The organism is Shewanella marisflavi, from assembly GCF_002215585.1.
GTDB lineage: Bacteria > Pseudomonadota > Gammaproteobacteria > Enterobacterales > Shewanellaceae > Shewanella > Shewanella marisflavi.
In genome coordinates, this window is record NZ_CP022272.1 from 3,400,342 (window position 1) to 3,457,288 (window position 56,947).

Sequence of the window (56,947 nt, forward strand, 5' to 3'; positions counted from 1 at the left end):
ACCACAGAATCACTCTATGTGAAACAACAGCTGCTGTGGGACAGCATTGACGAATTAAAAGAGACAGAAACCGGGTATCTGCTACGCTCAGGTAATCGCCAGCATTATCTTTCTAAAAGCCATCTCAATGACGAGAGTCAGGACTTCCTGTGCAAAAAGTGCGCCAAAGACAACTGATATCCTTAAATGGCTTCATTAAAATTTGGATAGATTCAAACAAAGGGTCATCTCTTTGTTATTATGCAAACGAAATGGAACCAGAACGTAAATAATAACAAGCCTTAGGACGAACTCGATCCTAAGGCATACCTGATATGGAGTAACGATGATCACTAAGCCAAAATTAGTCGCCGCACTGGTAGCGAGTTCAACGCTTTTTATCTCAGCGTGCCAAACAACTAACCCTTATACCAATGAATCTCAAAATGCTAAGGCAACCAATGGTGCCATCATAGGCGCAATTGCCGGTGCTGCAATTGGTGTTGCTTCATCAAGCAAGAGCGACAGAGGTAAGGGCGCACTGATTGGTGCTGCATCGGGTGCAGCCGTCGGTGGCGGTATCGGTTATTACATGGATGTGCAAGAAGCAGAGCTGCGCAAGCAACTACAATCGACTGGCGTTAGCGTCACCCGCAGCGGTGACAACATCATTCTGAACATGCCTAATGAGGTGACCTTTGGTGTTGACCAATCGGTGCTCAGCAGCCGTGCCAAGAATGTGCTCGACAGCGTCGCCCTAGTCGCCAAAGAATATGATGAAACCATGCTAAACGTCATGGGCTTTACCGACAGCTCTGGTAGCGAGTCTTACAACTTGCGTCTGTCTCAGGTACGTGCCGCAGAAGTAGCTAACTACCTGATGTCGCGCGAGATCAAGAATCAGCGCATCAGCTCTATCGGCATGGGTGAATCACGTCCTATTGCAGACAACGCCACACCCCAAGGCCGCGCGCAAAACCGCCGTGTAGAGATTGTCTTAAGTCCTATGCCACAAGGCTAAGACTCTTCTAAAAGGCAAATCTTTGTCCCTTACTCAACGCTGAGTGAGGGACTCATCTCCCCACTATCCTCACGCATTCCCAACGACCCGCCAAGCCAACTGACAAGCCAGCGCTAGGCCAATTCACAACACGCGAAGGCATCGCAGAGCCAACTCTTTTAGCTAATAAGCTATTGAAAGCGTAAAAAGCCCAGACGAGCAATCAGTGTTATCACTAACTGCAGGATTTTGCGGATCCCTACAAAGCCTGATATGGCAAAAAGATCGTCCGGGCAATCATGGCGCTTATCTATGATGGTTAACGCTTAAGCTCACCCACGGGCAAAACGACTCGGCCATATTCCTGATTCAACACCTGCGCCATGGCGAAGTAGATAGCGCTGGCGCCACAGAATATGCCTTCGAAACCAGCGATCATGCCGATAAATGCACTGCCGGTAAAATCACGGGCCGCCAAGAGGAAAAACAGCACAGTCAAAGAGCCAAATACCACCTGTTTGGCGCGTGGATAACGCAGGGAACCAACAAACATAAAGGCAGTAAACACGCCCCAAAGCGTCAGGTACCAGCCCATGAAATGGTGAGGACTCGCCTCAGCCAGGCCCATCTTTGGCAAGATCATCAGACCAACGAGTGTCAGCCAGAATAAACCGTAAGAGGTAAACGCCGTGGTGCCAAAGGTATCTCCGCGCTTAAAGCACATCATGCCCACCAGCACCTGACCTATCCCCCCATAGAAGATCCCCATAGCCAAGATCATTGCATCGATGGCAAAAAAACCTGCGTTATGGATATTCAATAAGATGGTTGTCATGCCAAAGCCCATTAAACCTAATGGTGCTGGATTGGCCAATTTTGTCGACATCTACTTTCCCCTCACTATCGCTATTCGTTTAGGCGCCCAATGGCGCGATCAAAGTCGCCGCGGATTTTAGAGAAGTCTTAATGACGCCACAATGGGCAAGGAAAATACCAAAAAAGCTTTATAAAACAGTAAAATACAAAAAAACCATAAAGGAGGGCGTTAGAGAAAAGTTAAATATTCAATAAATTCATAAAGATAAATAGAGGCTGCAACTGGCGTGTGACCAGCCTCACATAAGGAGGCCGGTTTGCTAAGTGGCCCACGAATCCACCTTCACCGCCCATGGCGTTTATCCCCTAGCGGTATAGAAAGTGAGGCAAGACGGGCTAAAGGTCACGCTTTTGGGGTTTTTGAGAGCTTTCCCGGCAAAAGTGGAGGATAAAATATTAGTTTACCTTCTACTGATCTAGATCAGCTTTTGCCCCAGCGATGGCTCGCTAAATAGGTAAGATCTGACGATCAAAGCAGATAGTCAGGAGCGCGCGCCGCCTTAGCGACGCTTAACTGTCATTAGCCAGGTTAGCTGCACTTAGCTGCATCTGGCCATCATATAGACATTCACATAGACGCCGTCACGAAAAGCGTAATCTTTGGCTTCCCCTTCTATCTCAAAGCCATGGGCCTTATAAAGCGCGATGGCAGCGTCGTTATCCGTATAGACTTCGAGTTCTATACGCCTGACCGCCAGCCAATTGGTGGCCAGATCTATCATGGCTGCCATCAACGCGCTCCCAACTCCTTGACCACGCGCCGACTCACACACCGCCATACCGAAATTAGCCACATGCTTGCGCCTGGCATTAGCGTATACCTCCATGCCTAGCTGTCCCACCACCTTGCCCTCATGTACTGCGACCAGGCTATAACAATTATCCGGTAGCTCCTGCAGTCGCTTCTGCCAGAAGGCCAGGGACGGATAGGGACGCTGTAGCGTCCCGGCATAACAGCTGCGCTGACTATAGAGGGCAAAGATCCCCTTTATATCAGCATCTGTGCTGTGACGGATCTCAATTTCGCTTGTTGTCGGTAAACTCGTGTTGGGCTCGGCCATAAAGGTCTTAATATATCCTTATAAAAGAGGAAAATATGCCATAGGAGCAATAGGTTAAGCAATGCCAGTATTAGCAATAGCGCTATCGCCCTGTGGCCACACCTCTTTGTAACTCATTGCCCATGGCAATTAATTTGGGCGCCTGTTGCTGCGCCGCGCTAAAGCCAGACTTGTTCTGCCAGCCAAACCAGGAGTGAGCTATAAGTGACTGGGCCACTGGCCCGCCCAAGGTATTGCCCGGCCCCAGCACTATCACACAATCTGGCGCAAACTCCTTAACCGCTACCGTCATCGCCTGACTAAAGTCATAGGGAGCCACCACTTGATGACCTAAGGTGTAACTGTGTAGCCGGGTCAGATCGCTCGAATATCGACTCCAGATCTGGCCTCTGCCATCTATCATAGGCAGCTTAGGGGGCTGAAACAGTGAGACAGGCAAAGCCTCTTGCCCCCGGCGGGCAATGTCACTGAGCAAAGGCGAATGAAAGGCGCCATGGTTATAGAGACGCATAGGATAACGCTCATCCAACTTTGGCAAGCGGGCCTCCGCCTCGGTCAACCCGGCGTCATTTCCCGCCAAGACCCGATAGCCACCAAGATAAATAGAGGTATAAAGCTCACAGCCATCAAGCTGGTTAACCTCGGCAATCACCTTGTCGAGCAACTCCGTTTGATGCGGATCTTTACGCCAGTCGGCATCCATCTCGGGATAGATCATCTGCCCGCCAATCAGGCCGTCACTCATCATGCTGCCCATGGTGTTGATCACCTTAATAGCGCTGCGCTCATCGAGGGCACCAGCCAGTGCCAGGGCGATATACCAGCCCATGGAGTTACCAGTGACCGCCACTATATCAAAGCGCTTGCGGTCGATATCCATAAAGTCTGCCATGGCACAGGCATAGATGATCGCCGAAGCATTCTCACCCGGTGTATGCAGCTTAAAGGAATATTTACTTTGACTATCTAAGTCGCTAATGGGTTGCTGGCCAAGCTGACGCCGATAAGCATCTATCGCCTCGATAAAGCCTGATTTGTCACTGTGATACTTAGCCAGATACCCCAGCTCCTCCTTGTTATAGCAGCCACGCCCCGGTGCAACCACCAATGCCCTTAGCTTATTACTCACGCCGCCCTCACTCCTATTTGTTGGTGTTGTCATTAGGCTTCCCTCGCTCCCGTTCGCAGTTCTTGCTCCAGGCTATCGCCAAGCAAGGCGAGCGCAGCCTCGACGATCTGCGAGCGACTGGGTAGTGGTAAGGTTGCCGCCTCAGCCAGCGGGATAAAACAATCTTCAGCGGTAAGCCTTGCCATCTGCGGCGCAAGATCCCCGAGTCGTTCATGTACGCAAGTGACAATCGCCTCACTTACCGAACCACTGCGGCGGCACTCATCGACGATCAGCAGATGTTCACACTCGCTGACCGCGGAGGTGATTGCCGCTTCATTGAGCGGGATCAGATACCGCAGATCGATCACTCGGCAGTCTATCCCCTGCTTAGACAGCTCTCGCTCGGCCTGACGGCTAAGATAGTAGCCATTGCCATAACTGAGAATCGCCAGTGTCTTCCCCTTGCCATAGACGCCTAGCTCGCCATAGGGCAAGGTTTTCGCCTGATCTTGCGGGCAGTAGCTATGACTCCATAGTCCGTCACCTTCCTCATGAAGATCCCGCGTCATGTAAAGCGCAATAGGCTCCAAGAAGATCACCAGCCGCTGCTCCTGCTCCGCCAGGCGCACGCATTCTCGCAGCATCCCCATGGCATCGGCGCCATTGGAGGGGCAGGCCAGGATAAGGCCCGGAATATCGCGAAACACCGCCAGGGAGTTATCGTTATGAAAATGACCACCAAAGCCTTTTTGGTAACCCAGGCCGGCGATACGGATCACCATAGGGTTACTAAATTGACCGTTAGAGAAGAAAGGCAGGGTCGCCGCCTCACCGCGGATCTGATCTTCGGCGTTATGCACATAGGCAAGGAACTGGATCTCGGGAATAGGCAGCAATCCATTGTGGGCCATGCCGATGGCCAGCCCCAGAATTGAGGTCTCATCCAGCAGAGTGTTGATCACCCGGTTAGGGCCAAAACGCTCCACTAGGCGCGAGGTCACATGATAGACCCCGCCCTTCTTGCCAACATCTTCACCGCAGACCACGATATTCTGCTGGCGCGCCATCAGCTCGGTCAGCGTCATGTTGATCAGCTTGCCCATGTGCACCGGCTTGCCCAGTGAGTTTTTGTCGGCACTAAAGAGCTTAGCAAAGGACTCGTCACTCAGGCTCTGATGGACCACTGGCGTCTGGCGCACAGGTGGAATCACCGCCGCCATCGCCGTCTTGGCGCTGGTCAGTTTCGGTCGCTCAACCGCCACCTTCGCGATGGCAGCGATACGCGCCTTGAGGGTCTGGTACTGCTCGACGATCTCTTCCGCGCTCATCAGATTGGCCTCGATGATCTGCTTGGCACTGAGCAGCAGCGGATCTTGCGCCTCATTATCAAAAATCTTCTGTTTGCTGAGATAGGCAATTTCGGCATCGCTACCGGCGTGCCCCATCAGGCGCACCGTTCGTACATGTAAAAATACTGGCCTGCGATTATACCTGGCGTAATCGGCCGCCTGACGGCTGACCCGATAACAATCGAGCAGATCCCGTCCGTCACAATAGAAATATTTGATCCCGGCGCGATCTTTAAAATTAGCCGCAATCCAGCCGCTTGGCGTCGCGGTAGAGATCCCTATGCCATTGTCTTCACAGACAAACATGAGCGGCAGCGGCACCTGTTGATAGGCGGCCCACCCTGCGGCATTGATCGCCGTCTGGGCGCTAGCATGGTTGGCCGAGGCGTCACCGAAATTACAGAAGACCAGACTATCCTCGGGCAAGACGCTATCGATACTGAGCCTCTGATTCAAGGGAATACTCAGGGCCGCGCCCACCGCCTTGGGCAAATGAGAGGCGATGGTGGAGGTCTGCGGCGGGATCATCAGCCGCTTGCTGCCGAGCACCTTATGGCGTCCACCCGAGATAGGGTCTTCGCTGGAGGCCGCAAAAGAGAGCAACATGTCCCACAGGGAAGTCTCGCCAGGCACCTGACGGGCACGCTCTATCATGAAGGCCGCGCTGCGATAATGCAGAAACGCCATATCCGTTGGGCGCAGCGCCGCGGCGCAGGCGGCATTGCCCTCATGGCCAGAACTGCCTATGGTGTAGAAACCTTGATTACGGGCGCGCATGCTGCGGGACTCAAGATCCAGCAGACGGCTCTTCATCTGTGACTCGAACATGCCGACAAAATCGGCATCGCTAAGACCCAGGCTGAGATGATCCCAGCCCTGCTCTATCTCCAAGAAATCTTGCTGTGATACACGTTCGACAAATTGCCTGTCGAGGGCGATAGCTCTATCTTCCAACTTGACCTACCTCAATTTGGCGCAACAAAGCCCATACCACAGGCGTTCACCAGGCCGCTGCGACGAGAAAGCGGAGCGACACTGTCGCTCCGAATGAAGGAAAGGGTTATCCGAAGGCCTGAATGCCTGTCTGGGCACGGCCCAAGATGAGCGCATGAATATCATGGGTGCCCTCATAGGTATTGACCGCTTCGAGATTCATCACATGACGAATCACGTGATACTCATCGCTAATGCCATTACCGCCATGCATGTCGCGGGAGGTACGGGCGATATCAAGCGCCTTGCCGCAGGAGTTACGTTTGATAAGCGAGATAGCCTCTACCGGCAGCACATCCTGATCCATCAGGCGGCCCGCCTGCAGGCAGGCAAATAAACCTGTGGTGATCTCGGTTTGCATATCCGCCAGTTTCTTCTGGATCAGCTGAGTCGCCGCCAGAGGACGATTAAACTGAATGCGATCTAGGCTGTATTGACGCGCCGCGTGCCAGCAGAACTCGGCCGCGCCAAGTGCGCCCCAGGCAATGCCGTAGCGGGCCTTATTCAAACAGCCAAACGGCCCTTTTAATCCCTCGACATTAGGCAGCAGCGCCTCTTCCCCCACCTCGACATTGTCCATCACTATCTCGCCGGTGATCGACGCCCTGAGGCTGAACTTGCCCTCTATCTTAGGCGCGCTCAGCCCCTTCATGCCCTTGTCTAAGATGAAACCACGGATCACACCATCGAGCTTAGCCCACACCACAAACACGTCGGCGATGGGGGAGTTAGTGATCCACATCTTGGCACCATTAAGGCGATAGCCGCCATCAATACGCTCGGCGCGGGTCTTCATGCCACCGGGATCTGAGCCCACATCCGGCTCGGTTAAACCGAAACAGCCCACCCACTCGCCGGTCGCCAACTTAAGCAGGTATTTCTGGCGCTGGGCCTCGCTGCCATAGGTATAGATGGGGTGCATCACCAGGGAAGACTGCACGCTCATGGCGCTACGATAACCGCTGTCGACCCGCTCAATTTCACGGGCGACCAACCCATAGCTCACATAGTTAGCATTGGCGCAACCATAAGCCTCGGGCAGGGTTGCCCCCAGGAGTCCCAGCTCACCCAGTTCATTCATGATCTCACGGTCAAAATGCTCATTGCGATTGGCCATCAATACCCGGGTCATCAACTTCTCTTGCGCATAGTCGTGCACCATGTCACGGATCATGCGTTCATCTTCGCTAAGCAGCGCATCAAATTGCAGTGGATCTTGCCAATCAAATTTCACTCGAGCCATGAGTCTGTTCCTTGCTGTCGTTATTGTTGTGATCGCAACTGACGACTAATTCATCACTTGCTAATTCGACTAGCATAGGCATAATTTACCCGTATAAAAAATATTCTTTTTGTTTAGCTTCTATAGTTATTTTCTATACCTTACGTAAAGGTAAATTAAAGAGCCTAATATGAACCTGAGAGCCCTGAGTTACTTTGTCGCCGTATATGATAAGGGCACCATCAGCGCCGCCGCCAAACAGTGCTACATTGCCCAGCCATCGATATCATCGGCCATCAGCCAGCTAGAGAGTGAACTCAATACTCAGCTTTTTCAGCGACATGGTAAGGGCGTCAGCCCAACGGAGTCGGCCGAGCGCCTCTATCCTTTGGCGCAAAAGCTACTGAACGAATCTAAGGCCATTCAGTCGCTGTTTAACACACCAGAGCAACGCCAACCTTTTAAACTTGGGTTGATCAACTCATTAGGGGTACAGCGGATGAGCATGCTGCTCAAAGACTTTACCCAGGCCTGCCATGATATGGAGCTCACCCTGGTTGAGGCCAACGAAGCCTGTGATGCACGTATCATCACTACCAGCCAGTTAAAATCCGATGAGGCGTTCCAGCCCATTTGGCACGATGACTATCTTCTGGCTATCCCTTCAGCCATGAGCCTGGCGCTGAAAAAAGAGATACGCCTGCAAGATCTCAGTGGTCAGCCCTTTATCCACCGCGCCCCCTGTGAGGCTCTGGCCGATCTGCAACAGTTGATGGATTTAGAGGGCATTAAGATGCAGATCCGCGCCCGTATCCAAACCGTGGAATACGCCGTGGGCCTGGTAGCGGCAGGTGTCGGCATCGCCTTGGTTCCTGCCCTTCCTGTACTGATGGAGCAAAACAACATCATCTATAAAGCCATTGGCGATCTACAGCTTAAGCGCACCGTAGGGCTAGCCCTACCCAGAGGTGGTGAATACACAGAGCAGCAAAGGCAGTTGCAACAAGTGAGTAAACTCTATAGCTAGAAGTGTTCACCCAAACAAGAAGCACGGGTAACAACCAGCCAAACCTTATCCAACACAAGCCCTGAAGCTGTATCATTTTGCATCATGAATGCCGAAAAAACTGTGCATATATGACGTAAATGGTAATCTTTTGCTCAGACCCTGTATTGACCTGACTTATAGTGTATCAATCACCATGATAAACAAGTTGCTGACAAGCCTAGTAACCATACTCTTACTCTCATCTACCGCTTTGGCTGATGAGCAGCAAGCTTGTCTTTCAGATGATGACTGTATTGAGATAGGAAAATGGCAGTTTGGCCTGGCGCTTGGCTATGGCGAACGCTCCAATCCGATCCGCGACTATGATGACATCCCCATCTATTTAGCACCGACCCTGGCCTATTATGGTGAAAAGTGGTTTTTCGATAACGGCAACCTGGGGTATACCCTGGCCGATAAAGAGCATTTCAGCCTCAACTTGAGCACTAGCTTTAGCAGCGACAGCGCTTATTTCTATCGCTGGGATCCTTCGAATATTTTTATCTCAGGTAATAGTCAGCTCACTTCACCTTCTTCGGGGTTTCCCTCACGTCGTGTCCCCCTAGGTACAGAGTCTGAGCCTGTATTTAATGAGCTAGAAGACAGGAAATTTACACTTCTTGGCGGAGCAGAAGCATTTATTTACACACCAGTGGGTATAATCAATATCGCTGTGGCACATGATCTTTTCGATGTACATTCAGGCATGGAGGGCAAATTAAAATGGCTCTACAACATGACCTTAGATGACTGGATCATTGAGCTTTCTGCTACCGCTAACTGGAAGAGCAAAGAGATCATCGACTACTATTACGGCGTACGCTTCAGCGAAAATGAGTATTGGAGCGAACAGTATCAAGCCAGTTCAGGCACTAATTTAGGATTAGAATTGACGACACAATATATGATGAATGAACACTGGGAGTTACTCTTTCTGGTTCGCTACACAGATCTGGCCGACGCAATAACCGCCAGTCCGCTCGTCAATGAAGATCACTCTAGCACTTACTTTATCGGCGCTGCCTATAGATTTTAAGGTAAGTTTTTTCAATGACTTTCAAGCTGATACAGGCAATTCTTGTTATCTTATTGCTGTGCAATATCACCTATGCCATGGGCCAAGAGTCCGCGGCCAGCTTGTCTTTGTCACCCCAATTTTGCATCACGGCCGATGTCGAACAAAGCTGTGAAATCGAGTTAGTGTTAAGCTGGGAGACCCCCTATCCTCAGGTGGTTTGTATCATGTCGGATCACATTGCACTGGAGAAATGGTGCGCCGACTCGCCTAATACTCACTCGCTCACCGTCAAGGTGAAGACACAACACGATATTCAATTTGTCATGATAGACAAACAAAGCCATCAGACATTGGCAGGCGTGAAACTAAAAGTTACCCCCACTTCGACCCCTCAAGTGAGGCGTCGTTATCGCAACCCCTGGAGTCTATTCTAATGACCGAATCTCAATCGACCCATAGAGTCTTGCTCGTCGAAGACGATATTCGTCTGGCAAATCTGATTGTGGATTATTTAAAGTCGCATGGAATGCATGTTGAAGTTGAGCGTCGCGGGGATACCGTATTGACCCGACTGATCAACTATAAACCAGATATCATCTTGCTCGATATCATGCTACCAGGGATGGATGGCCTTACCTTATGCGAAAAGCTACCCGACTACTTCGCCGGCCCAATCCTCTTAATGAGCGCTCTAGGCTCGAATGAAGATCAGATCAAGGGACTGGAACTCGGGGCGGACGACTATGTCGTTAAACCTGTCGATCCCGCACTACTTATTGCCCGTATCAACAATCTACTGCGCCGCAATGCTAAGCCGCCACAGGCAGAATCTCACTGCCTCAGCTTTGGTAAACTCAGCATAGATCCGCACACTCAGGCGATTCGCCTGGGCGATCTTGAAGTGGATCTGACCAGCCATGAGTTTGAACTCCTATGGTTGCTGGCCTCTCAAGCGGGACAAGTATTGAGCCGTCAATATATCTATCAGTATCTGCTCAATATCGATTTCGACGGCAAAGACAGAAAGATCGATGTGCGCATCTCTAGGTTGCGTAAGAAGTTAGGTGACAATATCGAAACCCCGTTTAGAATTAAGACGGTATGGGGTCAAGGATACCTGTTCGCCCCAGAAGCCTGGAACAACTAGCGGAGCAGCGTTGAAACGACTCTTCATCAGCCTATACCTATTACTGAGCCTCAGTTTCCTCGGCATAGGCTGGACACTCGACAGTATTTGGCAAAACAATGTCGATGACAGCGGTGCACAAGATGCGCCGCTGATCGCTTTGGCGCAGCTGATCGGCAAGCTACCCATAGGACAGCGCGAAGCCTTCCTGCAGCAACTCTCGACACAAGAAAGTTACCCCCTAAGGCTACTGCCCCGTCAGCAGGTCGCCATGAACGAAAGCAAGCTTCTCAGCAAAGATAGCGTACTGATCACCGCCCCCGATGAGGAGCATGAGTTGCATTTTATCAGGGTCGATGATCAGCAGATCCTAATGGCCGGTCCCATAGAGATAGATCCCAGAGAGCAGCTACGCGGCCTGTTTACCCTGCTCTTCTACCTGTCCCTCGCCCTGGTGGCTCTGATCTGGGTCTGGCCACTGTCCCGGGATCTCAAGACGCTGCGACTGGCGACCAAGGAGTTTGGTCAGGCTAAATGGGATACCCAAATACAACTGTCGAACCGCTCACAGGTACAACCCCTGGCCAGTACCTTTAATGAGATGGCAAGGCATATCAGTGCACTGATCGAAAACCAAAAGCACCTCTCTAATGCCGTCTCCCATGAGATCCGCACTCCCTTGGCGCGACTTAAATTTGCCCTGGCTCTAGTGCCCCAGTATTGCGCGCCAGATTCGGATCCCGACCGACGTCAGGCGTTTCTCGACGAGATACAGCAAGATGTAAAAGAGATGGAGACCCTGCTGCAAGAGCTGCTTACCTACGCCAGCCTGGAATCTCAACCACAGGATCTGGAATTTGAATGTTGTGAGCTGACTAAACTTACCCAGCAAACTATCAGCCGGTTACAAAACAACCACGAAATAGCGATCCATTTTAATGCTCAGACGCCTGAGCTTAAGGTGATGGGCGACCCGTCCCTGGTAGAGCGTGCCCTGCAAAACCTGATCATTAATGCCCAGCGCTTCGCCACCAGCGAGATCACTATCTCTATTAGCCAAGATCACAAGTCGGTACAGCTTAAGGTGATTGATGATGGACCAGGAATCGCAGAGGAAGATCAACAAAAGATCTTTGAGCCCTTCTATCGCAGCAAGGTGGTGCAAAATGGCAACAAGGGTCACGGCCTGGGGCTGGCCATCATAAAACGCATCATGCATAGACACAGTGGACAGGTAACACTACAGAGCCAACCGGGAGAAACCATCTTTACTCTGATCTGGCCGAGGGTGAGTAGCGCTAAATTCAAACACAAAACCCAGTAAGATAAGCCCCTTATTCGATGTCGAAGTCCAGCGACTGGGTCGCTGCGGCGCGCTCCTCTAAGATGGCGGTTTTCTTAGCCTTTAACAGCGCCAGACGGCGACGACGATGACGCTGTTTACACAGACGTATCACCTCATTTTTTTGCGCATCGGAAAAGTTCAGCCAATTAAAGCGCTCCTCTCTGCTGCGCAGACACCCCTTGCAATAGCCCCTGGCATCGGTCTGACAAACACCGATGCAGGGACTTGGGATCTCGAAAAACTCTAACTGTTCCATGAGGGATAGCCGCAACCTTTTACCTTTTGAACCTGTTATCTATGAACCTCTGACCATGGCCCACTTAAGCGGTCGCTAAATGAGCCTATAGTTAAAACATAACCTAATTCACAGTGACTGGCTAAACTTTATTCATCAGGTTAGACTAAAATTTCTAGCGTAAATAAGCTGATAGCATCAATTTTTCATCATTAGGGAACCCTATGACCTCACTTCGCTTTATTATCCCAGCATTAGCGGCATTGCTGCTAGGCGCCTGTGCCAGCAAACCTACTCAAGATTATGATATTAAATATAATTTTAATGACTTGAAGCAATTTACTCTGCAAAAGCCTGCCAATATTAGCGATCCGCTCAGCACCTCACGCATAGATACCGCTATCGTCGAACACCTCACAGCACGTGGCTATGTTCAGACAAGCGACCAAGCACAATTTATGGTGACCTATGGTTTTAAGGTAGTAGACAAGCCTAAGCGCTCTGGGCTCTCTATTGGTCTGGGAACCGGCAGTTGGGGCAGCTCTGGCGGCGTAAGCGTAGGGACTAGTGTGGGTGTGCCAATGGGCAGCGACAGCAACAAAATGCAGATCATCCAGATCGATATCGTCGACAGCGCCAGCAACAAACTAGTATGGCGAGGCAGCGACGCATTTGACTTCGATGATGGCGGCGAAAAGAAGGCCAAAGAGACTCGGGAGACGGTCAACAAGATCCTCGCCCAGTTCCCACCACAGCCTCGCTAATCGTCCACAAGGCGATTAATGGGCGTTCACCGTACGCCCATTGGCCCACTGGCGTAGGACATTTAATTTTTCACGCATCACGACTGAGAGCGGTCGCGTCTTCATCAATTCATTAGCCAAGAGTTCCTGAGACACCACTTGCTCCAGTGCCCTGGCCGTGTAACGCGCCGAGATAACCGCCTGCTCTATTTCTGCCCCCGAAAAGCCCTGACTCGCCTGAGCCAATTTGGCCAGATCGAAACAGAGGGGATCCAGCCCCCTGCGCTGCAGATGAATCAAGAAGATCGCCTGACGCACCTTATCGTCAGGCAGATCCACAAAGAAGATCTCATCCATTCGTCCCTTGCGCATCAGCTCTGGTGGCAAGGCACTGATATCGTTGGCCGTTGCGACTAAGAAAACCTCTGACTGCCGCTCGGCCATCCAGGTCAGCAGCGCCCCGAGGATCCGCTTAGAGGTGCCATCGTCGCTGCTACCACTGCTCAGCCCCTTTTCAATCTCATCGATCCACAGCACACAAGGCGCCATCAGATCGGCAAGCGCCAAGGCATTGCGCAGATTCTTCTCAGTCTCACCGATATATTTATTATAAAGGGCCGACATATCCATACGCAGCAGGGGACGTTGCCACATGCCCGCTACCGCCTTAGCCGCCAGACTCTTACCGCTGCCTTGCACACCAAGCAGTAAGATCCCTTTTGGATGCTCGACGCCTGGCTCACCACTTGAGGCGGGACTGCGCTTGGAAAGCCATTTCTTGAGGTTGTGTAAGCCCGCCACCTGAGAGAAGTCACTGGTGTCATACTCAAACTGCAACACTCCCTCCATATCCAGTAGCTTAAACTTACCTTGATTAATTCTATCCACATCTGAGTGGGTGATCGCTCCGTCATCGACTATCGCCTTATGGGCCAGGCGCCGCGCATCGTCGAAGGTCAGCCCTCTGAGGTTGTCCGCCAGTTTCGCCACCGCCTCCTCATCGACACTCTGTAATAAGCCGTCGCTACGCGCCTTGTCTATCTGCTCATAGATAAGGTTTTCTAGTTGGGCGGGATTGGGCAGTGAAAGAGAGAAATGGGCACAATAGCGTTTAATTTCAGGCGGAATATCGAAGGCATGGCTCACCAGCACTATCGTATGTTTCAGTGCCTCGTATTCGAGGGCGATCTCTTTTAACAGACGCACATTCTTAGGAGCGTTTTCCACAAAAGGATGAAAATCGCACAACACATAGATCCCCTGCTGACTGGTCGACTTTATCTGGCCTAAGATCTCCCCAGGATCTGTGTTGAACTTTTGGGTGCCCATCTTTACGTCGGCGCGAGTGAGGCCCTGGGTAATACTCCAGGTAAACAGCGGTTGATACAAGATGCTCGATACCCGTTTAAGCAGGTCGATCACCCGGTGCTCTTCATAGGTTTCAATCACGACTATCGGAGTGTTGGAGCGCAGTACAGCAGTAAGATCCCTGATATCTTGCATAGAAGTCCTTAAAGAAAGTGTCGTCTCCAAGTCGCTTAGGCCTGGATGCAGCTTGAGCCTATTGATACCCCACTCTTAGGGCAAATTCAATCACGCCGACCAGGCAAGGGATATTTTAGTAGGTCACACTGATCCAAAAAGTCACTCCGTGCGTATCAATGTGTCGCTCTAATTGTTGCGTCTATTAACTGCTTTTGGACTCATGCGCGTAATCAAGGGCATCAATACACGCAAGATCCCTAAGATAATGTATAACGATTCAGTCACCTGAGATCGTTTTCTCTTTGCGTTTCACCTAATCGATAAAGGTATACCCAGATGTTTGGTTTCAATCGTACCAAAACAGATAAACTACAGGCACAGCAGTATCAAGCCCTGTGCGATGAAAGCCAAATGTTAAAGGCAATACGACGCAGCGCCCCCTACATCGAATTTACCATTGACGGTAAGATACTGACCGCCAATGAACAATTTCTGTCGGTTATCGGCTATTCTCTGGACGAAATCCAAGGGCAACACCATAGCCGTCTATGCAGTCCATCACTGGCAGGTAGCGCTGCCTACCGCAACTTTTGGCAAAACCTCGCCAGAGGCCAGGCGAATCACGGCACCTTTCAGCGCCAACATCAAGATGGCTCAACCATCTGGATAGAGGCCACCTATGTGCCCGTTCCCGATGACACTGGGCGCATCACTAAGGTGATCAAAATAGCCAGCGATGTAACCCAGAAGAAACGTCTGGCCGAACAGCAAGAAGCGATTTTCAATGCATTAAATAAGTCTTTGGCCTATATCGAATTTACCCCCCCTGGGGGAGATCATCGATGCCAACGCTAACTTCTGCCGCACCATGGGCTATAGCCTGAAGGAGCTTAAGGGACAACATCATCGTCTCTTTTGTACCGAGACCTTCTTACGCGATCACCCCCATTTCTGGCAAAACTTGGCCAAGGGTCAATTTGAATCTGGGATGTTCGAGCGTATCACCAAACAGGGCCAGCCCATCTGGTTAGAGGCAACCTATAATCCTGTGTTCGACGATGCCGGAAAGGTTGTTCGCGTTGTCAAACTGGCCAGTGACATCACCCCTCGCATCATTGATCAGCAGGCGGTGCATGAGGCTTCACAACTTGCTCATCAAAGTGCCCTAGAAACTGTCGATATTGCAGGACAAGGTGCGACGATGCTCAACGCTGCCACCAACCTGGCCAACGATATTGATAGCGCCGTATCTGAGGCCACTCAGCTCATGGCCGAACTGGCACAGCAGTCACAGCAGATCAGCCAAATTGTGCACACTATTGCCAAGGTTGCCGATCAAACTAACCTACTCGCTCTCAACGCGGCCATTGAAGCAGCGCGCGCCGGAGACCAGGGCCGTGGCTTCGCCGTGGTGGCCGATGAGGTGAGAACTCTCGCCGCCAACACCTCCAATGCCACCCAGGATATCGAGCATATTGTGGCCCGCAACAGCCAGCTAACTCAGGTATCAGAAAGGGGAATGCAATCGATTCAGGAGAAGGTTTCCCAGTCCAACCAACAACTGGCAACGACTCAACGCTTGATTGATGACATACGCCATGGCGCGCAGCAGGTCGCCGATACTGTCAACAATCTGGTCAACAACAGGTAACCACCCACTTGCTGACTAACTCCCCAAAAAATAAAGCCCGCATCGCGGGCTTTAATGTTTCAAGGCTATGTGACGCCTAAAGTAATCCAAAAACACGGCCCACTCCTTAATATTATTGATTCCTTGAAACGGCAGAGCTAGTCGACCTCACCATAGATATCACTAGGACACCTTCAAGCTCGCTGTATTTATACTAGACATAAACTGCTGATATTTCTTTTCTAATTGGATGAATAATCTTGATCCACTACACACTTGTTGGCGGAAAAGATCTCAATCTCCTCCTTGCCAGGGTAAGATAATCGCCAAATAATTGAAGCAGGTCCGACCGAGACCCACTCATCATCAAAAGGTACCCACACTATGATAGGCACCCCCTATTCAAAAGGCGCCGTGCGCGCCATGCTGCTTGGATGTGGCGAACTCGGCAAAGAAGTTGCCATCGAACTGCAACGTATGGGCGTTGAAGTGATCGGCGTCGACCGCTACCCCAACGCACCGGCCATGCAGGTCAGCCACAGATTCCATGTGATCAATATGCTCGATGGCGCAGCACTACGCGCCATCATAGAGCAAGAGAAGCCCCATCTGGTGATCCCTGAAATTGAGGCGATCGCCACCCAAACCTTGGTTGAGATGGAAGCCGAAGGACTTAATGTGATCCCCACGGCGAAAGCGACCCAACTCACCATGGATCGCGAAGGGATCCGCCGCCTCGCCGCCGAGACCTTGGGACTGCCCACCTCACCCTACTTCTTCTGCGATACCCAAGGGGAGTTTGAACAGGCGGTGACTAACATAGGCCTACCTTGCGTGGTCAAGCCTGTCATGAGTTCATCGGGCAAGGGACAAAGCGTTATCCGCAGCCAGGATCAGATCTTAAAGGCCTGGCAATATGCCCAGGAAGGCGGCCGCGCCGGTGGCGGTAAAGTGATTGTCGAAGGCTTCGTGCCCTTCGATTATGAGATCACCCTACTCACCGTCAGTGCAGTTAATGGCATACATTTCTGTGAGCCGATTGGTCATCGCCAGGAAGATGGTGATTATCGCGAGTCATGGCAACCCCAGGCGATGAGCCCAGCGGTTCTCGACAAGGCGCAAGAGATTGGTCGCAAGGTGGTCGAAGCCTTGGGTGGCTATGGCCTGTTTGGCGTCGAGCTGTTTATCAAAGGCGATGAGGTTTACTTCTCTGAAGTTTCCCCCCGCCCTCACGATACCGGTCTGGTCACCCTGATCAGTCAAGACCTATCTGAGTTCGCCCTGCATGTGCGCGCCATCTTAGGCCTGCCGATCGCCAACATCAGCCATCATGGCCCATCGGCTTCGGCGGTTATTCTTGCCGAAGGCACTAGCCACAACATCGCCTATCGCGGCATGGCACACGCACTGATTGAGCCCGACACCCAACTGAGACTGTTCGGCAAACCAGATATCGACGGTCGCCGTCGTCTCGGCGTAGGGCTCGCCCGCGGCGAAACGGTTGACCAGGCCATCGACAAGGCCCTTAATGTCGCAGGCCAAGTCGAAGTGCTGCTGGATTAATTGCAGCCATAAGCCAAAGGGCGCCAACTGGCGCCCTTGTTATTTTTCTGCTCTGAATCAAAGCCCTAAAATCAAACCCCGGTTAGTTAACCAGATGCTGAGGGCTTCCCGCCAGAAACCCCTTAAGATTTGCCACCGCAATGGCCAGCAGGTTCTGCCGAGCCTCAAGTGTAGCCCAGGCATTATGGGGGCTGATACTGATATTGACGGCGCTCAGCAAGGGATTATCATCACTTGGCGGCTCAGTCGACAAGACATCCACGCCAGCGGCGGCGATCTCGCCAGCTCGCAAGGCATCAGCCAATGCCCGTTCATCCACCAGACCACCGCGCGCAGTGTTAATCAAGATGGCACTTGGCTTCATCGCAAGGAGGCGCTCTCGGTTAATTAATTGCTCGGTATCACTCGTCAGCGGGCAGTGCAAGGAGATGATATCGGCCTCGGCAAACAGTTCTTCACGCTCACACCAGCGCACGCCATCCGGCATGCCCTGTTTAGGCGAGCGCGTATTGACCAGCACCTGCATCTGAAATGCCAGGGCGATGGACGCCACCTGAGCGCCGATGTCCCCAAATCCTACCAGCCCTAACACCTTCCCTTTAAGTGACTGAAGCGGCGCCAAGGTAAAGCAGAAATCGGGCGACTGGGACCAAGCGCCAGACACCACGGCGTTATGATGATCCGCAAGGCGTTGGGTGTGATGCAGTATATGGGCAAACACCATTTGCGCCACGGCATCTGGGCCATAACCAGGTACATTGGTGACCTTAATCCCCAGCTCACTGGCGGCGGTAAGATCCACCACGTTGGTGCCGGTGGCGAGTACGCCGATATACTCAAGTTCGGGCAAAGCCTTTAGCGTCTCTCGGTTTAGCACTGTCTTATTGGTCAGCAACACCCGCGCGCCTTGCGCCCTTGCCAACACCTCATCAGGCGAACTTCGGTCATAACAATGAAACTCTCCCAACTCGGCCAGTGGCTGCCAATCGAGATCGCCAGGGTTGAGGGTATAACCATCGAGTACAACGAGCTTCATAGGACCTCTCTGTTTCAGCGACTAAAAAGTGTATTTAAAACCCGCATTGACCTGTCCCTGCCACATAAGATCGGCACGGATATTCCAGATACAGCGGTTAGCATCACAAAACAGTGCATTATCACTGTTAATAAAAGTGGCATAGCCTCGGCCATCGGCAAATAGGCTGAAGTTATCGCTAAAAAGATATTCGACGCCACCACCTATGCCCATGGAAAAGCGTGACTCATCGGAATAGTCTCCCGATGGCCGCATTTGAGTCATCCCCGCACTCACTGTTACATAGGGGCGCCAATTGCCTCTGGGGAAATAGAGCGATCCACCCAGATGCAGGTAATTCAGTTCCAGCCTTGCAAGTCGATTGGGGGTAAACATCCCTGCGGCATGCATATCCGTGCTCTGATGGCTGTATAGAAAATAGACACCACCAGGATCGCGGGTCTTCATCCCCAGCATGATTCCGTAATGGCTCGCGGCCTCGATATCGATACTGCCCTCGACATTAGTATCTAAGTCTGTGGCATCGAGTTCGCTGGTACCAAAGCTGTAACCACCAAAGGGGGCGATATAGATATCCGATTTCGCCGAGGCGGCTCCGGTTAGCAAGCTCGCCAAACATCCTATCAATACCATCAATACTGGTTTCATCGCCCTCTCCTTTTGTAGACAGTGATTACCGCAGGGCGCGCTCTTGTTTGACTCTGTCGTAAGCCGCCTGAATATCTTGCGCCTTCTGCTTTGCCAGCTCCATCATCTCTGCCGGTAACCCCTTGGCCACGAGCTTATCGGGATGGTGCTCGTTCATCAGCTTGCGATAGGCCCGTTTAACCGTCTGATCTGAGGCCTCTTCTGTCAGCCCCAAAACCTCATAGGCATCGTGAATGGAGGTCTGCTGCTTGCCCTGGCGCTGAAAATTAAACTCAGCCTGCCAACGCTTTAACAGGTCATCCAGTTGCTCGCGGCTAAAGCCGAGCTCCTGCGCCACGGTTAAGAGTATGGCATGTTCTTTGGCGTCTAGCTGGGCATCGGACAGTGCCGTTTGGATCTGGATCTCCAGGAACATCTGCAGTAGCTCACGTCTCCCCATAGAGATCAGCCTGAAGGTGCGTAGCGACGCCTTAAGATCGAAATCCGCCGCCTTACCTTGAGTAAAGGCCGCTTGTGCCTCGCGCCTTGCATCGCCCGATAGGCGCATCTGATCCATCAAGGCCGTAGCCAAACGAATATCGTGTTCGGTCACCTGACCCGAGGCCTTGGCCACATGCCCCATCACCGCAAAAGCGGTATTAAAGAACAGCGCCTGACGATCGCTGCTCTTGCCCATCAATTGTTCTATCTGGCCGCGCTTCTTGTCGTAAAGATGCCCCAACCAAAGTCCTATGATGCCGCCGATAATACGGCCAAACATAAAGCCGATGGCAAAACCAAAAAATTTACCCCAAATCTTCATCGAGAAACCTTACTCATTGATTGTGCCGCCCTTAATTCACTATCCAGTAAATGCAAACGCTCGGGGGTGCCCACGTCGCACCACAGGTGAGGGTAATGCTCGCCCCCGATCAGACCCTGTTGCATCTTTTGCCGCAGCAGCGGCGCCAAGGCGAAACGCCCCTCGGGAGTTCCCGCAAACAAACGCGGATGGTAAAGCCCCATGCCGGAAAAGGTCAACTTGGGCTCACCAGACTCTTGCACCTTACCGGCAACCAAGGCGAAATCCCCCTGAGGATGCTGCACGGGATTATCCACCAACCAGAGATAGGCTTCTTGCTCGCGCATCAGCTCGGCCACCAAGGCATGGGTCAGAGGCTGACCATTCACCATAGGCAGGCTATCGATATAGACATCACCATTAAGTACCAGAAAAGGCTCATCACCGAGTAGTGGTAGCGCGCGCTTAATGCCGCCACCCGTCTCCAGCGCCTCAGTTTCAGGGCTGTAGTGAATGCTAACCCCCCAGGCGCTGCCATCGCCTAAATACGCTTCTAACTTATGCCCAAGCCAAGCATGATTTATGACGATCTCATTTATTCCTAGGGTGGCAAGCCGCTCTATGTGATAAACAATCAATGGCTTATCGGCCACCGCCACCAAGGGTTTGGGCAAGGTATCGGTTAAGGGGCGTAAACGCTCACCTCGACCGGCCGCAAGAATCATCGCCTTCATTACATGGCTCCCATTTTGGGGATAACTTGGGTGTCTAACCAGGTGATGAAAGGGGTAAACTCGGGATATTGGGCACCGATATCGCGCACATAACTCAGCGTCAGTGGAATATCTTTCATATAGCCAGGCTTAGCGTCGCGATAGTTGAGACGACAAAATATCCCCGCCGCCTTGAGGTGGCGCTGCATCCCCATTAGATCAAACCAGCGACGATACTGACTCAGCGAAACCGTGTCATCGATTAACCCGAGGGTGCGCATCTGCTGATAGTGCTGGCCAATCAAGGGAAGAATCACCTCGTCAGGCCAGCGCACATAACAGTCGCGCAGCAAAGAGACGGCGTCATAGGTGATAGGGCCAATCACCGCATCTTGAAAATCGATCACCGCCAGCTCATCATCACACAACATCAGATTACGGCTATGGTAGTCCCTGTGCATGCCCACTTTGGGTTGCTGGGCGACATTGTCGATAAGCAGCCCAAAGCACTCATCTATCATCTCTCGCGCTTGAGCATCTATGTTTAGCTTTAGGTGATGCTGAACCAACCATTCGAGGAAGATGTTTAGCTCACGCAGGACAAACTCGTCGTCATAATCGGGTAGCGACTCGCCATCAGCCTCTGTGATAGTGAGCACTTGATCCAGCAAGGCCAGAGCGCGACCGTAATAATGACTCACATTGTCAGAATTTAATGCGTCCAGCAGCTGAGTGTCCCCCAGGTCGGAGAGCAGTAAAAAGCCTTGGGAAAGTTCGGCGGCCTTCACCTCAGGCGCCTTAATCCCACGCGCTTGATAGGCGTTGGCTAAGGCAATAAAAGGGGCAACGGGCACCAGATCCGGCGGGGAATCCATGGCGATAAAACTTTGCTTGGGTAATTGGACGCGAAAATAGCGACGAAAACTGGCATCCCCGGAAATCAATGCGACCTGAGCATCATCGCCTAAAGTTCGCGCTATCCATGAATTAAGGGCAAGAAATCTTGGATCTGACAAGGGCACCTCATGGCTCTTAGAAGAAAATTGCTTTATTATAAAGCAAAATAGAAACAGCAATTAAGATGATTCTATCTCTTTTGCTAAGTTGCTTCCCGACGGGGATGCAACTATTCTCACCGATAACTTGTCTAGACTAAGAATTCACTAAAACGATAAAAGATGCATATCCGTTACTTATTGGCATTGGCGCTACTCCCGCAGCTAGTCTTGGCAGACGAATCAGAGACCACTCCCGCGCCCGGTGCCCAGTGCCTGGTGTTGCCTCCGGTGCCTATTCCCGAGCCCAGCACAGATGAGCGCCCCTTAAATCTGCAGCAAATAAAGATAGTATCCGACTCATCGTCCGCCAAGATGGGTGATAAGGCGAGCTTTGAAGGTGATGTGAGCTTTAGTCAAGGCGGGCGCCATATCGCCGCCGACAGTGCCGTGCTGGATCAAGCCAATGAGCGCCTGGATGCCAATGGCAACCTGGTGTTTCAGGACAATATGTTTACCGTCACGGCCGACTCACTCAGCGCCGAGATGCGTAGTAACAGTGCCAAGCTTAGCGGCGCCCAATATTGGATGCACGGCCAGCAGATACACGGCGATGCGGAAAGCCTTGAAATTACTCAGGACAACAACCTTCATCTGTCCAACACCAGCTTTACCACCTGCCCACCAGGGGACACCTCTTGGTTGCTGGAAGCAGAAACCATTAAGATTGATAGCAGTGAAGAGTGGGGCGAGCTTTGGGATGCCAAGCTGAGAATAGGCGATGTCCCCGTTTTCTATCTACCCTATATGACGATTCCGGTTTCCGAGAAGCGCAAATCCGGCTTCCTGTTTCCCTTTTTCAGCACCAGCACCACCAATGGGGTCGAGATATCTACCCCTTATTATTGGAATATTGCGCCTGAATATGATCTGACCTTCACGCCTCATTACATGTCGGCGCGCGGTCTGTTTTTAAAATCGGAATTTAGATACCTCGCGGGCGCCGATCAGCAAGGCCAGCTCAACCTTGAATACCTGGGTAACGATCAGCTAGTGCCAAACCGTGCCGATCGCTACCTCTATCACTGGCAGCATAAAGGCGCTATTGCCGAAAACTGGCGAGTACTGGCTAACTTTACCGATGTGTCAGACAACAACTACTTCAATGATCTGCCATCGGACGTTTTGAGAGCCACAGACAACCAACTGTCTCGCATTGGCGAAATAGCCTATTTCGAGGACAACTGGGATCTCTCGGCCAGGGTGCAAGATATCAAGGTGTTGGGCGAAGATGAGTCTCCTTACCAGGTGATGCCTCAGATAGCGTTCAATTACCGTTCGCCTGCACTGTGGAAAGGGCTGGATTTCAACCTCTTGGGTGAAGCCAGTAACTTCCGTCATAAAGAGAACCAGTACGCTACAGCCAGCCGTTTGCACATCGAGCCTAGTGTGTCGCTACCCATTCATGGCCCGGCAGGTTCGCTTACTAGCGAACTTAAGTTAATGCAAACCAACTACTGGCAAGATACCACCAACTACAATGGTACCGAGCCACTCGACAGCTCGGTCAGCCGTACCTTGCCTCAGGTACGTATCCATGGCCAGATCAACTTCGAGCGTTTTACCGACTTCTTCGATATTAACTATCGCCAGACGCTGGAGCCACAATTCCAGTATTTGTATGTGGGATATGAAGATCAGTCCAATATTGGCATCTATGACACCGCCCTGCTGCAAGAAGACTACTATGGCCTGTTCAGGGATCGTCGCTTCTCCGGGTTAGATCGTATCGCCGATGCCAATCAGATGACCTTAGGCTTAACCACTCGCCTGTTTGATGAGCACAACCTAGAGCGTTTCAAGTTCAGCTTAGGGCAGATCTTCTATTTCGAAGACAGTAAAGTAGGGATCACCGAACCCTCGCGCCCTAACCAGATATTTGAGCAGCAAAACACCTCCAACTCTGTATTAGCGGCCGAACTCAACACCCAGTTATACAGCGATTGGTTTTTAAGTGGTGCCATTCAATATGACACGGAAAACAAAAACAACAAGAAGAGCGAAGTCACCCTGGATTTCAGGCCTGGGGTCAACAAGCTCATGCAATTTAGCTATCGATACGTGCCCGATTTAGTTAACAGCAACACCAACGAATCTGTTAATGTGTCGCAGACGGGCTTACGTGCCGCTTGGCCAATCAACGATAACTGGTATATCGTCGGCAACTGGTATTACGATCTCAATGAGAATCGTAGTGTCGAGAGCTACACAGGATTTCAATACGAATCTTGTTGCTGGGCCGTGCGCTTAAGTTATCATTACCGCATTAAAACCAATTATGATGACAACCTGGATCCGACCTTCGATGACAGAGAGCTATTCGAAAGCGGCTTCTACCTGAATTTTGTGATCAAAGGATTGGGAGGCTCAGGCCCACTAGGTGTATCGGATATGCTCAACGATGGTCTCTTTAACTATCGCAAGCCACTCTACCTGAGAAACTAGTTTTTGATATTTAGTGCGCTTTAAGCTGAACCTAGATACGGACTTGTAGTCCAATCAAAATAATCGAATTACATCGTCGGTCGACGTGCGTGTTGACCGACCTGAATATGCCAAGGATTTTTGTGGATGAAACCCTGTAAACAACTGATTTTTGCTTTACTTACACTGGCGATGAGCCACGGTGCGATGGCCGAAAACGTCCCTCTCGACAGGGTGACAGTACAAATAAACGAAGGCATAGTGCTGGAAAGCGAAATCGTCAACATGTTGAAGACAGTGAAAGCCAATGCAAAGGCCGCTGGCCAGTCACTGCCTTCAGATAAAGCACTGCGCACTCAGGTGATCGAGCGCCTTATCATGACTCGCCTACAATTACAGATGGCCGACCGTATTGGTCTGCACATCGGCGATCTACAACTGGATCAAACCATTGAGAATATCGCCAAAGAACAGAAAATGACCCCAGATATGATGCGCGAGCAGTTAGAAGCTGACGGTATCAGTTGGAGTCAGTACCGCGAACAGCTGCGTGAAGAGATCACCCTAGGTGAGATCCAGCGAATTCAGGTTCAGCGTCGCATTCAGGTATCTCCACAAGAGATCAACAGCCTGGTTAAACTCATTGAAGAACAGGGCATGCAACAGGTGGAATACCAGATAGGCCATATTCTTATCGAAGTCCCCAACAGTCCCAACAGTGAACAGCTTGAATCTGCCAGTAACCGCGCCAATGCCGTACTCAAACGCCTGCAAGATAATGCTGACTTTAAACAAACGGCTATCGCCTCCTCGTCAGGCCCTAAGGCTCTCGAAGGCGGTATCTGGGATTATATGAACGTCAATGAGATGCCAACTCTCTTTGCCGAACTATTAGTAGGCGCCAAGACTGGAGATATTATTGGCCCAGTCCGTAGCGGCGCCGGTTTCCACATCATCAAGGTGATGGATGCCCGTGGTCTGCAAACTAAAGAAATTGACGAAGTGCGTTCACGCCATATACTGATCAAACCTTCACCGATCCTGTCGGAAGAGCGCGCTAAGGCGATGCTGGATAAGTTTGTCGCTCAGCTAAGATCAGGCGAAGCCGACTTTGCCAGCCTAGCACGTCAGTACAGCGAAGACCCAGGCTCTGCAACCAAGGGCGGTGAACTGGGCTGGGCAGACCCATCGGTCTATGTACCCGCCTTTGCACAAACACTTAACGCACTGAAGATTAACGAGATCAGTGAGCCGTTTCGCTCTAGCCATGGCTGGCATATTGTCCAGTTAGAGGAGAAACGTAAGACGGATGCAACGGATAAATTTAACACTAATCGCGCACATCAGCTCATCTTCCGCCGTAAGTTTAATGAAGAATTGCAAAACTGGCTGGATGAAATGCGAGCAGAAGCTTACATTGAAGTATTCGATGCCGATTTTAATCGAGGTTAACCATATTGACGACTAAACGCATCGCCATCACACCGGGAGAACCAGCCGGTGTGGGCCCAGACTTAGTCATTCAACTTGCTCAGCGCGCTTGGCCCGCTGAGCTTGTTGTTTGTGCCGACCCCACATTGCTGACCTCGCGCGCCAAAAAGATTGGCCTGCCGATTCAGCTAAGGCCTTATCAGCCTAGTCAGCCTCCAAGACCACAAGAAGCGGGTACCTTAACCATAGTGCCCTTCCCGCTGGTCAACGATGCGGTATGCGGCAAACTCGATGAGCAGAACAGCAGTTATGTCATAGACACCTTGGCTTACGCCGGTGAAAAGAACATGAATGGCGAGTTCGATGCCGTGGTTACAGGCCCAGTGCACAAAGGGATCATCAACCAAGCTGGTATCCCTTTCAGTGGTCACACCGAGTTTTTTGCCCATCAGGCTAACTGCCAGGATGTGGTGATGCTACTGGCAGCGCCAGGCCTGCAAGTTGCCTTGGTCACCACACATATTCCACTGGCTTATGTCTCTAAGGCGATCACCCGTGACCGCCTGCATCAGATCATCAAGATTCTGCATCAGGATCTGGTGACCAAATTTGCCATAGACAACCCCAAGATCTATGTCTGTGGCCTTAACCCCCACGCAGGCGAAGATGGTCATCTGGGACGGGAAGAGATAGACGTCATCACTCCCGCACTCAACGAGCTGCGCGAACAAAACATGCACATAGTAGGCCCACTGCCAGCGGACACTCTGTTCCAGCCCAAGTATCTGGAAGATGCCGATGTGATCCTCGCCATGTATCACGATCAGGGGCTCCCAGTATTAAAATCCCAAGGATTTGGCAGTTCGGTCAACATCACCTTAGGCCTGCCCTATATCCGAACCTCGGTCGATCACGGCACGGCATTAGAGCTGGCCGGCACAGGCAAGGCCGATATCGGCAGTTTCGTCTGTGCGCTAAACAAGGCCATCGAACTGGCCACCAAGAATGAGTCACTTAAAGAGTAGTAATGAGTAATAAAGTACATTTAGGCCATACGGCTAGAAAACGTTTCGGGCAGAACTTTTTGACCGACAGCAATGTGATCAACCGCATCGTGGGCGCCATCGCTCCGGACAATGATCATGTGATGGTTGAAATTGGCCCAGGCCTAGCGGCACTCACCGAACCTGTAGCCGAAAGCATAGACAAACTGACAGTCGTTGAGCTGGATAAAGATCTGGTTGAACGCCTTCAGACCCATCCTTTCCTCAAGGATAAGCTTGAGATCCATCAAGGGGATGCGCTGAAATTTGACTTTATGCAGCTGGTCGAAGAAGGCAAACAGATGAAGGTATTTGGTAACCTTCCCTATAACATCTCAACACCGCTGATGTTCCATCTGTTTGAGTTTGCCGATCATATTGAAAACATGCACTTTATGCTGCAGAAAGAGGTGGTACTGAGACTCTCAGCGGCGCCAGGCACTAAAGCTTATGGCCGCCTCACTGTAATGGCACAATATTTCTGTCAGGTCATGCCGGTACTCGAAGTACCGCCAGGCTGTTTTACACCACCGCCTAAGGTCGATTCAGCGGTTGTGCGACTCGTGCCCTACAAGAACAAGCCTTACCCCTGCAAGGATGTAGACCTGTTAAGGCATCTGTGCACTACGGCCTTTAATATGCGTCGTAAGACACTGCGCAACAATCTAAAGCAGCTATTAAGCGACGAGGACTTCAGCACGCTTAATATCGATGCCAGCAAGCGTCCAGAGCAGATCACTGTGGCCCAATATGTTGCCATGGCAAATCATCTGGTAGATAAAAAACAAGCCTAATCAAGGTAGAGGTGCCTTGGCACCTCCACTTTTTAACCTTTAGGGATCCGAATGAAACAACTCGAATCCTCAATCAAAATTGAGGTCAAAACCGACTACATCGAAGAGCAATCTTCACCCGAAGAAGAGAGATACCTGTTCAGCTATACCATCACCATAGTTAACTTAGGTGATCAGCCCGTGACCTTAAAGAGCCGCATGTGGAGCATCACTGATGCCAACGGCCATGAAAGTAAGGTTCAAGGAGCTGGCGTTGTCGGCGAAACTCCCACCATAGCGCCTAATACCGCCTATCAATATACCAGCGGCACTGTATGTGAAACGCCATTTGCCGTGATGCAAGGCCACTACGTGATGGTCACCGAAAGCGGTGAAACCTTTAAAGCCCCTATCGCCCCCTTCCGCCTTGCAGCTCCCGGCCTGCTCCATTAATCGCACTAAAGGATACAGGTAATTCATGGCGACATATTTCGTAGGCGACATTCAAGGCTGTTTCGATGAACTTCAGGCCCTGCTTGCCAAGGTGGCTTTTAATGCCTCGACCGACGAGCTCTGGGTGGTCGGCGATATGGTCGCCAGAGGTACGCAGTCGCTCGAAACCCTAAGGTACCTCAAAGGGCTAGAAGGCGCCGTAAAACCAGTACTGGGTAACCATGACCTGCATCTTATGGCGCTGCATGGCAAGATTAAACGCCCTAACCCTAAAGATCACCTCGACGCCTTACTGAGCGCCCCGGATATAGCCCAGCTGATCGATTGGCTAAGGCTACAGCCTTTGGTCAGGGAACATTCAGACCAGGCCATTCTGATGGCCCACGCGGGAATACCGCCACAATGGGACGCCGCAACCGCAATAGAAGAGTCTCGCCAGGTTCAGCAAGTTCTCAGCCGCGATGACTATGTCGACTGCCTTATTAGCAAGATGTACACCAACGAATCTAGCCATTGGCAGCCAGATGCTCAGGGGCTGACACGCTGGGTGTATACCATCAATGCCCTGACACGCATGCGTTTTCTTTATCCCGATGGTCGATTAGACTTTGATTGTAAGCTGCCGCCAGCACAGGGAGAGGAAGTAGGTCTTATCCCTTGGTATAAGCAGCCAAGCTTGGCCATGGAAAAACATACTTTGGTCTTCGGCCACTGGGCCGCACTAATGGGCCAGGTCGACCAGATAGGCCTGCATGCACTGGACACTGGCTGTTGCTGGGGTCAATATTTAACCCTTTGGCATCTTGAATCAAATCAAAAAATTACCCAAAATAAGTTAAAAAAGAGTTAAACTACAACCAAGTTTGGCCGATACAAAGCTAGCGGGCATCACCCGCACCCCCTGAGAATATGTTTTGTAATTAGGGATATAACAACAAAAACCGGAGTGCCCTATGAAATTGAATGTCGCCACTCGAGTCATTGGTGGATTTAGCGTCGTCACATTACTGCTTATCGTGTTAGGAGTGGCGTCACTGGTCACCAACGACAGCATCAAGAGTAGCACCCTTGTTTTGCAAGACCTGAGCCTACCAGCGCTAAAGAGTAGCAATGGCCTGACTCAAAACCTTGCCCTACAGGAGAAGCAACTCCTAGTGGCTTTCCATAGCAAGCAATCCAAAGAACTCCCTCAAGTTCGCAATCAATTTACCACCTTTAGTAAAGGTTTTCTGAGTGAGTTAGATCAGCTTAATCGCATTATTCAGGGACACGAAGCCAACTTAGGGAATCAGATCAAGACACTAAGATCCAGCTACCAAACCTTTACCGACAACAGCCTCAAAATGATGCAGGCTCGCGAGCAGTCACTGCACACTCAAGAGTCTCTGATAGATGACCTGGATAACCTTGAAGTCGCCGCTGATGATACCGCCTCCCTCCTACTTGATCTTATCGATCTGGAGACAAGCGAAGATCCCACAGACAGGGAGATTGCCGCGACAGCCAGCAACATAGACAACAGCTTCAGCAACCTGATCACCAGCAGCTATGACCTAGTCAATAGTAAAGAAAAGTCCAAGTACGACACGATTCTCAAGGAACTTGACTACATCATCAGCGAAGCCCAAAACAAACTCGAATACGTTGAGCGTCATTGGGAAGGCGTTATCGACCAAGAGATCCTGGACAATATCAATACCGAGGCGGGTAAGGTTTTTGCCATGCTTAACGGTCCGCAATCGCTCCTTAAACGTAAAGGCCAGCAGCTGGATTTCAACCTGCAGGCCGGTCAACTCCTTACCAGGGTTGAGTCTGACGCCACAGCGGTCAATCAAAGCATGGCTAGCTTGAATAAAGCCATTGAGTCGACCTCACAGGAAGTCAGTGTCAAGGCGATCGAAAAAGTCGATAGCGCCAGTTATCAGACCCTGGCGCTGGTATTAATCGCCATAGTCGTCGCCGTACTGGTGAGTATCGCCGTTATCCGTCCGCTCAAGCATTCGCTCGATAAAGTAAATAATGCCCTCAACATCCTGGCCTCTGGGAATTTGACTCATAAGCTCGACGATAGCGGTCATGATGAATTTGCCGAACTTTCTCGCAACTGTAACCGACTGGTAGATAGCCTGCGCACCCTGATCCAGGGCATTTTAGATCGCTCAAACCAACTGGCCGCCGCAGCTGAGGAAACCTCAGCCATCACGGCTCAAACGACGGCGGGTATTCAGGAGCAGAAGAACCAAGTGGATCAAGTCGCCACAGCTACCACCCAGCTTAGTTCGAGTGCTATGCAGGTGAGCACCAGCGCCGATGAGGCTCTGAATCAGATTAGGCAGGCAGATGAAGAAGCCCAACACATGCGCGCCATCGCCGATGAGAATAAACGCACCATACTCGCCTTAGCAGACGAAGTCTCGAAGGCGGGGCAAGTGATCAATAAAGTGCATTCAGACAGCGCCTCTATCGGCTCTATCCTCGATGTGATCCGTGGCATTGCCGAACAAACCAACCTGCTAGCCTTAAACGCCGCTATTGAAGCCGCCAGAGCGGGTGAGCAAGGTCGTGGTTTTGCCGTGGTCGCCGATGAAGTGCGCAGCCTGGCATCACGCACACAAGACTCTACCCAAGAGATCCAGCAGATGATCCAGGTGCTACAACAGGGCACACAAGAAGCGGTCTCTGTAATGGAGCTGGGACGTCAACAAGCCAATAGCTGTGTCGAGAAGACTGAGCAGGCTAATGAGGCCCTGGAAAGCATCAGCAATGCGGTACATTTCGCCCATGACTCAGGCACTCATATCGCTAATGCGGCTCAAGAACAGAACCTGGTTAGTCAGCAGGTGTCTGAGAAGCTCGAACATATTGCCGCCATCTCTGAAGAGACAGCCACAGGCGCCGATCAAACGGCTCAATCGAGTCATCAGGTGGCTCAGCTGGCCGAAGAGCTGCAGGCTTCTGTAGGTGAGTTTAAGGTTTAATCACCGAGCAGCCATAAAAAAACCGGACTTGAGTCCGGTTTTTTTATGGCTAACTGAAAAGTCTTCTAACGATTAGTTACCAGCAAGACGTTCCTTGATTGCAGCGGTAATTGGACTGCCGCCATGGCCGTTACCCTCGGCCCATTCGACAACTGTCATACCATCGGCTTCCTTAACACTTAAATCTTCGGTAGAGAGTCGCTTAGCCATAAACTCACCCACGTCATTGGCGCCGCTCTTCATGGCGAAACGTAATAGGCTATCACCTTCACAGGCCACACCTTCATAAACGTTTCGTAACTTTACACGGGCTTCTTTCAATTTTTTGCGTAAACGGTTTTTGTCATCAGCCTGAACATAGTTACAGATATTTGCAACAAGTTGATCATTAGCTTGTACAGGTGCCGGAACGGTATATACAGACGCTGCAATCACTACAGCTAACGTAGTCGGTAAAAAACGCATCGGGTACTCCTATAATATTTATTATTTTTTTCAATAGGCTATCGCTAATCCGATAGCTTAAAGACAACTCGGGGTAACACCATAAGTTAACATTTTTTTACCAAATTGATAAAGCGATATTCCAAACCTTTATCATTTATGTGAGATTCACTCTGAAGAAGCCGCCAACTGCCATCGTCCCACTCGGGAAAGTGGGTATCACCAGCAACGTCGAGATTAATTTCGGTTAAATAGAGAATATCAGCTTGAGGCAGAAGCTCGGCATACAGCTGGCCACCACCTATCACCACCAACTCATCACAGCCTTTAACGACCTCCTTAGCCTGTTCAAAAGAGGTCACACAGGTTACGCCTTCAATCACCAAATCTGCCTGACGGCTGACCACGATATTGTGGCGACCCGGCAATGGTCGACCGATGGACTCGAAGGTCTTACGGCCCATCACGACCGGCTTACCTAAGGTCATCTGCTTAAAATGGCGCAGATCTTCCGGTAGATGCCAAGGCATCTGATTATCTTTACCGATAACCCGGTTATTCGCCATCGCGGCGATCATTGCAATTTTCATGGGCTCTCCAACGGTCTATTGCCGTTTCATTAATTAAGAATTAGATCACTGAACGGGTACGAAAATAGAGCAAACTGGGCATAGCCAATCCCACTGACAGTGCGCCTAAAATGAAGATAGTCTTCAAACCATTACTGATCACTTCGGCAGTCAGTTCTGGACTCACCTCAGACATAGCCGTCAACTGAACCAAAGCAATAACCGTATTGTAGGCATAAGTGCCAGGGATCATCGGGATGATCGCCGCAACCGCATACATGAGCGGTGGGGCAAGATGTCTCTTCGCGAAACCTATGGTTAATACGCCAACCAAGGCTGCGGCCACAAAAGTGCCCCACTCTATCGGCATACCAAAATGCATTAGCAAGGTACGCAGACTATGTCCTAGGGAACCGGCAAGCGCGCAATAGGGTAAGAACCGTCTCGGCACATTGAATACCATGGCGAACCCCACTGCTGGCACCGCAGAGAACAGAGCATCATTTAGCAGCTTAATGAGCAGATCCATCATAGGAAGAGTCCTCCTAACTGCATGGCTATGGTGATCCCAATAACCGATGACACGGTTAACAGAGTGGCATGTCCCCAACGAGAGATCCCAACATTCAGGTGTCCCTTCACCATATCAGAAATGGCGTTGATCATAGGAAAGCCTGGGACCAACATCAGCACGCTGGCAGCCATGGGCAACTTGGGCGTATCAGTCAGATGCAGGTGATACCCCATCTGCGCCACCAGTGTGGTGACAAAGGCGGTAACAGCAAAGTTCAACAGCAAGTTAAAATGCCGCTTGGCAATAGCGAGACGAACCGACATACCCACTGAGGAGGCTAATATGGTGATCAGCACAGCCATGGTATCGCCACCAAACAGGTGACAAAAGCTACCGCAGGAAAGGCCGATCATAGGCACTAAATAGCGCTTGGGATAGCTCTTGGGTTGAATACGGGCGACACGCTTACGCACCTCATTGAGGCCGTAGATCCCCTTTTCGGTCAACAGGCAGATCCGCTGTAATTCGCAGATGATGCTCATGTTGATACCATGTTCGCGAATCCGTCTGGTCGTCGTAATACAACGCCCATGCACCAAGCTGGTTAGTACGAGTGAGTTAGAGGAGATAGAGATCTCGACGCTTGCGAGACCTAATGCCTGACCTAAACGCTGACTGATCTCTTCAACGAGTTCAGACTCAGCGCCATAGGCCAGTAACAGTTGAGCAACCCGGACGACCTGCCGGGTAATATCATTTTGAGTATCGGCGTACACAATTCTCTCAGAATGAAAGTGGCAACTTAACGAGCTTACCTTTGATAGATGATTTCGACGTCATAGTCATCATCATCGAAATCATCGTCAAAGTCGTCATCATAATCTTCGTTGACCACTTCCTGACTCTTCTGATGATAGTTATCCCACTTGAATTCGACCTCTGCATCGGGATCTTTTTCGACTTCTGGCGGCAGTGAGTCGATAAAGTCCATCAGCTTGAGCGCCAATTCTTGGGTGCCTTGACGGTTATAGGCCGAGATACAGAAAACTTCTCCCTGCCAATCCAGCTCTTTTACAATACGATCGACACGCTCTTGAATCTCTTCCTCAAGTAGCAGATCGGTTTTGTTAAATACCAACCAACGAGGCTTGCTGGCCAGCAACGGAGAGTGCTTCTCTAGCTCACCGACAATAGCTCTGGCACTGTCAACCGGATCTGTGCCATCGATAGGCTCGATATCCAGGATATGCAGCAGCACACGGCAACGCTCGAGGTGCTTAAGGAATCGAATACCTAAGCCAGCACCTTCGGCTGCGCCTTCGATCAATCCAGGAATATCGGCGATCACAAAGCTCTGGCCATGTCTTGGCGTAACAACCCCTAGGTTTGGCACTAAGGTGGTAAACGGATAATCGGCAACCTTAGGCTTAGCACGCGACACAGAGCGAATAAAGGTCGACTTACCTGCGTTTGGCATACCAAGCAAGCCCACATCAGCCAGGAGCATCAACTCGAGTCTCAAGCTGCGAACTTCACCAGGAGTACCTAAGGTCTTTTGACGTGGCGCGCGGTTAGTACTGCTCTTAAAGCGAGTGTTACCTAGGCCATGGAAACCACCTTTGGCCACCAAAAGCTTTTGACCATGGGCTTTAAGATCCCCTAACGCCTCTTGAGTTTCCTCATCGACAGCGCGGGTCCCTACTGGCACCTTTAAGATAAGATCTTTACCACCATGACCGGTACAATCACGGCCGCGGCCATTCTGACCACGTTCTGCAAAATGAAAACGTTCAAAACGGTAATCGATCAAAGTATTAAGGTTTTCGTCGGCCTCCAGATAGACACTGCCGCCATCGCCACCATCGCCACCATCAGGCCCACCATCAGGCACATACTTTTCGCGTCGAAAACTAACGCAACCACTACCGCCATCACCAGCTTCAACTCTGATCACAGCTTCATCGACAAACTTCATACCAACTCCAGGCGCCGAACAATAGACCGATTATACTGCCTATCGAATCGTACCGCCAAAAAACAATGATGCGACTGCCTCTGCCATCTAGGGGGCTAAGACAATACTGGACTGGTGCTGGAGCAAGGATTCGGCTCATTTCACCAGTAAATATTCTTCATAAACAATAAAGCCCTACCAGAGGCAGGGCTTTAGAAACTAGCTTTGGTGAGCTAAGTATTAAGCTTCGATGCTAACGAACTTACGGTTGTTAGGACCTTTAACTTCGAACTTAACTTTACCGTCAGATAGTGCAAATAGAGTATGGTCACGACCGATACCTACGTTAACACCTGCGTGGAACTTAGTACCACGTTGACGAACGATGATGTTACCAGCTAAAACTGATTCACCACCGAAACGCTTAACACCAAGACGTTTGCTTTCTGAATCGCGGCCGTTACGAGTAGAACCGCCAGCTTTTTTATGTGCCATTAGTCAGACTCCTTATTAAGCGTTGATAGCTGTAATTTTGACTTCGGTGAACCACTGACGGTGGCCCATCTTCTTATCGTGGTGCTTACGACGACGGAACTTAACGATAGTTACCTTTTCGCCACGGCCATGGCTGACAACTTCAGCAACAACCTTACCACCTTCAACCAAAGGTGCACCAACGTGTACAGTTTCACCATCAGCAACCAAAAGAACTTGGTCAAATTCGATAGTTTCACCTGTAGCAACTTCTAATTTCTCTAGACGTACAGTATGGCCTTCAGCAACACGGTGTTGCTTACCACCACTTTGAAAAACAGCGTACATAGCTATTTTACTCCGATATTTCTAGCACGCAGACCCTTTTTGTTTGGCCGGGTGCTATAAAAGCTTTAATGACAATGGTCGCGGAGTTTACGCTAAGTTCGCCTGACTGACAAGTCCTAATTCGCTTTGATCAAAAAAAGATCGGAATTACTCGCACAATACTCTTCTGCTACTGTCAGGCGAGGCATTTTTAGGTAGAATCTGGTAATTATAACATTTTCGCCTTAATTTGGGCTGTCTGATTTACTCCGCAACCCTAAAAGTAGAGCCATTATATGGATTTGAATGCCATTCGTCAGCTGGCAGACGCTGATATGAAAGCCGTCGACCGACTTATTTATAAGCAGTTGGATTCGGATGTCGCCCTTATTAACCAACTCGGATTCTACATCATCAACGGCGGGGGCAAGCGTATGCGGCCGCTGCTCTCTATCTTAGCTGCCCGTGCTATCGACTACGAAGGCGAAGCACATCTTAAATTGGCTGCAATCGTAGAGTTCATTCATACCGCCTCTCTACTGCATGACGACGTAGTTGATGAGTCTATGTTAAGACGCGGCCGAGAAACTGCCAATGCCCTGTTTGGCAATAGCGCCAGCGTATTAGTAGGGGATTTCCTCTATACCCGCTCATTTCAGATGATGACCGAGCTTAAGAGCATGCAGGTTCTTGAGGTGCTCGCCGATGCCACTAACGTATTGGCCGAAGGTGAAGTGCTTCAGTTAATGAACTGCAACGATCCGGACACCACCGAAGAAAGCTATATGCGGGTGATCTATTGCAAGACCGCCAAACTATTCGAGGCAGCCACACGTCTCGCTGGCGTACTGGCCGATAGCAGCATAGAGGTGCAAACCGCCCTTGCCGACTATGGTAAATACTTAGGCACAGCCTTTCAGCTTACCGACGACCTACTCGACTATACTGCCGACACCGAAGAGCTGGGCAAAAACATAGGTGATGACTTAGCCGAGGGTAAACCTACTCTGCCACTGATCTACGCCATCGCCAATGGAAATGAGGTCGAACGCCAATTGATCCGCGATGCGATCGAACAAGGCGACGGTACAGGACACATAGAAACCATACTAAATGCACTACAAGAGTGTGGTGCCCTTAACTATACAGAGAAAAGGGCTCAGGAAGAGGCTGAGAAAGCGATACGCGCCTTAGACATTATTCCTGATAGCGACTACAAGCAGGCTCTGATATCGCTTGCTAAAATCGCTGTCGCGCGCAATCACTAATTAGAGCAAGTCTTCAAGCTTGCGGTGCGTCGATAACATCACACATAAAAAAATGGAGCCAATTGGCTCCATTTTTTATTCAGGACTAAACCTTACTCACACTGCGTCTTACTTAACGAAGTCGACACCCAGAGTGATATCGGCTTTCAGTGTATCTAGCATAGCGTCACGAGCGTTAGCTTCAAACTCGCTCACTTCACCATAAGCAAGTACTTGCTCAACACCGTTCTTACCCAGAAGTACTGGTTGTGCGAAGAACTCGGCATGTTCACTGCCACCATCAACATAGGCACATTCCACCACGTTCGCTTCGCCCTGTAGGCCACGAACCAGTGACAGACCGAAACGACAAGCCGCTTGACCCATAGAAAGGGTCGCGCTGCCGCCACCGGCTTTAGCTTCAACCACTTCGGTACCTGCGTTCTGGATACGAGTAGTTAGTGCTGCCACTTCTTCATCAGAGAAGCTTACGCCTTCAACTTGAGATAGCAGAGGCAGAATAGTCACGCCACTGTGGCCACCGATAACGTTAACTTTAACGTCAGCAACATTCAGACCTTTCGCTTCGGCAACGAAAGTTTCAGAACGGATAACATCAAGTGTCGTCACACCGAACAGACGGTTCTTATCGTAAACACCCGCCGCTTTTAACACCTCAGCAGCAATAGCCACTGTAGTGTTCACTGGGTTAGTGATAATACCAATCAGCGCCTTAGGACAAGTTGCTGCGCACTTCTCAACCAGGTTTCTTACGATACCCGCATTGATGTTAAATAGATCTGAGCGATCCATACCAGGCTTACGTGCAACACCTGCAGAGATAAGTACCACATCGGCACCTTCTAACGCTGGCGTTGGATCTTCACCCGCAAAACCTTTAACTTCAACAGCGGTAGGGATATGGCTTAAGTCTACAGCAACACCAGGAGTAACTGGTGCTATATCATAAAGGGATAGTTTTGAACCGGCAGGCAATTGAGTTTTAAGTAGTAGGGCAAGAGCCTGGCCAATACCACCGGCGGCACCAAGTACAGCAACTTTCATAGTTATCTCCGTTAATTCTTGGATATTATGTGATATAGATCTAGATTTACCGATGGCGCAACATTACTGGAATCACGGTAAAAATTCAATTATCCCTTAGTCGTGTGGCCAGATAATTTCATTTTATCGTTGCAAGCTGCCATTTACGCCCCTTTTGCGATATAGTGGCCGCACTTAGCTCCACTCCCCCGCCCAAACCACACACCAAGTAGAATCTGAATTTTTATTCACACAATCCGAATAACACTTGACTAACGGCGCAAAAATATTCACAATGAGCCAGTTTTTTGAATATAAGAATAATTCGATATGCAAGCCAATAAAAATCAAGACGAACTTGTAAAGACCTTTAAGGCTATCTTGAAAGAGGAGCGCTTTGGCTCCCAGAGTGAGATAGTGAATGCCCTGCAAGCCGAGGGCTATAACAATATTAACCAATCCAAAGTCTCACGTATGTTGAGCAAGTTTGGCGCAGTGCGTACTCGCAACGCCAAACAAGAGATGGTCTACTGCTTACCGGCCGAGCTCGGAGTTCCGACGGCGGGCAGCCCACTGAAAAACTTAGTCCTGGATGTAGACCATAATCAATCTATGATCGTCGTCAGAACCAGTCCTGGAGCAGCTCAGCTTATCGCGAGATTGCTGGACTCAATAGGTAAGCCCGAAGGTATTTTGGGTACCATTGCCGGTGATGACACCATCTTTATCTGTCCATCGAATATTCAGGAAGTGGACAAGACCCTAGACACTGTCAAATCACTATTTAACTACGCAGATTAATCGCAGCTAAAATAGGCTAAAAAAAAAGACACCTCTGAGTGTCTTTTTTTTGTTTGCGACCAAATTGAATATTGTATATCAGATAGGATACACTGAGCCAGAACCATCCCCTCTATCACCTGATGGTTAAGGACCCGAGATGAATAACAATAAGATAATTAATATCGACAACCTCTGCTGGGAATCTTGGCAACACTCAAATCAATACGCCAGTCATCAAAAACATATCGGCGATGCCGCTGGCTGTCGACAGATAGGTGTCACCATGGAGCGCCTTGAACCAGGCAAGATCTCCTCTGTCGCCCATTATCACACCAAGGAAGAGGAACACCTCTACGCATTACAAGGCGAAGCAACCCTGTTTATTAATGGTGAGCCACATGACTTCAAACAGGGCGACTATATCTGTTTTACTGCCAACTCTGGGGTATCGCATACATTAAAGAATGAGTCCGATGCCGATTTTCTCTTCTTGGTATTGGGTAACAGAGATCCCCATGATGTTGTAGTGTACCCAGAACACAATAAAGTACAGGTAAGATCTATCGACGAGATCTACGCCAAGCGGCCCACCAACTATTGGGATCCCGACCACTAATCCACTTCTATCTGGCATAAAAAAACACACCTTAAGGTGTGTTTTTTATTGACTCGACTTCGCGGCGTTAGCCCTCTAAATCAGCTTCTCGCTCCATGAAATCCAGCGAGGGGGCAAAGAATGCCGAACCGGTCAACGCCTGAGTGAAATGCATTAGGTGATCGTGATTCCCTTCTCCGTCGCCATGGATCATGCTGTGCAGCATCTTCTCAAAATGCACCGAATTGTTACAGACAGAAATAAACATCAGCCCCTGCTCTTTCATCGAGCCGTATGGCATGCTCTGACGTAAGATCTCCATCGAATTTCCATCGACATCTTTCAGGTTCACACGTTTGGTATGACTGGTGAGCGGCTTATCTTCAGAGGCGTACTCGATATTGTCTATCTTAGTGCGACCAAAAATATCTTCCTGTTTCTTCTGTGGCAGTCGATTCCATTTGCTCAGGTTATGCGCAAACTTCTGCACATGGACGTAACTACCACCGCGAAACACCTCATCTTCATCACCCACTAAGGCCACGTCCTGACGGTGACGTCCCTTGGGGTTTTCGGTACCATCAACGAATCCAGTCAGATCCCGGGTGTCCATAAACTGGAAGCCCCGCTCCTCATCCACCAGCTCAACTAAGTCTTCAAACATCTGGCAAACCTCGTTCGCCACCAGGTGCAAGATGTCATAACGGTCACAGCGCAAATGCACAAAGAGATCATATTCATGGGCCGGCGCATCGCGGTTATCGGCGTGCATAGCGGGAAAAGGCTTTAACTGCTTGGGGCGCTGCACCGGATAGAGACTGTCCCAATAGTTCGCGCCAATAGCGACGAAACCGTTAAAGGTACTGTCGGCATATTGGTCGGCTAATTCATAGATATATTGAGCAACATTGGCGACACAGGGACGAAGTTGAGATTCGACACCGTCATTAGCGTTGAACATCAAATACACACTATGTAAATTTCCTTCGGCACACACACCCAGTTGTTCACGTGGCATAACCAGATTATCCATAAATAAACCTACCTTTCGTCAGTCTCAATTTCGGCAATATTATCCGAAACTTTAGCGATAATTAGTATTACACAACCCACAAACCGTTAAAGCGAAACGTCGTTAAGTGGGTAGATTAACTTTTTTTAATGCCCGCAACCATAGTCGGTTGCAAAAGTGTTATATCAATCAGGCTTAAAACAGGACCACAGGATGGGGCTCAACCGATAATGCCACACGCTGCCCTGGGGTGAAACCATGCAAAGCGGAACGTACCTCAAGTATCTTCTCACCAATTAACACCCGGTAATGGCAAACATTACCCAGAAAACGCCGGGCAATCACTGTGCCCCCGCCCTGTTCATCTTCTCTCATTTGCAGTTGCTCGGGGCGCAATAACAGCTCTCCGCGATAGCCAACCCCTTGAGATAAAGCACTGCTACTTTGAATCAAACCTAACTGTGTCTGCAGGGCATCGGTCGATTCGACTTCGCAGCCAAGATAGTTCACCTGGCCAAGAAATTCAGCCACATATTTATCTGTCGGCGCACTATAGAGCTCCTCGGCGCAGCCATACTGAACAATGCGTCCCTCTTTAAAGAGCGCCAGCTTGTCGGCAAACACAAAGGCCTCATCCTTGCTATGGGTAACAAAAACGGCGCTCACATTACGCTGCTTTAAGATCTCCCTGATCTCCAACATCATCTCGCCCCGCACCTTGGCATCAATATTCGAAAAGGGCTCGTCGAGTAATAGTAGCTCAGGTTCATAGGCCAAAGCCCTGGCAATCGACACCCTTTGCTGCTGACCGCCGGAAAGCTCATGGGGATAGCGCCCCGCCAACCCTTCTAGCTTGACCAAGGCGAGCATCTCGTCCAATCGCGCCTGTCTCTTGGCGCCATCAAGCCCTTTCACACCAAACAAAATGTTATCGGCCACCGTCAGGTGAGGAAACAGAGCATAATCTTGAAAGATCATGCCAACCTCGCGCCTTTCGCTCGGCACAAATACCCCCGGCCCTGACAACAACCTGCCGTTAATACTTATCGAGCCTTGGCTTATGGGTTGTAAACCCGCAATCGCTTTAAGCAAAGTGGTCTTGCCGCAGCCACTGGGACCGAGTAAGGCGGCGATTTCCCCTTGGCGTAACACCAGATCCAACCCGCGCAGAATAAGCTGCCCTTGATAGTCACTATGTAGGTTCTCGATGGAGAGTGTCGACATATTACTTCCCTTGCTCCAGCGAGCGATTAAGATAGATAAGCGGAATAAGTCCCACTAAGACGATAACGATAGCGCCCAACGCCCCATGCTCCAACTGTTCATCAGATACGAACTGATAGACATAGGTCGCCAGATTTTCAAATCCCACCGGCCTGAGCAGAAGTGCTGCAGGCAGCTCTTTCATACATTCGATAAACACCAATAAGATAGCGGCAAATATACCACTACGCAGCAGCGGTAAGTGTACCCGAGATAGAATAGACGCAGGCCTAACCCCCATGGTCACAGAGGCCATATCTAAAGAGGGATTAATGTGTTTATAGCTGTTCTCAATACTACCAATTGCAATGGCAGCAAAACGAATGGCGAAGGCAAAAATTAAAACAAATAGCGTACCACTGAAAATAAGGCCAGGCCCCATGACCCCAAAATAGCGATAGAGGTCATTGACGGCAAAATCCAGATAGGTCAGTGGAACCAAGACACCAATGGCCAAAACAGTCCCAGGCAACGCATACCCGGTTGAGGCGAGGCGTGAGGGCAAAATATCAATAGTTCTGGGGCTACAGCGTCTTACAAACATCAACAATAAAGCCACGATAACCGTTAGCAGACTGACCACTAAGGCGATGAGCAAACTATTCAGGCTATATTGCCAAAAATCATCATTCCAGCTGACACTAAAGTAGTCCCAGGCATAACCAAGCAGCACCCACATGGGGATCCCAAAAGCAAACAGCAGCAAAATCGCGCAATACCCAAAGGCCAACCAAGCTGCGCCAGGTTTCAGCTGATATCTGTCATGGGTAGAAATGGGGGTCTGCTTTTGAAACAGTTGCTGCTTGCGCCGGGCAAATCGTTCAACGCCAATCAGGCAAAATACGACAAGCAAGATCATGGCCGACAGTTTTGCGGCCGCCGCCAAGCTACCATAGCCTAACCAGGTATCGTAGACCGCCGTGGTTAAGGTGGGCACAGCAAAATAGCTTACCGTAGCAAAATCTGCCGCCGTTTCCATCGCCACCAAAGCTGCACCAACGGCCAATGCTGGTCTGGCCATCGGCAAATTCAGACGCCAAAAACTGCGCCAGGGGCTCGCTCCCATGACCCGTGACGCATGCAGCAGACTGGGAGACTGCTCCATAAAGGCGGTTCGCGCCAGAAGATAAATATAGGGAAAAAGCACCAAGGCAAGTATCAAGGAGGCCCCACCTAAGGTACGCACATCAGGAAAATAGTAATCCATCTGTGATTGCCAGCCATAAAACTCTCTCAGCCAAGACTGCACTGGACCGGCGTAATCAAGCAGATCCGTATAGACATAGGCCACGACGTAGGCAGGCATAGCCAGAGGCAAGAGCAGACCCCATTGAAACCAGGCACGACCCGGAAATTCGCAGCGGGCCACACACCAAGCGGCGGGCACGGCTAACAGCAAGGCTCCCAAACTCACCAAGAACATTAACCCTAAGGTATTAAAGAGATAAGTGGGTAATACCGTCTGCATCAGATGGCCAAACACGGCCTCGTCGGGAACCAGCGCCTGAATACAGATAGCGGCTAACGGTAAGACAAAGCAGATCGCCGTCAGATAACTGATAGTCGACCAGCTTTTGGGAAAGCCTAAAATCATATAGAGCCTCAATAAAAAAGGGAGGTCATTATCATTGACCAACTTAAATTTAAGCTTAAAGACGAACGATTATTACTTAGTAAAAGCGACTTAGGGCAAAAACAACAAAGCCTTCCCCAGGGAAGGCTTTAATATAATCAGGAGGCCTACGCCACTAGAGATCGAACTTCACTTCATCAAGTAACCTTACCGCAGCACTGTGATACTCGGCAAGTTTGTGAATAGGCAGTGAATCGGCTTTAAACTCACCCCAAGATGCCACCAACTGAGACGGTTTCACATCTGGCTTCACTGGATACTCCATGTTTAACTCGGCGTAACTTTGCTGTGCCTGATCACCAGAAAGATACTCCATCAACTTAATTGCATTTTCCCGCGATGGCGCGTACTTGGCTAATGCCATCCCAGAAACATTAATATGTGAACCGCGATTTGCCTGATTAGGGAAATTGATATTCACAGCCTCTGCCCAAGGCACTTGCTTTGGATCTTGTAACATCTTACCCAGATAGTAGCTATTACCGACGGCGATATCACACAGGCCTTCTTTAACGGCTTTAACCTGAGCTCTGTCATTACCCTGTGGCTTTCGCGCCAGATTTGCTTTAAAGCCTTCTAGCCACTCTTTAGTCTTCGCCTCACCATGATGGGCAATCATTGAGGCAACCAAAGAGATATTGTAGGGATGCTTACCACTACGGGTACAGATCTTGCCCTTAAACTTAGGATCGGCAAGATCTTCATAATCGATCGTCAGTGGGCCCAGACGTTCCTTGGAGGAGTAGATGTTGCGAACCCGCTTGGTCAGAGCAAACCAATCACCTTCGGGTGAACGTAGATTCGCTGGAATATTGTTTGTCAGTAACTCACTGTCCACCGGCGCCACTAGCTGCTTATCGGCCAACTCCATCAAACGAGAGAAATCAGAGGTCAGCACCAGATCCACTGGGGATAAGCGTCCCTCTCTTGCCATACGTTCGGCAATGCCTTGCTTGGAAAACACCAGATTCACTTTAATGCCGGTCTCCTTGGTGAAGTCCGCCAAAATAGGATCAATAAGAAAAGCCTGACGATAAGAATAAACGGTAACACTATCAGCCGCATTGGCAACAGATGCCACACAAGCAAACCCTAGAACAGCCAAACGCTTCATGAATCTCATGAGAGAACTCCCAAACAAAGTTAATGATAACCATTATCAATCGCGGTTAGCGTAATCAATCTTAGGCTAGACGGCAAGAGTAAACAGGTAAAAATCCCCTTGATGTCTCATTTTGACCAAAAAAGCCTCTCTGACTAAACTCAAAAGACTCGGCTTAAAAAAGGAGCTCACATGTTTTTGGAAATTCTCGCCCTTATACTCGCCGTCATACTACTTTTATTCCTTTTTAAACACAGGTTTACCCGGGTAAAAGTGAAACGTTCACGCCGCTCTCAGCCCCAGCCATCAAACCTCAGTGCTAGCGTGATCAGCGAAGAAGTTCCTCATGCGCCGAGCGTCAAACACAACACCATCCACCCCTATCACTGTGTCGAAATTGTGAGTGATGAAGGCTTATGTAAAAATGCAGAAAAACTCAAGGGCAAGCGATTTCTATCTGACGATGCTCCCCCCCTCCCCTTAGCGGGTTGTACTAAAGCGGATTGCAGTTGCCGCTATCTACACCATGAGGACAGACGGGGACAAACAGAAGATAGGCGGCTAGACTTTGGCGTCACCCGCGAACTCTATGGTGTCTTTGGCGAAACCAACAGGCGCCACCAACCAAGTAAGGGTAGACGCCAAAGCGATACTAGACATTAGGTCGAGTGCTGACCATAGCCTCTAACTTAGAAAAGGACTTTAACCACCTAGCCGTTGCGGGTGCAATCTTACGCCAATCCAAATCTGGATGCCGAAAGTCCAGATATTCCAATAAACAGGCTAAACAGATCTGCTGAAGAGAAAGCTGACTGTGACCCGAAATTCCCATCTGTTCGATCTGCGCTAACCCCCTCAACAGAGCTTGCTCAAATCTCGCGGTCCAAAAGGGGCTGCGCAGTCCTTCATCATCACGCATCTGCTCCTGTCTTAACGCCACCGCGCTGTCGAGTAAGCCCTTAATCAGCGAGTATTGCGTCTCGCCATACCAAGAGTCCCCAGGCTGACCAAACAGCTCACCACCACAGTATTCATGATCCAGGTAGCGCAGGATCACCTCGCTGTCATACAGGGCGCCGCCATCGTTTAACATGAGGCAAGGGATCTTAGCCAAAGGGTTGGCTGTAAGCAGCAGTTCGCCATTTTCAAGCGGATTAACACTAACGTGTTCTATACCCGCCACCGCAAATTGCGCAATCACCACCCGAACCGTTCTCGCATAAGGTGACGCCTCAGAAAACAATAGTTGCATCTCGAATCCTCTACCAATATTTTTCAACGGTTATCTGCCCTGGCGCTCGGCGCAGGTTTTTCGCCAATCCGCGGGACTGTAACAAGGTATTCAACTCTTTAATCATCTCAGGGTGACCGCAAATCATCACCTGTGAATCTTGCGTGTTGAGTGACAAGCCGACTCGCTGCTCAATAAGGCCACTCTCGACCCCTTGAGTGATGCGGCAGCTGATCGCCCCTTCCACAGGCTCACGCGTCACAGAAGTAACCAAGGAGAACAGGCCGGGATACTGAGCCTCGAATGTCTTAAGCTCTTGGTAATAGGCGAGATCTTCTTGATATCTTACGCCATAGACTAAGATCACACGCTCAAATCTCTGCCACGGCTCAGCAGTTCTCATCATGGAAATAAAGGGACCAACGGCTGTGCCTGTAGCAAACAGCCATAAGTGCTTACCCTGTTTTGGCAGTTCATCCAGGGTCATAAACCCAGCCGCTTTAGTAGAGATATAGACGCTATCCCCTGGGTTAAGGGCCTGCAGCTTGGGAGATAAGAGTCCATCATCGACGCTAACCGCCAGAACCTCCAACAGGGACTCATGCGGGGCATTGACCAGTGAATAAGCTCGGGCGACACGTTTGTCGTCGATATGTAGCGATAGTTTGATAAATTGCCCGGCAATAAAGTCACCAATATCGGCCGACAACTTCAGGGTAAATAATTGATCACTCCAGTCTATTCGCTCTACTACCTTCGCCTCTCCCCACATCTCGCTACCTCTATCGGCCTTATGGATACTGTTAGTCCCATCATTGATAGATTTTTAGCTAGAGTCAAGACAACAAAAAACCCCTTAGTCTAAGGGGTTTAATCAATGATATTGGAATGTAAGCAAGCACTATTCTTGCGCCGTATCATCATTAAAACTGTCTCTAAAAGCCTGCAAACCTTCCTGCACTAAGCTGTAGGTCTTATCGACACCATCGGCAATATCTCCTTCCAAGACTTTAAGGCCGGATAAAATATCCTTGGCCTCGTCGAAACCTTGATCGATAGCACCACCGATAATATCCATAAAGGAGTTAAGTTGCTCATCGAAGGAGAGGCCTCGGTTTTGCTCCTGATGAATAGCAAAAAACTGGGTTGCAAAGCTGACGATGCGATCGGCTGTCGCTTCTGGCGATGTATCGACCCCCTGAGCAACTGCCGTTTCGATGGCATGTTCACCCATGGTCGGCGCTAACTCCTCATTAATGGCTTCGATAGCCGCTTTGTACAGCAGCTGCATAGGTTCATTACCAGCACTGAGGTTGACCTCCTGCTGCGCCGATAAGATAGCCGCATTCATCAACTGCTTACTGGCTGCCAATGCCGTCTTGTTCTTGGCCACTTCGGAGACTTGCTGACCATGATTCGTTGTCGAATCTGTTTTATTTCGCGCCGCCGCTGATACGGCTCCGCCGTGATTTTGAATCTCCATAATCGCCTCTCTCAAGAAATTAAATTCACCCTCAACCTCTATTATCGACCATTTTATAGCCAACTTTAGACAAATTGATCATGTAATCTTACATCGGCATCGACCAATAAATGGTTTATCCTAACAAACCAGCTCAAGATGCCTGAGGTTACCCATGTTAAAACTGTTAAGCTATGCCCTCATCTCGCTTTTACTCTACCAGCCTTTAGCTGAGGCAAATCAAGGTAGTGAGGGGAAAACCGTCATTTTAGTTCGTCACGCCGAAAAGGCGACTAACGGACGAGATCCATCACTGACAGAACAGGGGAAAATTAGGGCTCAGGCGCTAATAGAGACCTTAGCTAACACCCCGCTAAGCCTGGCTATAGCAACTCAGTATCGGCGTACCCAAGAAACACTGGCGCCGATTATCAGCGCCCGTCAACTCCCTGTAACCATAGTTAATGCCGGACCGGATCTAGCGGCGCACATAAAGGCAATTGTCGAACGGGTGAACCAAGAGGAGGGCAATGTGATTATCGCGGGTCACTCAAATACCTTGGCACCAATCATAGATGCACTCAAAGGACCCAAAATCCCGCAATTAAAAGAGAATGAATATAACCATTTATATATACTTTCAGTACCCCAAAATGGTCCAAGCAGTCTGATAAAGACTCAATATGGTGCATCTTCAGCCATTACCCATTAAGGATTAGACATTAGTCTAGATAGCGCTAGATTTATAGGCTAAACTTGATTACATTAGCAACATATGGAATAGCGCCAGAGAATTGGCGTTAAGTTTGACCACGGAGATTAACTGGTGAGTAATTCGTTTTTTGGTTCGGGAAGTAAGAGTAAACCACTGTCGGTCAGTTGCCAAAACTGTGACCGACTCACTGTTATCGAAGGCGAAACCATCTGTTTTAAGGCTGGGGAGATCATCAGACTGACCCCCTATGAACCCCAAAACACCAAACTCAGCCTACTTTGCGATGGCTGGAAGCCGATAAACACCTCAAAGACAGCTTAAAGTCGAATCACTCCCATATCTTCATAGGTAGAACCCTTCACCTCACGTGTAATCCCCTCAATAGCCATTGAAGGCGGTATCTTAGCTAAGGTAAGTCCTCTTGTAGTCACTTTGAGATAAGAATTCAGCTGTGAATAGACCAATTGCAGCTCATCCTGTTCCAGTCCACGTTCTCTTAGCGTTGCCATAATGGCTAGCCAATCAGTGTCGACGACTCGGGTTTGACCTTCAATGCTGGCGTGTATTGGAATATTCTTCATGGATTCTTCTCCGTGAGCACTATGTTTACAATATTATGCTAATCAAACCTGAATAAAGACTTAATCCCACACTTTTAGTGCTGATTTTGAACCGTCCATAACTTCTTATATAGACCATCTGCCGCCAACAGGCTTTGATGATCGCCGCGCTCAACTATCTTACCCTGACTCAATACAAGGATCTGATCGGCATCCACCACAGTCGAGAGCCGATGAGCAATCACTAAACTGGTGTGCCCCTTTGCCATCTCTTTAAGTGCATTCAAGATAGCCTGCTCTGAATGACTATCGAGCGACGAGGTCGCTTCATCGAACACCAGCAAAGGCGAACCTTTAAGAATTGCCCTGGCTATTGCGACTCGCTGCTTCTCTCCACCGGACAATTTTAACCCTCTCTCGCCTACCTTTGTGTGCCAGCCTTCACTTAATTGAGAAACAAAGGTCGACAGGTGGGCCAGTTTGATCGCCTCCATCACCTCTTCATCGCTGGCACCCGGTGAGCCATAGCGAATGTTCTCCAGCAGCGAATCATTAAACAGCACAGTATCTTGTGGAACAATGGCGATAGCGCTGCGCAGTGCATGCTGAGTGAGACCCAGAATGTCATGTCCGTCTATGGTAATTCGCCCCTGCTGCGCCTCATAGAAGCGAAACAGTAACTTTACGATAGTGGACTTACCTGCACCGCTATCACCCACTATCGCCACCTTATGACCGGCAGGGATCTCGAAGCTCACTTCAGATAAAATTGGGCGATCACCATATTGAAAACTAACGCCCTCAAATTTGAGGCTACCTTGGGGTAGCTCAGGTGACTTAGCATCGGGAGTGTCTATCACCTTAGGTTCCCTGTCTAGCAAGCTAAACATTCGCTCGATATTGGCCAGCGCACCACGGATCTCCCGGTAGACAAACCCCAAGAAATTAAGGGGCATAAAGAGTTGCATCATAAAGGCGTTAATCAGTACGAAGTCACCTATAGTCATGAGTCCCTCGGTCACCTGAGTCGCCGCCAATGCCAACATAAGCGTCATCGCCAGGGAGATAATAAATGCCTGACCGGCATTCAAGGCAAACAGTGAGAGACGGTTCTTACGCTTAGCGACTTCCCAGCGCTCTAAAGCATGATCATATTGCTCTGATTCATAGGTTTCATTATTGAAGTATTTAACCGTCTCGTAGTTAAGCAGACTGTCTATCGCACGGGTATTTGATTGCGAATCCGCTTGAGCGGCTTCCCGCACAAATCCAGTACGCCACTCAGTAGCCAGCACGGAAAAGAGAATATAGGCCACTACGGCACTGAGGGTTATCGCCGCAAAAGCCCAGCCGTAGTTGTAGAAGAGGATCCCCACCACCAGAGCGATCTCAAGTAGGGTTGGTACAATATTAAACACCATAAAACGCATCAGGAAGCTGACGCCACTGGTGCCACGCTCAATATCCCGCGACAAGCCACCGGTACGGCGCTCCAGATGGAAGGCCAGATCCAACCTATGTAGATGTTCAAAAACCGATAATCCTAAACGGCGGATGGCACGCTCAGTCACTCGGCCGAACAGAGTATCTCGTACCTCTGAAATCACGGTATTAAGTAGACGTAATCCACCATAGGCAACCACTAGTGCAATAGGCACGCTAACCAACTGTAGATTTGATGCATCGCCCAGGGTATCGACCAACTCCTTTAACACAAAAGGTAAGCCGACACTGGCTAACTTAGCCACCACCAGACAGGCAAGCGCCAAAAGGACTCGCCCCTTAAACTCGAGTAAATAGGGCCAAAGGAGTTTCAACACATGCCAATTAAGTTTATCGATTGGACCATCAAAATAGAGAGAGGGACGCATTGCAACTCCAGCTAGCATCAAAAGAGAGACGATGGCATTTAGGCGAATTAAGGTAAAAGCCACTAGATACACCATCTTACCTCATGACAAATGTGCATCACCAGTCCATTTCACTGCGAGCATTAAATGACAACTCAGTGACTCAGTCACAACATTGAAATCAGGGGGCAAGGAGACCCAATTGACAAGCTCCCCGGGAACAATAGATACTACTTTTGACTTACTTATTTGCAACCAAACTAGAAAAAAGAACTATTCCGAGTGAGATAATTATCACTTTAATGTTTCACAGGGGGATTTATTGTTATCTCTTGCCTTAGATTTTGATAATCTCAAGCTCAGCTTAAGATGGGTTAGCAGAGCTAAGCGCAGAGCAAGAATAACCCCACATTTTAAAGGAAGCCGATATGCCACAATCATCTGACGTGCAATACCCTCCATTGCCACTGATACAAACTTGGGTATGGATGATGACCGAATCGAACAGCCCAGAAATCCAGCAAAAGGGCCAAAATAACTTAATATCGTCTTTTGGCAGTCTTGCTAAAGCCAATGAATATTTGGTGCAGCAGCAAAACAAATGAGATTGCCAATAATAAAAAAAGGAAGCTTAAAGCTTCCTTTTTTAATGACTGTCGTTTAAGCGCGCCGCTCGATAACACTTTGATTCAGCCTTGCCAGCAAGGTTTCGGTGTCTTCCCAGCCAATACAGGCATCAGTGATACTCTGGCCGTAGCATAGAGGTTGTCCTTCAACATAATCCTGTCGACCCTCAACCAGATGGCTTTCTACCATCACGCCAAAAATAGCGCGTTCACCCTTACCCACTTGCTGTGCAACATCTTCGGCCACCAGCATCTGCCGCTTATATTGTTTGCTGCTATTGGCATGGCTAAAGTCCACCATGATATTTTGCGCTAGGTTCGCTTTAGTCAACTGCTCACTGATCGCCTTCACATGTTCAGCGCTGTAATTGGGCTCTTTCCCCCCACGTAAAATGATGTGGCAATCGGGATTTCCCTTGGTCGACACAATGGCTGAATGGCCAAACTTGGTCACTGAAAGAAAATGATGTGGAGCACTGGCTGCGCCGATAGCATCAATCGCCACCTTAATGGTACCGTCAGTCCCATTTTTAAAGCCGACAGGACATGACAAACCCGAAGCTAACTCTCTATGCACTTGAGATTCTGTGGTGCGAGCACCAATTGCGCCCCAACACATAAGGTCCGCCACATACTGTGGTGTGATCATATCTAAGAACTCGCCCGCCGTTGGGATGCCCAGCTCATTAAGATCCAGCAATAATTTTCTCGCGGTGCGCAAACCATCATTGAGCTTGAAGCTGTTGTCCATATAAGGGTCATTAATCAGTCCCTTCCAACCCACAGTCGTGCGCGGTTTTTCAAAATAAACCCGCATGACCACTTCCAGTTGGTCACGATACTGCTCTCGTAACTTAACCAGACGCTTACCATATTCGAGCGCGGCTTTAGGATCATGAATAGAACAAGGTCCGATAATCACCAACAGACGATCATCTTCTTTTTTGAGGATATTGTGGATATTCTGCCGTGCATTAAACACTGTCGCCGATGCATTTTCGCTTGCCGGAAATCGCTCAAGAATCGCAACAGGGGGTAATAACTCTTTTATTTTATTAATGCGAACGTCATCAGTTTGATAATACATGATAAAAATTTTCCACTCCGGCTCTGGATTAAATACGTGTCTCTCTATTGCACTACTGAATTCAATTTATCCAGTATCCCACTTTATTGCAACCAAACATTAATAAAATAAAAAAGATAACAATAAACAATTGTTATAATTGAATTAAATATTTTTTATTTTCAAGACTTCTAACAAACAAGCTGCGATGGTTGCCAGATCTAACAGAACAAAGTGTTAATATTTAGATGGAAATCACACAGAAGCCTATCTATAGTAGGTATTCATCAAGCTAAAACACACTAAGACAACTCACTCGAATAGATAGGCTAACGCCAACGCGATTGAGTATAGGGGATGAAAAATACGAATGAGAAGGTTGCTGTTACTAAGCTGTTTTATGCTATTTTCTGTCAAAGCTTTAGGCAATCATACTATCGACAAACGCACTTTTGCCGTCAGCAACACTATCCCCCCCTATTTCTTTGCCAACGGCCAAAGTGGCATTCAATATGACAGGCTGACAGCCGCCCTGGCAAAACAACACATGTCGATAGATCACATCTATTTATCACCCAATAAACGGGCAATTCGTCAGGTATTGAGTAAAAACGTCGATTGCCTCATTAACGCACCGGACAATCTCAACGACCTCTATTACACTCGCAGCCTGATCAGCTATCAAAATAGTGTATTTACCTTAGCGAGCAAGGCTATAGTGATTGAAAACGTTAACGATCTGGCAAGCCTCTCGGTAATGGGGTTCCAAAATGCAACACAATATTTGGGCAGTGCATTTTATGACATGGCGAAAGGCAATCCAAAGTATGGGGAGTCAAATAGTCAGCGAAGCCAGGTGATGATGCTCTTCTCTGGACGGGTCGATGCAATTATTTTAGAAAGGCGCATATTTGACTACTATCGTAATCAACTCAAATTTAAACTTGATACTGGCCTAGCCACTCGAGAACACCCACTATTTTCCCAAGCACCACGTAAAATAGCCTGTTACGACAAAAGCTTGGCAGAAAAAATAGATTTAGGCATTGCACAACTGGAGCAAGAGGAAGCGACAGGAAAGCTTGCCCCAGGTGGCTAACGGATTAATATAGCGAGTGATGCGGGCAAACTGCCCCAGCAGAATTAATGCATCCCGTGATGAGATTGCATCGCCTGCAACTTAGCCTGGTAACGTTTCTGGTTATATTCATCAACCGACAGTGAGAGCGCCTTCTGCATATTCAACTTGGCCCGGCGCTCGTCTCCCATAGCCCAATAAGCGCGAGATAATCCAAAGTAGAACTCATGCCGATAATCGGCCTTTTCTACAGCGCGCTTATACCAGGTCAATGCGGTTTGGTATTCATGATCTGAATAGGCTTGCTGAGCCATATCATAGTAGTAATAAGGGTTACGTATCCTGACCAACTCCAGCGTTTTATGAACCTCAGCCCACTCCTCGAGCCGATTTTGACTGGCGAGCAGCACCCCATAATTAAACAGCGCATTCATATCTTCGCTATTTTGCGACAATGCCAACTTATAGAGAACCTCAGCCTTCTCATCCAAGCCTTTATAACGATAAAGAATCGCCAAGGTGTTCAACGCCGGAATAAAATCGGCTTTCAATTGCAGACTCTGTTTCAAATAGGCGTAAGACAAATCATATTTGCCCTCAACCAAAGACTCGGCAGCCACATTGTTATAAAACATCGCCATTACAGTGGTTCTGTCGATACGTCGCTTGGCATAACCTCGCATGCTGCGCTCCGGCAGGAAATCGATCTGAAGTGCATTCTTGTCCGCAAGAAAGGTCTCACTGCTCTCTCGCGGTATGAGACGCAGGTTAATATGGCCATTCACCAAGTAGAAATCCCCCGCCTTATCCCATACTGGCGGAACATCGACCTCTTGAAACTCCACATCGACCCCCAGAGCGTCTGCGAGCGAGGCACTCAATAGCACCAAAGACAAACAGTTCCCGGCGCGGGCATTGAAAGTATCCATCGGAGTTTTGGTAAGGTTGTCTTGGTACTTAAAGCCGCCATTGTCGGCATTAATGTAATTGGCTAGCCAAAGGTTAGCGGCAATATAGTCTCGCGCCATACGACTGCGCTTATACTCTTGTCGAAGATCCACTTCCACCTGAGGAGGCAAGGCAAACAGCTCATCAGGGGTCACTTCAACCGATACCTCTGCAAATTCATTATCGACAAAGTATTGCTCTATATTCGCGATGGTCTCCTTACCTGGGCCGCTGGCACAACCGCTGACTATGAACAATAACAGTAACATAGCGCATTGACACTCAATTAGCCTTCTCATCTTTAACCTACGCTTATGATGGCACCTTAAGATCTATCATAAAGTAGCCTTTTGGGTTTTGCCCCTGCAAAGCGTTACAAAATATTAACAATCATTTGGACGAAGGAGGATCGATCTGAATATAGAGCTGCTGACCTGGATGATTGTCAGTCTGATACAGATAGGGGCGATAGAAACTCGCACCGCACCGATAATAGGCATAGGGATGCTTAAATAGCGCACAACCAAGAGGCAGGCTTTGTAAGATCTGGATTTGCTGCTGTAAGCGCAGCGATTCGCGCCACTCAAAATCTCGCTGCACCTGATCACGCACGGCAAAAGCATCGAAAGGCTCACTCGATTTGCGCACCACCACCTGCCCCGCCTGTAACTCACCCACAATCACTGCCATCAACAGCACACCTAACCAGACTCTCATTGTCGCGCCCTCTAACCAAGCTAACGTTGAACTAGCATAATACAAAAAACAGGGCCCATACCATGTGGCAGGGCCCTGTTTTCTATTTACGCCTATCAGGATTAGGTATTAGCTGGCGCTTTTTAGCGATACAAATTCAGGGTAAGCGTCGATACCACAATCAGAAGCGTCCATTCCATTGTACTCTTCCTCTTCTGTGACGCGGATGCCCATGGTCACTTTCAGCAGATACCAGACGACAAACGATGCACTAAATACCCAAGCAAATATCACCCCTGCGCCATAGAGCTGTCCCAATAAGGTGGCATCGGCGTTTGAGAGCGGCACCAACACCAGACCAAACAGACCTGCCACACCGTGCACCGAAATGGCGCCAACAGGATCATCAATTTTCACTCGGTCAAACATCACGATAGAGAAGACAACCAAGCCACCAGCAACCATGCCGATCACGCCCGCCAACGGCAATGATGGTGATAAGGGATCTGCGGTTATCGCTACCAGGCCAGCCAATGCGCCGTTTAATATCATGGTCAAATCAGCCTTGCCCCACACCATCTTACAGACTATTAGGGCAGACACTGCACCGAAGGCGGCGGCAGAGTTAGTGTTAACAAAGATCTTCGCCACGGCAGAGGCATTCTCGGCATCTGACACCAGTAACTGCGATCCACCGTTAAAGCCGAACCAACCCATCCACAAAATAAACATACCCAAGGTCGCCATCGGCAGGTTAGAGCCAGGAATCGGATTGACCTGTCCATTAGGACCATACTTACCTTTACGAGCACCCAGCAACAACACACCTGAGATAGCCGCAGCGGCACCGGCCATGTGAACAATACCACTACCGGCAAAGTCGACAAATCCAGCTTCCGAGAGGAAGCCGCCACCCCAAGTCCAGTAACCTTCGACAGGATAGATAACCCCAGTCATAACCACTGAGAAGATGAGAAATGCCCACAACTTCATACGCTCGGCAACGGCTCCCGAGACGATAGACATGGCAGTCGCCACAAAAACGACCTGGAAGAAGAAATCCGACTCTAACGCATGGTCAGCATCACTGGCCTGTGAACCAATTAAACTGGCAAACGAGGGTAACCAGCCACCTTCAGCGTTATCCACATACATGATGTTATAGCCCACCACTAGATACATGATGCAGGCGATCGAATAGAGACAAACGTTCTTGGTTAGGATTTCTGTGGTGTTTTTAGAGCGCACCAGGCCGGCTTCCAGCATGGCAAACCCAGCAGCCATCCACATCACCAAGGCGCCAGAAATCAAGAAATAAAAGGTATCGAGCGCGAATCTCAACTCAGATACAGTCGCACCTAGTGCCGTTAACTCTTCCATTGGATATCCCCCTTAAAGTGCTTCGTTATCGAGTTCGCCGGTACGGATACGGATCACCTGATCGAGATCCGTCACGAAAATCTTGCCATCACCTATCTTGCCAGTACGCGCTGCCGCGACGATTGACTCGATAAGGTGATCGACATTTTCAGCCTTGGTCGCAATATCAAGTTTCACCTTAGGCAGAAAATCCACCTGATATTCGGCACCTCGATACAACTCTGTATGACCTTTTTGACGACCGAAACCTTTTACTTCTGTCACCGTCATGCCTTCTATACCCAACCCTGCAATGGCTTCTCGCACATCATCGAGTTTAAATGGCTTAATTATTGCGCTGATTAATTTCATTACCGCCTCCGACTCATCCTAATAATCTTGCTGATGCCAAAGACAATTCAATCATTAGGCCACAATTACAAAACCATAACATTCATGTAGTTATAAATATTTCACCCAAACAACTTGCATATAAATGCACCAATAGGGTGCAGGCATGCATGCGGCGCACAAAAATAGCGCAATCAGGTATTCGACTTATGACGGATTGGTTCGGCGCAATATGCAGGTATGATTGAGTACCCATCAGCCGAGGAGAGCATTATGTTAAAACCACAGGAGTGTGTTCTGATCATTGTGGATGTACAGGGAAAGCTGGCCACCATGATGCATGAGGCCAATGAGCTAGAGGCTAAACTCACTAACCTTATCAAGGCCGCCGAACTGTTCGAGATCCCTATCATCTGGCTGGAACAGATTCCGGATAAACTCGGTGCCACTAGTCCTGAATTAGCGAATTTATTAACACCTCACTATCAGCCTATTGCAAAAGAGCATTTTAGCGGCTGGCATGCAGAGCCTTTCAGGCAAGCCCTACACCAATATGGCAGACCCAAGGTATTGCTTACAGGTATTGAGACCCATATCTGTGTCTATCAGACCTGCCGGGATCTTCTGGATAATCAATACGAGGTGCACCTGGTAACCGACGCGGTTTCATCCAGAACACAAACCAATAAGCAATTAGGCTGTGAGATGATGACGCAGCACGGTGCATTGCTGACCAATAGCGAATCACTATTGTTTGAACTGCAAGCCCATGCCAGTGGCGACAGGTTCAAGGCTCTGCTCAAGATGATAAAGTAGCAACGATATAAAAAAGCCCCGGATAACCGGGGCTTTTACTATGCAGGGGGGATGTATTAGTAAGTTGCTTCGCGCTTCTTAGCTTCAGCATCCCACTTAGGAAGTACAT

General features: G+C 49.5%; 62 protein-coding genes (2 of these 62 running past the window's edge). 27 read left to right on the forward strand and 35 right to left on the reverse strand.

Features of this window, described 5'->3' with window-relative positions; translation table 11 throughout:
• Both CFF01_RS14985 and CFF01_RS14990 read left to right on the forward strand, forming a co-directional pair.
• Positions 1–177 carry the end of a YcxB family protein gene (locus CFF01_RS14985; protein WP_088905330.1) on the forward strand. It extends 306 nt beyond the left edge of the window, so the window shows 177 of its 483 coding nt (coding positions 307–483); the start codon falls outside the window, past its left edge; the stop codon is at positions 175–177.
• A 148-nt stretch (positions 178–325) separates the two neighbouring features.
• Positions 326–1,000: an OmpA family protein gene (locus CFF01_RS14990; protein ID WP_033537984.1), complete on the forward strand. Its 675-nt coding sequence runs from the start codon at positions 326–328 to the stop codon at positions 998–1,000.
• Between the two features lie 298 nt (positions 1,001–1,298).
• On the opposite strand, the gene CFF01_RS14995 is transcribed toward CFF01_RS14990, so the two are convergent.
• The 5 genes from CFF01_RS14995 to CFF01_RS15015 form a co-directional block, all read right to left on the reverse strand.
• Entirely contained in the window at positions 1,299–1,865 is a 567-nt protein-coding gene (locus CFF01_RS14995) for an acetate uptake transporter (protein WP_033537983.1), read from the reverse strand.
• A 529-nt stretch (positions 1,866–2,394) separates the two neighbouring features.
• The gene (locus CFF01_RS15000) at positions 2,395–2,916 is read right to left on the reverse strand and encodes a GNAT family N-acetyltransferase (protein WP_052125471.1); all 522 of its coding nucleotides are present in this window, start codon (positions 2,914–2,916) and stop codon (positions 2,395–2,397) included.
• A gap of 82 nt (positions 2,917–2,998) precedes the next feature.
• Entirely contained in the window at positions 2,999–4,078 is a 1,080-nt protein-coding gene (locus tag CFF01_RS15005) for an ACP S-malonyltransferase (RefSeq protein WP_088905331.1), read from the reverse strand.
• On the reverse strand, positions 4,078–6,330 hold the full coding sequence (locus CFF01_RS15010; protein WP_088905332.1) for a dehydrogenase E1 component subunit alpha/beta: 2,253 nt from the start codon (positions 6,328–6,330) through the stop codon (positions 4,078–4,080). The genes CFF01_RS15005 and CFF01_RS15010 overlap by 1 nt, the downstream gene beginning before the upstream one ends.
• Positions 6,331–6,436: 106 nt before the next feature.
• Entirely contained in the window at positions 6,437–7,612 is a 1,176-nt protein-coding gene (locus tag CFF01_RS15015; protein ID WP_088905333.1) for an acyl-CoA dehydrogenase, read from the reverse strand.
• 169 nt (positions 7,613–7,781) lie between these two features.
• Between CFF01_RS15015 and CFF01_RS15020 the strand changes: the two genes are divergently transcribed.
• From CFF01_RS15020 to CFF01_RS15040, 5 genes are all read left to right on the forward strand, one after another.
• A complete protein-coding gene (locus CFF01_RS15020) occupies positions 7,782–8,618 on the forward strand; it encodes a LysR family transcriptional regulator (RefSeq protein WP_088905334.1) in 837 nt (278 codons plus the stop codon).
• A 175-nt stretch (positions 8,619–8,793) separates the two neighbouring features.
• Positions 8,794–9,675: a MipA/OmpV family protein gene (locus tag CFF01_RS15025; RefSeq protein ID WP_088905335.1), complete on the forward strand. Its 882-nt coding sequence runs from the start codon at positions 8,794–8,796 to the stop codon at positions 9,673–9,675.
• 14 nt (positions 9,676–9,689) lie between these two features.
• The gene (locus tag CFF01_RS15030) at positions 9,690–10,091 is read left to right on the forward strand and encodes a DUF3019 domain-containing protein (protein ID WP_088905336.1); all 402 of its coding nucleotides are present in this window, start codon (positions 9,690–9,692) and stop codon (positions 10,089–10,091) included.
• Complete coding sequence (locus CFF01_RS15035; protein WP_033537978.1) at positions 10,091–10,804, forward strand: response regulator; 714 nt, start codon at positions 10,091–10,093, stop codon at positions 10,802–10,804. Before CFF01_RS15030 ends, CFF01_RS15035 begins: the two co-directional genes overlap by 1 nt.
• 10 nt (positions 10,805–10,814) lie before the next feature.
• On the forward strand, positions 10,815–12,107 hold the full coding sequence (locus tag CFF01_RS15040; RefSeq protein WP_088905337.1) for a sensor histidine kinase: 1,293 nt from the start codon (positions 10,815–10,817) through the stop codon (positions 12,105–12,107).
• A 10-nt stretch (positions 12,108–12,117) separates the two neighbouring features.
• Here CFF01_RS15040 and CFF01_RS15045 read toward each other — a convergent pair whose 3' ends face one another.
• Positions 12,118–12,384 carry a DUF1289 domain-containing protein gene (locus CFF01_RS15045; RefSeq protein ID WP_033537976.1) on the reverse strand — a complete coding sequence of 89 codons (267 nt, stop codon included), beginning with the start codon at positions 12,382–12,384 and terminating at the stop codon, positions 12,118–12,120.
• A gap of 203 nt (positions 12,385–12,587) precedes the next feature.
• Here CFF01_RS15045 and CFF01_RS15050 point away from each other — a divergent pair, with 203 nt between their 5' ends.
• Positions 12,588–13,127 carry a DUF4136 domain-containing protein gene (locus tag CFF01_RS15050; protein ID WP_088905338.1) on the forward strand — a complete coding sequence of 180 codons (540 nt, stop codon included), beginning with the start codon at positions 12,588–12,590 and terminating at the stop codon, positions 13,125–13,127.
• Positions 13,128–13,142: 15 nt separating this feature from the next.
• Here the strand turns inward: CFF01_RS15050 and CFF01_RS15055 are convergent, their stop codons facing one another.
• Positions 13,143–14,609: an AAA family ATPase gene (locus CFF01_RS15055; RefSeq protein WP_088905339.1), complete on the reverse strand. Its 1,467-nt coding sequence runs from the start codon at positions 14,607–14,609 to the stop codon at positions 13,143–13,145.
• Between the two features lie 318 nt (positions 14,610–14,927).
• Between CFF01_RS15055 and CFF01_RS19210 the strand changes: the two genes are divergently transcribed.
• The 3 genes from CFF01_RS19210 to purT all read left to right on the forward strand — a co-directional run bounded on the left by CFF01_RS19210 (position 14,928) and on the right by purT (position 17,784).
• A complete protein-coding gene (locus CFF01_RS19210) occupies positions 14,928–15,446 on the forward strand; it encodes a PAS domain-containing protein (RefSeq protein WP_198387064.1) in 519 nt (172 codons plus the stop codon).
• A 13-nt stretch (positions 15,447–15,459) separates the two neighbouring features.
• Complete coding sequence (locus CFF01_RS19215) at positions 15,460–16,242, forward strand: methyl-accepting chemotaxis protein (protein ID WP_198387071.1); 783 nt, start codon at positions 15,460–15,462, stop codon at positions 16,240–16,242.
• Positions 16,243–16,605: 363 nt separating this feature from the next.
• Positions 16,606–17,784, forward strand: coding sequence for a formate-dependent phosphoribosylglycinamide formyltransferase (gene purT, locus CFF01_RS15065; protein ID WP_088905340.1), 1,179 nt, complete (start codon positions 16,606–16,608; stop codon positions 17,782–17,784).
• 82 nt (positions 17,785–17,866) lie between these two features.
• Here the strand turns inward: purT and CFF01_RS15070 are convergent, their stop codons facing one another.
• Genes CFF01_RS15070 through CFF01_RS15090 form a run of 5 tightly spaced genes read right to left on the reverse strand, consistent with a single transcriptional unit; the run spans position 17,867 to position 21,984 of the window.
• Positions 17,867–18,820 carry a D-2-hydroxyacid dehydrogenase gene (locus tag CFF01_RS15070; protein WP_088905341.1) on the reverse strand — a complete coding sequence of 318 codons (954 nt, stop codon included), beginning with the start codon at positions 18,818–18,820 and terminating at the stop codon, positions 17,867–17,869.
• Positions 18,821–18,841: 21 nt separating this feature from the next.
• Positions 18,842–19,468: an outer membrane beta-barrel protein gene (locus CFF01_RS15075; RefSeq protein ID WP_088905342.1), complete on the reverse strand. Its 627-nt coding sequence runs from the start codon at positions 19,466–19,468 to the stop codon at positions 18,842–18,844.
• A gap of 25 nt (positions 19,469–19,493) precedes the next feature.
• Positions 19,494–20,270, reverse strand: coding sequence for a co-chaperone DjlA (gene djlA / locus CFF01_RS15080; protein WP_088905343.1), 777 nt, complete (start codon positions 20,268–20,270; stop codon positions 19,494–19,496).
• The gene (gene murU / locus CFF01_RS15085) at positions 20,267–20,983 is read right to left on the reverse strand and encodes an N-acetylmuramate alpha-1-phosphate uridylyltransferase MurU (RefSeq protein WP_088905344.1); all 717 of its coding nucleotides are present in this window, start codon (positions 20,981–20,983) and stop codon (positions 20,267–20,269) included. Before murU ends, djlA begins: the two co-directional genes overlap by 4 nt.
• Complete coding sequence (locus CFF01_RS15090) at positions 20,983–21,984, reverse strand: aminoglycoside phosphotransferase family protein (protein WP_088905345.1); 1,002 nt, start codon at positions 21,982–21,984, stop codon at positions 20,983–20,985. Before CFF01_RS15090 ends, murU begins: the two co-directional genes overlap by 1 nt.
• Before the next feature lie 156 nt (positions 21,985–22,140).
• Here CFF01_RS15090 and lptD point away from each other — a divergent pair, with 156 nt between their 5' ends.
• The 7 genes from lptD (at position 22,141) to CFF01_RS15125 (ending at position 31,119) form a co-directional block, all read left to right on the forward strand.
• Positions 22,141–24,462 (forward strand): LPS assembly protein LptD, encoded by a 2,322-nt coding sequence (lptD, locus tag CFF01_RS15095; protein WP_088905346.1) that lies wholly within the window; start codon positions 22,141–22,143, stop codon positions 24,460–24,462.
• Between the two features lie 126 nt (positions 24,463–24,588).
• Positions 24,589–25,893, forward strand: coding sequence for a peptidylprolyl isomerase SurA (surA, locus tag CFF01_RS15100; protein ID WP_088905347.1), 1,305 nt, complete (start codon positions 24,589–24,591; stop codon positions 25,891–25,893).
• 5 nt (positions 25,894–25,898) lie between these two features.
• Positions 25,899–26,897 carry a 4-hydroxythreonine-4-phosphate dehydrogenase PdxA gene (gene pdxA, locus CFF01_RS15105; RefSeq protein ID WP_088905348.1) on the forward strand — a complete coding sequence of 333 codons (999 nt, stop codon included), beginning with the start codon at positions 25,899–25,901 and terminating at the stop codon, positions 26,895–26,897.
• Positions 26,898–26,899: 2 nt separating this feature from the next.
• Positions 26,900–27,709 carry a 16S rRNA (adenine(1518)-N(6)/adenine(1519)-N(6))-dimethyltransferase RsmA gene (rsmA, locus tag CFF01_RS15110; RefSeq protein WP_088905349.1) on the forward strand — a complete coding sequence of 270 codons (810 nt, stop codon included), beginning with the start codon at positions 26,900–26,902 and terminating at the stop codon, positions 27,707–27,709.
• Between the two features lie 51 nt (positions 27,710–27,760).
• A complete protein-coding gene (gene apaG / locus CFF01_RS15115; RefSeq protein ID WP_033537961.1) occupies positions 27,761–28,141 on the forward strand; it encodes a Co2+/Mg2+ efflux protein ApaG in 381 nt (126 codons plus the stop codon).
• A gap of 25 nt (positions 28,142–28,166) precedes the next feature.
• Positions 28,167–28,991, forward strand: a complete 825-nt coding sequence (locus CFF01_RS15120) for a symmetrical bis(5'-nucleosyl)-tetraphosphatase (protein ID WP_088905350.1) — start codon at positions 28,167–28,169, stop codon at positions 28,989–28,991.
• Positions 28,992–29,094: 103 nt separating this feature from the next.
• The gene (locus tag CFF01_RS15125; protein WP_088905351.1) at positions 29,095–31,119 is read left to right on the forward strand and encodes a methyl-accepting chemotaxis protein; all 2,025 of its coding nucleotides are present in this window, start codon (positions 29,095–29,097) and stop codon (positions 31,117–31,119) included.
• A 72-nt stretch (positions 31,120–31,191) separates the two neighbouring features.
• Here CFF01_RS15125 and CFF01_RS15130 read toward each other — a convergent pair whose 3' ends face one another.
• From CFF01_RS15130 to rplU, 7 genes are all read right to left on the reverse strand, one after another.
• Positions 31,192–31,584, reverse strand: coding sequence for a DUF3718 domain-containing protein (locus CFF01_RS15130; protein WP_033537958.1), 393 nt, complete (start codon positions 31,582–31,584; stop codon positions 31,192–31,194).
• Between the two features lie 86 nt (positions 31,585–31,670).
• Positions 31,671–32,153 carry a type 3 dihydrofolate reductase gene (folA, locus tag CFF01_RS15135; RefSeq protein WP_088905352.1) on the reverse strand — a complete coding sequence of 161 codons (483 nt, stop codon included), beginning with the start codon at positions 32,151–32,153 and terminating at the stop codon, positions 31,671–31,673.
• A gap of 40 nt (positions 32,154–32,193) precedes the next feature.
• The gene (locus tag CFF01_RS15140; protein WP_033537956.1) at positions 32,194–32,664 is read right to left on the reverse strand and encodes a threonine/serine exporter family protein; all 471 of its coding nucleotides are present in this window, start codon (positions 32,662–32,664) and stop codon (positions 32,194–32,196) included.
• Positions 32,661–33,422 carry a threonine/serine exporter family protein gene (locus CFF01_RS15145; RefSeq protein ID WP_081953761.1) on the reverse strand — a complete coding sequence of 254 codons (762 nt, stop codon included), beginning with the start codon at positions 33,420–33,422 and terminating at the stop codon, positions 32,661–32,663. The genes CFF01_RS15140 and CFF01_RS15145 overlap by 4 nt, the downstream gene beginning before the upstream one ends.
• A 35-nt stretch (positions 33,423–33,457) precedes the next feature.
• Positions 33,458–34,621: an Obg family GTPase CgtA gene (gene cgtA, locus CFF01_RS15150; protein WP_033537954.1), complete on the reverse strand. Its 1,164-nt coding sequence runs from the start codon at positions 34,619–34,621 to the stop codon at positions 33,458–33,460.
• Between the two features lie 219 nt (positions 34,622–34,840).
• The gene (gene rpmA / locus CFF01_RS15155; protein WP_033537953.1) at positions 34,841–35,095 is read right to left on the reverse strand and encodes a 50S ribosomal protein L27; all 255 of its coding nucleotides are present in this window, start codon (positions 35,093–35,095) and stop codon (positions 34,841–34,843) included.
• 15 nt (positions 35,096–35,110) lie between these two features.
• A complete protein-coding gene (rplU, locus tag CFF01_RS15160; protein ID WP_033537952.1) occupies positions 35,111–35,422 on the reverse strand; it encodes a 50S ribosomal protein L21 in 312 nt (103 codons plus the stop codon).
• Positions 35,423–35,697: 275 nt separating this feature from the next.
• On the opposite strand from rplU, the gene ispB reads away from it, so the two are divergent.
• Complete coding sequence (gene ispB / locus CFF01_RS15165) at positions 35,698–36,669, forward strand: octaprenyl diphosphate synthase (RefSeq protein ID WP_033537951.1); 972 nt, start codon at positions 35,698–35,700, stop codon at positions 36,667–36,669.
• 108 nt (positions 36,670–36,777) lie between these two features.
• Here the strand turns inward: ispB and mdh are convergent, their stop codons facing one another.
• Positions 36,778–37,713, reverse strand: coding sequence for a malate dehydrogenase (gene mdh / locus CFF01_RS15170; protein WP_033537950.1), 936 nt, complete (start codon positions 37,711–37,713; stop codon positions 36,778–36,780).
• Between the two features lie 309 nt (positions 37,714–38,022).
• Here mdh and argR point away from each other — a divergent pair, with 309 nt between their 5' ends.
• Entirely contained in the window at positions 38,023–38,493 is a 471-nt protein-coding gene (gene argR, locus CFF01_RS15175; RefSeq protein ID WP_033537949.1) for a transcriptional regulator ArgR, read from the forward strand.
• A gap of 139 nt (positions 38,494–38,632) precedes the next feature.
• Positions 38,633–39,091, forward strand: coding sequence for a cupin domain-containing protein (locus CFF01_RS15180; protein ID WP_088905353.1), 459 nt, complete (start codon positions 38,633–38,635; stop codon positions 39,089–39,091).
• Positions 39,092–39,158: 67 nt separating this feature from the next.
• On the opposite strand, the gene CFF01_RS15185 is transcribed toward CFF01_RS15180, so the two are convergent.
• From CFF01_RS15185 to CFF01_RS15200, 4 genes are all read right to left on the reverse strand, one after another.
• Positions 39,159–40,103, reverse strand: a complete 945-nt coding sequence (locus CFF01_RS15185; protein ID WP_088905354.1) for a Dyp-type peroxidase — start codon at positions 40,101–40,103, stop codon at positions 39,159–39,161.
• A 174-nt stretch (positions 40,104–40,277) separates the two neighbouring features.
• Entirely contained in the window at positions 40,278–41,306 is a 1,029-nt protein-coding gene (locus CFF01_RS15190) for an ABC transporter ATP-binding protein (RefSeq protein WP_033537946.1), read from the reverse strand.
• A 1-nt stretch (position 41,307) separates the two neighbouring features.
• Complete coding sequence (locus CFF01_RS15195; protein WP_033537945.1) at positions 41,308–42,939, reverse strand: ABC transporter permease; 1,632 nt, start codon at positions 42,937–42,939, stop codon at positions 41,308–41,310.
• A gap of 154 nt (positions 42,940–43,093) precedes the next feature.
• Entirely contained in the window at positions 43,094–44,101 is a 1,008-nt protein-coding gene (locus CFF01_RS15200) for a Fe(3+) ABC transporter substrate-binding protein (protein WP_088905355.1), read from the reverse strand.
• Positions 44,102–44,272: 171 nt separating this feature from the next.
• Here CFF01_RS15200 and CFF01_RS15205 point away from each other — a divergent pair, with 171 nt between their 5' ends.
• Positions 44,273–44,743, forward strand: coding sequence for a hypothetical protein (locus CFF01_RS15205; RefSeq protein WP_088905356.1), 471 nt, complete (start codon positions 44,273–44,275; stop codon positions 44,741–44,743).
• On the opposite strand, the gene CFF01_RS15210 is transcribed toward CFF01_RS15205, so the two are convergent.
• The 3 genes from CFF01_RS15210 to CFF01_RS15220 all read right to left on the reverse strand — a co-directional run bounded on the left by CFF01_RS15210 (position 44,733) and on the right by CFF01_RS15220 (position 46,794).
• Positions 44,733–45,332: a glutathione S-transferase N-terminal domain-containing protein gene (locus CFF01_RS15210; protein WP_088905357.1), complete on the reverse strand. Its 600-nt coding sequence runs from the start codon at positions 45,330–45,332 to the stop codon at positions 44,733–44,735. The two genes, CFF01_RS15205 and CFF01_RS15210, sit on opposite strands and share 11 nt — an antisense overlap.
• Before the next feature lie 10 nt (positions 45,333–45,342).
• Positions 45,343–46,083: a ferredoxin--NADP reductase gene (locus CFF01_RS15215; RefSeq protein WP_088905358.1), complete on the reverse strand. Its 741-nt coding sequence runs from the start codon at positions 46,081–46,083 to the stop codon at positions 45,343–45,345.
• A gap of 129 nt (positions 46,084–46,212) precedes the next feature.
• Positions 46,213–46,794, reverse strand: a complete 582-nt coding sequence (locus CFF01_RS15220) for a DUF5610 domain-containing protein (protein ID WP_033537941.1) — start codon at positions 46,792–46,794, stop codon at positions 46,213–46,215.
• 154 nt (positions 46,795–46,948) lie between these two features.
• Here CFF01_RS15220 and CFF01_RS15225 point away from each other — a divergent pair, with 154 nt between their 5' ends.
• A complete protein-coding gene (locus tag CFF01_RS15225; RefSeq protein WP_088905359.1) occupies positions 46,949–47,485 on the forward strand; it encodes a histidine phosphatase family protein in 537 nt (178 codons plus the stop codon).
• Positions 47,486–47,599: 114 nt separating this feature from the next.
• A complete protein-coding gene (locus CFF01_RS15230; RefSeq protein WP_088905360.1) occupies positions 47,600–47,809 on the forward strand; it encodes a hypothetical protein in 210 nt (69 codons plus the stop codon).
• On the opposite strand, the gene CFF01_RS15235 is transcribed toward CFF01_RS15230, so the two are convergent.
• Positions 47,806–48,069: a hypothetical protein gene (locus tag CFF01_RS15235; RefSeq protein WP_033537939.1), complete on the reverse strand. Its 264-nt coding sequence runs from the start codon at positions 48,067–48,069 to the stop codon at positions 47,806–47,808. The genes CFF01_RS15230 and CFF01_RS15235 overlap by 4 nt on opposite strands.
• A gap of 74 nt (positions 48,070–48,143) precedes the next feature.
• Complete coding sequence (locus CFF01_RS15240; RefSeq protein ID WP_088905361.1) at positions 48,144–49,919, reverse strand: ABCB family ABC transporter ATP-binding protein/permease; 1,776 nt, start codon at positions 49,917–49,919, stop codon at positions 48,144–48,146.
• Between the two features lie 407 nt (positions 49,920–50,326).
• Between CFF01_RS15240 and CFF01_RS19220 the strand changes: the two genes are divergently transcribed.
• Positions 50,327–50,503: a hypothetical protein gene (locus CFF01_RS19220; protein WP_088905362.1), complete on the forward strand. Its 177-nt coding sequence runs from the start codon at positions 50,327–50,329 to the stop codon at positions 50,501–50,503.
• Positions 50,504–50,558: 55 nt separating this feature from the next.
• Here CFF01_RS19220 and aroG read toward each other — a convergent pair whose 3' ends face one another.
• The gene (aroG, locus tag CFF01_RS15250; protein WP_088905363.1) at positions 50,559–51,611 is read right to left on the reverse strand and encodes a 3-deoxy-7-phosphoheptulonate synthase AroG; all 1,053 of its coding nucleotides are present in this window, start codon (positions 51,609–51,611) and stop codon (positions 50,559–50,561) included.
• Positions 51,612–51,990: 379 nt separating this feature from the next.
• Between aroG and CFF01_RS15255 the strand changes: the two genes are divergently transcribed.
• Positions 51,991–52,689: a substrate-binding periplasmic protein gene (locus CFF01_RS15255; RefSeq protein ID WP_157705008.1), complete on the forward strand. Its 699-nt coding sequence runs from the start codon at positions 51,991–51,993 to the stop codon at positions 52,687–52,689.
• A 44-nt stretch (positions 52,690–52,733) separates the two neighbouring features.
• Here CFF01_RS15255 and CFF01_RS15260 read toward each other — a convergent pair whose 3' ends face one another.
• The 4 genes from CFF01_RS15260 to CFF01_RS15275 form a co-directional block, all read right to left on the reverse strand.
• On the reverse strand, positions 52,734–53,885 hold the full coding sequence (locus CFF01_RS15260) for a tetratricopeptide repeat protein (RefSeq protein WP_232479453.1): 1,152 nt from the start codon (positions 53,883–53,885) through the stop codon (positions 52,734–52,736).
• Positions 53,886–54,006: 121 nt separating this feature from the next.
• On the reverse strand, positions 54,007–54,333 hold the full coding sequence (locus CFF01_RS15265) for a hypothetical protein (RefSeq protein ID WP_088905366.1): 327 nt from the start codon (positions 54,331–54,333) through the stop codon (positions 54,007–54,009).
• 108 nt (positions 54,334–54,441) lie between these two features.
• A complete protein-coding gene (locus CFF01_RS15270) occupies positions 54,442–55,692 on the reverse strand; it encodes an ammonium transporter (RefSeq protein WP_088905367.1) in 1,251 nt (416 codons plus the stop codon).
• Positions 55,693–55,704: 12 nt separating this feature from the next.
• Positions 55,705–56,043, reverse strand: a complete 339-nt coding sequence (locus CFF01_RS15275) for a P-II family nitrogen regulator (RefSeq protein ID WP_033537934.1) — start codon at positions 56,041–56,043, stop codon at positions 55,705–55,707.
• Positions 56,044–56,295: 252 nt separating this feature from the next.
• Between CFF01_RS15275 and CFF01_RS15280 the strand changes: the two genes are divergently transcribed.
• The gene (locus CFF01_RS15280; RefSeq protein WP_088905368.1) at positions 56,296–56,838 is read left to right on the forward strand and encodes a hydrolase; all 543 of its coding nucleotides are present in this window, start codon (positions 56,296–56,298) and stop codon (positions 56,836–56,838) included.
• A 56-nt stretch (positions 56,839–56,894) separates the two neighbouring features.
• Here the strand turns inward: CFF01_RS15280 and nrfA are convergent, their stop codons facing one another.
• Positions 56,895–56,947 carry the end of an ammonia-forming nitrite reductase cytochrome c552 subunit gene (gene nrfA, locus CFF01_RS15285; RefSeq protein ID WP_088905369.1) on the reverse strand. 1,348 nt of this gene lie beyond the right edge of the window, so only the last 53 of its 1,401 coding nucleotides appear in the window; the start codon falls outside the window, past its right edge; its stop codon occupies positions 56,895–56,897.

Coding starts and splice junctions, on each gene's coding strand:
- CFF01_RS15015 (WP_088905333.1), bottom strand. CDS start 7,612: ATGGCTCGAGTGAAATTTGATTGGCAAGATCCACTGCAATTTGATGCG.
- CFF01_RS15240 (WP_088905361.1), bottom strand. CDS start 49,919: ATGCGTCCCTCTCTCTATTTTGATGGTCCAATCGATAAACTTAATTGG.
- CFF01_RS19215 (WP_198387071.1), top strand. CDS start 15,460: ATGGGCTATAGCCTGAAGGAGCTTAAGGGACAACATCATCGTCTCTTT.
- CFF01_RS15140 (WP_033537956.1), bottom strand. CDS start 32,664: ATGATGGATCTGCTCATTAAGCTGCTAAATGATGCTCTGTTCTCTGCG.
- murU (WP_088905344.1), bottom strand. CDS start 20,983: ATGAAGGCGATGATTCTTGCGGCCGGTCGAGGTGAGCGTTTACGCCCC.
- argR (WP_033537949.1), top strand. CDS start 38,023: ATGCAAGCCAATAAAAATCAAGACGAACTTGTAAAGACCTTTAAGGCT.
- CFF01_RS15130 (WP_033537958.1), bottom strand. CDS start 31,584: ATGCGTTTTTTACCGACTACGTTAGCTGTAGTGATTGCAGCGTCTGTA.
- CFF01_RS15225 (WP_088905359.1), top strand. CDS start 46,949: ATGTTAAAACTGTTAAGCTATGCCCTCATCTCGCTTTTACTCTACCAG.
- CFF01_RS15030 (WP_088905336.1), top strand. CDS start 9,690: ATGACTTTCAAGCTGATACAGGCAATTCTTGTTATCTTATTGCTGTGC.
- CFF01_RS15235 (WP_033537939.1), bottom strand. CDS start 48,069: ATGAAGAATATTCCAATACACGCCAGCATTGAAGGTCAAACCCGAGTC.
- CFF01_RS15195 (WP_033537945.1), bottom strand. CDS start 42,939: ATGATTTTAGGCTTTCCCAAAAGCTGGTCGACTATCAGTTATCTGACG.
- CFF01_RS14990 (WP_033537984.1), top strand. CDS start 326: ATGATCACTAAGCCAAAATTAGTCGCCGCACTGGTAGCGAGTTCAACG.
- lptD (WP_088905346.1), top strand. CDS start 22,141: ATGCATATCCGTTACTTATTGGCATTGGCGCTACTCCCGCAGCTAGTC.
- mdh (WP_033537950.1), bottom strand. CDS start 37,713: ATGAAAGTTGCTGTACTTGGTGCCGCCGGTGGTATTGGCCAGGCTCTT.
- folA (WP_088905352.1), bottom strand. CDS start 32,153: ATGAAAATTGCAATGATCGCCGCGATGGCGAATAACCGGGTTATCGGT.
- CFF01_RS15185 (WP_088905354.1), bottom strand. CDS start 40,103: ATGGATAATCTGGTTATGCCACGTGAACAACTGGGTGTGTGTGCCGAA.
- surA (WP_088905347.1), top strand. CDS start 24,589: ATGAAACCCTGTAAACAACTGATTTTTGCTTTACTTACACTGGCGATG.
- CFF01_RS15005 (WP_088905331.1), bottom strand. CDS start 4,078: ATGACAACACCAACAAATAGGAGTGAGGGCGGCGTGAGTAATAAGCTA.
- CFF01_RS15190 (WP_033537946.1), bottom strand. CDS start 41,306: ATGTCGACACTCTCCATCGAGAACCTACATAGTGACTATCAAGGGCAG.
- CFF01_RS15255 (WP_157705008.1), top strand. CDS start 51,991: ATGCTATTTTCTGTCAAAGCTTTAGGCAATCATACTATCGACAAACGC.
- cgtA (WP_033537954.1), bottom strand. CDS start 34,621: ATGAAGTTTGTCGATGAAGCTGTGATCAGAGTTGAAGCTGGTGATGGC.
- CFF01_RS15265 (WP_088905366.1), bottom strand. CDS start 54,333: ATGAGAGTCTGGTTAGGTGTGCTGTTGATGGCAGTGATTGTGGGTGAG.
- CFF01_RS15215 (WP_088905358.1), bottom strand. CDS start 46,083: ATGTGGGGAGAGGCGAAGGTAGTAGAGCGAATAGACTGGAGTGATCAA.
- CFF01_RS15055 (WP_088905339.1), bottom strand. CDS start 14,609: ATGCAAGATATCAGGGATCTTACTGCTGTACTGCGCTCCAACACTCCG.
- CFF01_RS15020 (WP_088905334.1), top strand. CDS start 7,782: ATGAACCTGAGAGCCCTGAGTTACTTTGTCGCCGTATATGATAAGGGC.
- CFF01_RS15025 (WP_088905335.1), top strand. CDS start 8,794: ATGATAAACAAGTTGCTGACAAGCCTAGTAACCATACTCTTACTCTCA.
- CFF01_RS15210 (WP_088905357.1), bottom strand. CDS start 45,332: ATGCAACTATTGTTTTCTGAGGCGTCACCTTATGCGAGAACGGTTCGG.
- rsmA (WP_088905349.1), top strand. CDS start 26,900: ATGAGTAATAAAGTACATTTAGGCCATACGGCTAGAAAACGTTTCGGG.
- CFF01_RS15075 (WP_088905342.1), bottom strand. CDS start 19,468: ATGAAACCAGTATTGATGGTATTGATAGGATGTTTGGCGAGCTTGCTA.
- ispB (WP_033537951.1), top strand. CDS start 35,698: ATGGATTTGAATGCCATTCGTCAGCTGGCAGACGCTGATATGAAAGCC.
- CFF01_RS15275 (WP_033537934.1), bottom strand. CDS start 56,043: ATGAAATTAATCAGCGCAATAATTAAGCCATTTAAACTCGATGATGTG.
- CFF01_RS19210 (WP_198387064.1), top strand. CDS start 14,928: ATGTTTGGTTTCAATCGTACCAAAACAGATAAACTACAGGCACAGCAG.
- aroG (WP_088905363.1), bottom strand. CDS start 51,611: ATGTATTATCAAACTGATGACGTTCGCATTAATAAAATAAAAGAGTTA.
- CFF01_RS15045 (WP_033537976.1), bottom strand. CDS start 12,384: ATGGAACAGTTAGAGTTTTTCGAGATCCCAAGTCCCTGCATCGGTGTT.
- djlA (WP_088905343.1), bottom strand. CDS start 20,270: ATGAAGATTTGGGGTAAATTTTTTGGTTTTGCCATCGGCTTTATGTTT.
- CFF01_RS15000 (WP_052125471.1), bottom strand. CDS start 2,916: ATGGCCGAGCCCAACACGAGTTTACCGACAACAAGCGAAATTGAGATC.
- CFF01_RS15125 (WP_088905351.1), top strand. CDS start 29,095: ATGAAATTGAATGTCGCCACTCGAGTCATTGGTGGATTTAGCGTCGTC.
- CFF01_RS15280 (WP_088905368.1), top strand. CDS start 56,296: ATGTTAAAACCACAGGAGTGTGTTCTGATCATTGTGGATGTACAGGGA.
- CFF01_RS15120 (WP_088905350.1), top strand. CDS start 28,167: ATGGCGACATATTTCGTAGGCGACATTCAAGGCTGTTTCGATGAACTT.
- CFF01_RS19220 (WP_088905362.1), top strand. CDS start 50,327: ATGCCACAATCATCTGACGTGCAATACCCTCCATTGCCACTGATACAA.
- CFF01_RS15200 (WP_088905355.1), bottom strand. CDS start 44,101: ATGAGATTCATGAAGCGTTTGGCTGTTCTAGGGTTTGCTTGTGTGGCA.
- CFF01_RS15270 (WP_088905367.1), bottom strand. CDS start 55,692: ATGGAAGAGTTAACGGCACTAGGTGCGACTGTATCTGAGTTGAGATTC.
- CFF01_RS15070 (WP_088905341.1), bottom strand. CDS start 18,820: ATGAAGCTCGTTGTACTCGATGGTTATACCCTCAACCCTGGCGATCTC.
- apaG (WP_033537961.1), top strand. CDS start 27,761: ATGAAACAACTCGAATCCTCAATCAAAATTGAGGTCAAAACCGACTAC.
- CFF01_RS15050 (WP_088905338.1), top strand. CDS start 12,588: ATGACCTCACTTCGCTTTATTATCCCAGCATTAGCGGCATTGCTGCTA.
- CFF01_RS15260 (WP_232479453.1), bottom strand. CDS start 53,885: ATGTTACTGTTATTGTTCATAGTCAGCGGTTGTGCCAGCGGCCCAGGT.
- CFF01_RS15180 (WP_088905353.1), top strand. CDS start 38,633: ATGAATAACAATAAGATAATTAATATCGACAACCTCTGCTGGGAATCT.
- CFF01_RS15035 (WP_033537978.1), top strand. CDS start 10,091: ATGACCGAATCTCAATCGACCCATAGAGTCTTGCTCGTCGAAGACGAT.
- purT (WP_088905340.1), top strand. CDS start 16,606: ATGATAGGCACCCCCTATTCAAAAGGCGCCGTGCGCGCCATGCTGCTT.
- CFF01_RS15220 (WP_033537941.1), bottom strand. CDS start 46,794: ATGGAGATTCAAAATCACGGCGGAGCCGTATCAGCGGCGGCGCGAAAT.
- rplU (WP_033537952.1), bottom strand. CDS start 35,422: ATGTACGCTGTTTTTCAAAGTGGTGGTAAGCAACACCGTGTTGCTGAA.
- CFF01_RS14995 (WP_033537983.1), bottom strand. CDS start 1,865: ATGTCGACAAAATTGGCCAATCCAGCACCATTAGGTTTAATGGGCTTT.
- rpmA (WP_033537953.1), bottom strand. CDS start 35,095: ATGGCACATAAAAAAGCTGGCGGTTCTACTCGTAACGGCCGCGATTCA.
- CFF01_RS15205 (WP_088905356.1), top strand. CDS start 44,273: ATGTTTTTGGAAATTCTCGCCCTTATACTCGCCGTCATACTACTTTTA.